Genomic DNA, 57,671 nt, shown 5'->3' with positions numbered 1-57,671 from the left:
CAAGCTTCGTCGTGGTGATCTGGTTTGCAGTGTGCGGGGGCCCGGGGGAGGCTACCGACTCAGTCGTGGTTCTGAAGCTATTTATGTCGCCCAGGTGATCGATGCTGTTAATGAGTCCGTAGACGCTACAAAGTGCAAAGGAGCAGGCGGTTGCCAGAAAGGTGTAACCTGTCTGACCCATCACTTGTGGCAGGACCTGAGTGAGCAGATTCATTCGTTTCTTGGAGGGATCAGCCTCGCTGATCTTGTTGCGCGCAGGGAAGTGCAAAGTGTTGCTATTCGTCAGGATGAGCAGCAAGACAACAAAATTGCCGCTGACACCATCCTGTAAGTCATCTTTTTACAGTGCTTTAAAGATGCGTGTGTAGTGGCATGATGATTTTAACCCTTTGCGAATCAAGGGTATTGAGCGTACTGACCGCCTGGAGATGTACCAGATGAAATTACCTATTTATCTCGATTATTCCGCAACAACGCCGGTTGACCCGCGAGTGGCTGAGAAGATGATTCAGTGCCTCTCTCTTGAAGGTAATTTCGGTAACCCGGCTTCCCGCTCCCATGTTTTTGGCTGGCGTGCTGAAGAGGTTGTTGAAGATGCCCGTCGTCAGGTTGCCGATCTTATTCATGCTGATCCAAGAGAGATTGTCTGGACGTCCGGTGCTACTGAGTCCGATAATCTGGCCATTAAAGGCGTTGCTCATTTTTACAGCAAAAAGGGCAAGCACATTGTCACCTCCCGAATTGAACATAAGGCAGTACTGGACCCTTGCCGTCAGCTGGAGCGGCAAGGATTTGAAGTCACCTACCTGGACCCTGACAGCGATGGCCTGATCACGCCGGAAATGGTGGAAAATGCCCTGCGTGATGACACCATTCTGGTGAGTTTGATGCACGTCAATAATGAGATTGGAGTGATCAACGATATTGAAGCTATTGGTGATCTGACCCGTTCACGCAAGATTGTCTTTCATGTGGATGCGGCACAAAGTGTTGGCAAAATTCCGCTGAATATGGCAACGATGAAAGTTGATCTGTTGTCCATTTCTGCCCATAAACTCTATGGCCCTAAAGGTATCGGTGTTCTTTATGTGCGCCGCAAGCCCCGAATTCGTCTGGAAGCCCAGATGCACGGTGGCGGTCATGAACGGGGTATGCGCTCCGGTACTCTTGCCACTCACCAGATCGTTGGTATGGGTGAGGCATGCCGTATTGCTGCGGCGGAGATGGATTCAGAAAGAGCGCGTCTGGCTGTGTTGAAAGATCGAGTGCTTTCCCAGCTGTCCGATCTGGAAGAGGTTCATGTGAATGGCTCTCTTGAACAGCGGGTTCCGGGTATTTTGAATATCAGCTTTGCCTTTGTTGAAGGGGAGTCTCTGATGATGTCCCTGAAAGACCTTGCTATCTCCTCTGGCTCAGCATGCACCTCCGCCAGCCTTGAGCCATCTTATGTGCTGAGGGCTCTGGGCTTGAGTGATGAGTTGGCCCATAGTTCCCTGAGGATCAGTCTGGGTCGCTTTACTTCAGAGGCTGAAGTGGATCATGCCGTAGCAGAGATCAGAGAGGCGGTTGCAAAACTGAGAGAGCTGTCACCGCTATGGGATATGTACAAAGATGGCGTTGACCTCAGTCAGGTTGAATGGGTCGCGCACTGATTTTTTATGAAGTTTTGCCACAAACAAAACTTCAGAGGAGAGAAAAATGGCATACAGCGAAAAGGTTATCGATCACTACGAGAATCCACGCAACGTAGGTAAGCTTGACCAGGATTCTCAAAGCGTGGGCACTGGCATGGTGGGTGCCCCAGCCTGTGGAGATGTTATGCGTCTTCAGATTCAGGTTAATGATGAAGGCGTTATTGAAGACGCACGCTTCAAAACCTATGGGTGTGGCTCTGCTATTGCTTCCAGTTCATTGGCAACCGAGTGGATGAAGGGCAAGACGCTGGATGAAGCGGCAACCATCAAGAATACCGATATTGCCGAAGAGCTGGCGCTGCCACCGGTTAAAATTCACTGTTCGGTGCTGGCTGAAGATGCCATCAAGGCGGCAATCGATGACTATCGGGCCAAGCAGAAGCATGATGATGCAGCTCCAGCTGCCTGATGCGGTTCCGGGTATTCATGTGCAGAAGTGCTGTCTTTAAATTGTGCAGGATATAGCCGGTGGAATCGTTTGGTTTCCCGGAAGTGGATGGAGTTTTAAATGGCAATTACCGTAACCATTGCGGCTGCCCGTCACATTAAAGGGCAGCTTTCCCGCAGAGGCAAGGGACTCGGCATAAGGCTGGGTGTACGTACTTCGGGATGCTCTGGTATGGCCTATGTCCTTGAATTTGTGGATGTAGTTGATGAGGATGATCTGGTTTTTGAAGATCATGAAGTCAAAGTGTTTGTTGACCCGAAAAGTCTGGTTTACCTGGATGGCACAGAGCTGGACCTGGTAAAGGAAGGGCTCAACGAAGGTTTGCAGTTTAACAATCCGAATGCTGCCAGTGAGTGTGGTTGCGGTGAAAGCTTTAATGTTGCTGATGCTGGCTGACGGTAATTTTGAAGCTTTCCGGCTTCGTTAATACTGTTAAAGAAGCTGGCTGACACTTTTGATCTGCCTTCCGGCCCGGCTGGTTCCCACTGGTCGGGCCTTGTTTGTTTAAGGGGTGTTCTTTTTTGCTGTTGAATGCTCCGGGTTTGTCATTTCTGACTTGGGAATAGATTGCATTGTGGTTGATTTAACCAAAAACTATTTTGAGCTTTTTGAGCTACCTCTTTCCTGCCAGGTTGACTTGCAACGCCTGTCCAGTCAGTACCGTGCGTTGCAACGGGCAGTTCATCCTGACCGGTTTGCCGGGGATGATGAGCGTCAGCAGCGTATCTCTATCCAGTATGCTTCCCATGTTAACGAGGCCTTTAATACTCTGAAGCAGCCTTTGCCCAGGGCGATCTATTTGTTGAAGCTGGCAGGCCGTGATGTGGATATAGAGCGCAACACCATTATGGATCCCGGATTTCTGATGGAGCAGATGGAGTTGCGTGAGGCTGTTGCGGATATCAGGTCTGCTTCAAATCCTGAACAGGAAGTTGAGAGGCTGGCCAGTCAGGTGGATGCTGATATTCTTCGATATCTTCAGCAGTTCGAAGGCTTCTGGGTATCTGCTACTGAGCAGGATCTTGAGCAGGCAGAAACGGTTGTCAGAAAGATGCTGTTCATGGTAAAGCTGGCGGCTGAACTGGAACAGCTGGAATCCGAGTTGTTGGACGATTAATCAGGAAAAGAAGAGGCAGATATGGCGTTACTGCAGATTTCCGAGCCGGGACAGGCTCCGGAACCTCATCAATACAAGCGTGCTGTAGGCATTGACCTGGGAACCACCAACTCCCTGGTTGCTGCTGTTCGATCAGGTGCTGCTGAGACGCTTCCTGATATCGATGGCCATCATACCTTGCCTTCTGTTGTTCACTATGGCGAGCAGGGAATTGATGTTGGCAACAGCGCAAAAGCCAGTGCGCTGATTGACCCGGGCAATACCATTGTCTCTGTCAAGCGCATGATGGGGCGCGGGCTTGAGGATGTTGATGCCCTTGGCGGTGTGCTGCCTTACCGGTTTGTAACCGATGCTTCGGGAACAAGCGAAGGAATGCCGTTTATCAAAACCCGCAGTGGTGACGTCAGCCCGGTTGAAGTGTCTGCCGAGATTCTCCGTTCCCTGGTTGGTCGTGCAGAAGAGACGCTGGGCGGTGATCTGGATGGTGCCGTGATTACTGTACCGGCGTATTTTGATGATGCCCAGCGACAGGCAACCAAAGATGCCGCCAGGCTTGCAGGGCTGAAAGTGTATCGTCTGCTGAATGAGCCCACTGCGGCTGCCGTTGCCTATGGTCTGGATCAGGGTGGTGAAGGCATTATCGCTGTCTACGATCTTGGCGGTGGTACTTTTGATATTTCAATTTTGCGTCTGGAAAAAGGCGTGTTTGAAGTGATGGCCACCGGCGGGGACACTGCCCTGGGTGGTGATGACTTTGACCGTCTGGTGGCACGCTGGATGCTTCGTGAAGCGGGGGTTGATGAGTCCTCAATTAACCCATTGCAGCTTCGGGAAGCGATGGTTGAGGCTTGTCGGGTTAAGGAAGGGTTGACCGACGGATCTGAAGTGGAAGTCAACTTTGGTGAGTGGCGTGGTACGCTGTCCCGCGCGCAGTTTAACGAACTGGTAGACCCCTTGATTGATCGTACCATTCGGGCATTCAAGCGATCCCTTCGGGATGCCGGGCTGAAGGCGGGTGAGATTGATGAAGTGGTTATGGTGGGTGGCTCTACCCGCATGCCAAGGGTTCGTGAAAGGGTTGAGGCATTTGCCGGCAGGCAACCGTTGACCTCCATTGACCCTGATCGGGTCGTGGCCGTTGGTGCAGCTCTTCAGGCTAATGTTCTGGCTGGTAATAAATCGGCAGAAGATATGCTGCTGCTGGATGTTATTCCGCTCTCCCTGGGGCTGGAAACCATGGGCGGCCTGATGGAAAAGGTGATTCATCGCAATACCACTATTCCGGTCAGTCGGGCCCAGGAATTTACCACCTACAAGGATGGTCAGACGGCTATGGCTATTCATGTCTTCCAGGGAGAGCGAGAATTGATTCGTGATAACCGCTCCCTTGCCCGGTTTGAGTTGCGTGGAATTCCTGCCATGCCTGCGGGCGGTGCTAAAATCCGTGTGACCTTTCAGGTGGATGCGGATGGTTTGCTGGGTGTTGCTGCGGAGGAATTGTCCACCGGGGTTAAGAGCAGCATTCAGGTGAAGCCTTCTTATGGTCTCAGTGATTCTGATATCTCCCGAATGCTGAAAGATTCGTTTGCCCATGCCGGTGATGATCGTGATGCCAGGGCGCTGCTTGAGCAGCAGGTTGAGGCTGATCGGGTTGTTGAAGCACTGGTAGTTGCGTTGGATAAGGATGGGCAGACACTGCTCGATAAAGATGAATACAGTGCATTGCTGGCAGATGTTGAATCGCTGAAACAGTGCCGCGAAATCGGTGATGCCAAGTCCATTGCCCGTGAAATTGAACGTATTGCCAAGTCCAGTGAAGAATTTGCTGCCCGTCGAATGAACCAGGGTATTCGTCAGGCTCTTTCCGGACAGAAGTTAGATGATTTGGAGGAGTTCTGAATGACTCGTATTGTTTTTCTACCTCATGATGAGTTGTGCCCGGAAGGTGCTGTTCTCGAAGTAGAGCCCGGAGTCACAGTGTGTGACGCAGCTTTGCAGAATGGCATTGAAATTGAGCACGCCTGTGAAAAGTCCTGTGCCTGCACCACCTGTCATGTCATTGTCAGGGAGGGCTTTGATAGCATGGAAGAGCCGGATGAGCTCGAAGAAGATATGCTGGACAAGGCCTGGGGGCTTGAGCCTGAGTCCCGGCTGAGCTGTCAGGCTGTGGTGGGTGATGAGGAGCTGGTGGTAGAGATTCCCAGGTACACCATTAACCAGGTTTCTGAACGTCGTTGATGTCGGTTGCTGGTCTGTTTGGGGGTTTCCCGAACAGAGCAGCGCAATGATCATGGAGTGGGGCAATGAGTTTAAAGTGGGCAGATGTTTATGATATTGCCATTGAGCTTTATGAGGCTTATCCGGATGTGGATCCCCGGTATGTCAATTTTGTCGATCTGAGAAGCTGGGTTATGGCGCTGGACAGTTTTGAAGATGATCCTGAGCGTTGTGGTGAAAAGGTGCTTGAGGCCATTCAGATGGCCTGGATTGAAGAGTCTGAAGAGTGATTTTTTGGCGTTGAGGCTGAAAGGACTGACACTATCGACTCTATTGTATACAATGCTGCCAGAACTCCTGCTACGGACAGCCTGAGCCAAGACATGGAAAGTTGAGAGAGTCGTACGTTTTTAATAAGTAATAACAATCCCGAAAGGGCACGAAAATGACAATCTGGAGATCGTAATGGCGGTAGAGCGCACTTTATCCATTATAAAACCTGATGCAGTAGCCAAGAGTGTCATCGGTAAAATTCTTGCTCGTTTTGAGCAGGCTGGTTTGCAGGTTGTAGCGACCAGGATGATCCATCTTTCTGACGAGCAGGCGGGTGGTTTCTACGCTGAGCACAAAGAGCGTCCATTTTATCAGGACCTGGTTGCGTTTATGACGTCAGGGCCTGTTGTGGTATCCGTCCTTGAGGGCGAGAATGCCGTAGCCCTGAATCGTGAGCTGATGGGCGCTACTAACCCGAAGGAAGCTGCTGAAGGCACCATTCGGGCTGATTTTGCAGAGACCATCGATGAAAATGCGGTTCATGGATCGGACTCAGTAGCTTCTGCTGAGCGTGAAGTGGCCTACTTCTTCGAAGGTTCGGAGATTTGCCCCAGAACACGTTAACGGAATCAGCCGCTGACAAATTGTCAGTTTGCCCTGGTCTGACCGTGTTCGGGGTAAACATGAGAATATAAGCCATCAGGAGGCAGGCCTTCTGATGGCTTTGAGGTATTAATAAGATGTCAGAATTGATCGAGCCATCTATCGATCAGGCCAGTGAACTGGCTGGCGAGCTGCCCACTCCGGCAGCCAAAGTCAATTTGCTGGGGCTTTCACGAAAAAAAATGGAAGCCTTCTTTCTTACTATTGGTGAGAAAAAATTCCGTGCTGAGCAGGTTTTGAAGTGGATTCATCATCATCGGGTTGATAATTTCGATGAGATGACCAATATCAGTAAATCCCTTCGTGAGCGGCTTAAGGCCAATGCTGAAATTCGCGGTCCAGAGGTGGTCAGCAGCCATTTTTCTGAGGATGGGACCTGTAAGTGGGTTGTGCGGGTGGCCAGTGGCAGCTGTGTTGAATCGGTATTTATTCCTGAAAATGGACGCGGAACGCTGTGCGTCTCCTCCCAGGCAGGCTGTTCCCTGGATTGCAGTTTCTGTTCTACGGGCAAGCAGGGTTTTAACTCTGACCTGACGGTGGCGGAAATCATTGGCCAGGTATGGGTTGCAGCCCGTCATTTCGGCAACGTACCGGCCAGGATGGATCGGTCCATTACCAATGTGGTCATGATGGGTATGGGCGAGCCATTAATGAACTTCGATAATGTCGTTGATGCCATGGACCTGATGATGGATGATCTTGGCTATGGGCTTTCCAAACGTCGGGTGACGTTAAGTACATCCGGTGTTGTGCCTGCGCTGAGAAGGTTAAGTGAGGTGTCTAATGTCTCCCTGGCAGTGTCACTGCATGCGCCAAATAATCAGCTGAGAAACCAGCTGGTGCCGATCAACCGGAAGTATCCGCTGGATCAGCTGCTGGATGCCATCCATCATTACATGAACAGTTTGACGGACAGTAAGCGGGTCGTTACGATCGAGTATACGTTGCTTGCCGGTGTGAATGATCAACCTGAACAGGCGCAGCAGCTGATTGCTTTGCTGAAAGATCTGCCCTGTAAGATAAACCTTATTCCGTTCAATCCATTTCCTCATTCAGGGTATGAAAGACCCAGCAATAATGCAGTGAGACGGTTCCAGGAAAGTTTGCAGCTGGCTGGTTTTAATGTCACCGTAAGAAAGACAAGAGGTGATGATATTGACGCTGCCTGCGGTCAGTTAGTGGGCAATGTAATGGATAAGACCCGGCGCAGTGAGCGCTACATAGCAGCCAGACAGGTATAAGCTGTCCGGGATGCATCTGTTATCCGACAGGCTCCCGGAGGTTGCTACTCTCAACGGCGTCCCGGATATATTTATAAATTGCAAATGTGGGGATCAGCATGGGAGTCAAATTGAGGCCCATTGCACTACTGTTTTCTGTATCTCTGGCACTGACAGGCTGTTTCACCACGGACAGTCGGCCTGTTAATGAGAACAGGGCAGTGGTGGACTATATGAATCTGGCCAGGGGTTATCTTCAGGAAGGTTACTCGGAAAAAGCGGTAAGGCCGCTGGAAAGAGCGCTTGAGATCGAGCCCTATTCGGCCAGTGTCCATGGTATGCTGGGTATGGCTTATCAGCGTCAGGGGGAGGATCAGCTTGCCGAGCAGGCGTTCAACAAGGCGCTGGCCATTGACCCTGATGCCGCGGACATACGCAATAACTTTGGTGCTTTCCTGTTCTCCAGAAACCGGCTTCAGGACGCTTATCGTCAGTTTCAACTGGCTTCCGGGGATGTTGCATATTCCCAGCGCAGCCGAACCTTTGAAAACCTCGGGATTGTTGCTTTGCGGATGGGTCGGTCTTCCCTGGCGGTTGATCACTTTACCCGGGCTCTTCGTCTGAACAGTAACTTGCCAAGGGCTAATCTGGAGCTTGCCGCTATCTACAAAGAGCAAGGCAATCTCTACACAGGGTGGCAGCACTACCAGGCCTTTGCCGGGTCGGCTGAGCAGAGTCCTCGCAGCTTGCTACTGGGTATTGAGCTGGCAAGGGCAAACCGGGCTCAGGATAAAGCGGCAGGTTATGCTTTGAAGCTGGAAAGGTTGTATCCCGGCTCTGTGGAGCTGAAGCATTATCGGAGTCGATTGGGTCATGAGTGAACAGGATACTCAGCAGGAAGAAGCTATTCAGACGTTTGCTCCCGGTGCTGTGCTTGCCCGGGCCCGTGACAGTCAGGGGCTATCTATCCTTGAAGTGGCTGAAAGCCTGAAGATTACCGAAAGTTATGTTAAGGCCATTGAGGAGAGTACGTTTGATGTGCTGCCGCAGGCGGCATTTGTCCGTGGTTATATTCGTAATTATGCGAAACTGGTGGGGCTTAATGGCGAAGATCTGGTTAAGGACTTTGACCATTTTATGGGTGTCGATGGGCTGGAATCTCCGCGTTTACAGGGTTCAAAAAAGTTGAAGCCGCTGCGAGCTCACAGTGCACCTTCTCCGGTATATGCGCTTGCGCTTTTGCTGCTTGTGTCGCTGGGAGGGTTTGGTTATTACCTTTGGAATAGCTTGCTGGGTATCGAACCAGTGGTCGAGGTGGCCATTATTGAAGACGTATCTGAGGATGTGTCTGAGCCTCTGGTGACTGATGCCAGTGTTGTCTCTGTCCCCTCTGTTGCGGAAATTAGTGAGAGCGTGGAGGAAGAGGCTGTTCCAGCTGATGACACCACAATTCTAAAAGAAGACCCAAGCCTGGAAGATGAACCTGTTCTGGAAGAGGTTGTGCCAGAGGTTCTTCCAATTGCCATGGCCGGTTCTGAGGTTGTTGGTACGACGGATGAGCCCAATTCACCGGTTGTTGATCTGATTCAGCCTCTTGTTATTAATTTCTCTGAAGATTGCTGGGTTGAAATCAAGGATGCCACCGGCGAAGTGCTGATTTCAACCGTGCAGAGAGCCGGGTCTTCCATTAATCTTGATGTTTTTCCCCCAGTGAATTTGCGGTTCGGTAATACCCCTGGTGTGGACAGTATCCTGCTGGATGGCGAGCCGGTAGCCAAACCCAGCTCGAATACCCGGGTGGCCAGTGTCTTGTTAACAGGCAATGGTCAGGGGTAAACCAATAGTCCTTTAAACTATGTCCTTTCAGTGAAGAAGCTCCCGACAGCGATGGGCATTCTTTAATGGAAGGGCTGTGGGATTGTCACACAAAGGCGTTAACGGTTATAGTTGCTTACTTTTTATTGCGAACCGCCAAATTGCCTGTTCCTGACGAACCGGGTGAAGTTATGTGGTGTTTTTGGTAGAGGACATTTGAACTTGGGCAAGCAGCTTCAAGCCATCCGTGGGATGAATGATATTCTTCCCGAACAGACCCCTGTCTGGCAGTACCTTGAGCAGCAGGTACGCTCTGTCCTGAGCACTTATGGTTATCAGGAGATCCGGGTTCCGATTGTGGAAAGCTCTGCTCTGTTCAGTCGGGGCATTGGCTCTGGTACGGATATTGTTGAAAAAGAGATGTACACCTTTGAAGATCGCAATGGTGACAAGCTTTCCCTTCGTCCTGAGGCCACTGCCGGGGTTGTTCGTGCAGGTATTCAGCAGGGCCTGTTTTACAACCAGATTCAGCGGTTGTGGACTTCTGGCCCGATGTTCCGCTATGAGCGTCCGCAAAAAGGCCGTTATCGCCAGTTTCACCAGATCAGTGTTGAAGCATATGGCATGACAGGTCCGGATATTGATGCGGAAATGATCATGATGACGGCACGGTTCTGGCAGAAGCTTGGTCTGTCAAAGCATGTCACGCTGGAGCTGAATACTCTGGGTACTTTAGAAGCCCGTATCCGTTATCGTGAAGCTCTGGTGACTTATCTCAGGGATTATGAGTCAGAGCTGGATGACGACAGCCGTCGTCGCCTGACTATCAACCCGCTGAGAATTCTCGATAGTAAAGATCAAAACACACAGAAAATTGTTGCCGGTGCCCCCGAGCTGTTTGACTATCTGGATGAAGAGTCACGGGAACACTTTGCACAGTTAAAGCAGATTCTGGATGAGGCGGGTGTTGCTTATCGCGTGAATCCAAGACTGGTGCGTGGCCTTGATTATTATGGCAGAACCGTTTTTGAATGGGTGACAGAAAGCCTGGGTGCCCAGGGTACTGTGTGTGCTGGCGGTCGTTATGATGCGCTGGTTGAGATGTTGGGTGGCAAGCCGACACCTGCCGTGGGCTTTGCCATGGGTATTGAGCGTCTGGTGTTGATGCTGGAAACGCTTCAGTTACTGCCGGAATCCGTTTCTAATCGGGTGGATGTAGCGGTGGTTGCTGTCGGTGAGGGTGTTGGCCACCGAGCGCTTCCGTTAGTGGAAAGACTGCGTGATGGGTTGCCGGAACTGAAGATTCTGATGAATTGCGGTGGTGGCAGCTTTAAAGCACAAATGAAACGTGCAGATCGCAGCGGTGCTGCCTATGCTCTCATTCTCGGCGAAGATGAGCTGGGTGCGGGGATGGTTACTGTGAAATCCCTGAGGACGGATGAAGCCCAGCAGCAGCTGCTAATCGCCGATGTGGCCGGACATTTGCAAAAAGTACTTTAGAATACTGCTGTTCAGTAAACCGCTCGTTGATGCGATCGTACTGTTAACGGTTTCAGGAAAGAAGTCAGGAGTAAAGGGTGAGTTACCAATCTGATGAAGAGCAGGTCCAACTGCTCAAGAATCTATGGAAAGACTATGGTCAGCCGGTCGTGCTGGGTGTTGCCATGACACTGGCAGTGGTTTCCGGTTATCAGTACTGGCAGAAGACGCAGCGGCAGGAAATTGCTGAAGCTTCATCGCTTTATCAGAACTTGCTGGATACTATTTCCAATGGATCCTCTCTGGAGCAGCAGGCCCAGTTTTCAACGCCGCTGACTGAAGAGCAAAAAGCAACGGTAAGCCACGTTGTATCTTCATTGCAGAAGGATCATGGCAGCAGTCAGTATGCCGCGTTTGCAACGCTTTTTCTGGCTCAGCAGCAGGTGCAGGATAATCAGTTAAGTGCTGCCCGGGCTTCCCTGGAGTGGGTTCTGGCTCAGAAACCCGCAGTTGAAATTCAGACAATGGCCAGTGTCCGGCTGGCAAGGGTACTGATCAGTGAGTCTTCCGGGAATGGTCAGCAGGCGCTGGATATCCTGACCCGACTGAATGCTGGCAAGTCCTATGAGGCGACAGTTGAGTCAGCAAAAGGCGATGCTTACCTCGCCCTTGGCGATCGCAAGCAGGCCGAGACGGCTTACCGCAAAGCGGTCGATGCCGCACAGGACAACGGTCTGAACCGTCCGTTGCTGCAACTCAAGCTGGACGATCTGGCCGCAATGGCACCTCAGGAGGGATAACAAAATGGAGAGGTTATTTAAAGGCTCTTTGATTCTTCTGCTGATGCTGGGACTCTCTGCATGCAGTCTTTTTTCATCGGATGAAGAGGAGGTGAGAACGGCCAAACCTCTCCAGACGATTGCTGAGGAAAAGGTCAGGCTGGTTGAAGTGTGGTCCAGAGGTGTTGGCAAAGGGGTTGGCAAGCGATTCGAAAGCCTGAAGCCCGCGTTGGATGGCGATAAAGTCTTTGTTTCTGGCGCAGAAGGTACGGTTTTTGCCCTTGAGCGTGATACCGGAAAGGAAGTCTGGAAGAAAAAACTCAATACCCGTGTTGGTGGTGGCGTCAGTGCCGCAGCGGGTATGGTGTTGCTGGGGACGCTGGATGGTGAAGTGATTGCCCTGAGCCAGGACAATGGCGATGAACTCTGGCGAGAGCGGGTCAGTAGCGAGATTCTCAGTGCGCCGATTACTGATGGTTTCTATGTCGCTGTGCAGAGTATTGATGACCGTCTGACCGTGCTTGATGCTGAGAGCGGACAGTACCTCTGGCGTCAGGAAGCGCTGCAGCCGGCGCTGACGTTAAGAGGTTCAGCTGCGCCACTGATCTTCAGCGAAGCAGTGTTTGCCGGGTTTGCCAGCGGCGAAGCAAAAGCCTTCCGTCTGAAAAACGGTGCACCATTGTGGAGTTCCCGGGTTGCCGCCCCCAAGGGCAGTACTGAGCTGGAACGGATGGTTGATATCAAGGGGGCTCCGCTGATCCTTGGAGATTCCATTTTCTTTGTCAGCTTCCAGGGCAATGTTGCCGGGCTGGACCTTTACAGTGGCCGGGTTCGCTGGGCAAAAGAGCTTTCCAGTTATGAATCCATGACAGAAGGGTTTGGTGCTATTTACCTGACCAGTGAAGAGAGCTATGTCAGCTCCATTGACCAGAGAACCGGTGCCGCTAACTGGCGACAGGAAGATTTTGAGTTCCGTCAGCTGTCTGCGCCCGCAGCGTTCAGCAGTTACGTTGTGGTCGGTGATGGTGAGGGTTATGTGCATCTGTTGTCGCAGGTTGATGGCAGTCAGGCTGGACGTTTCAAGGCTGATTCTTCTGCAATTAAAGCCCAGCCCCTGGTGGATGGTGACTTGATCCTGGTCTTGTCTGCTGATGGTGAGCTGGTTGCTTTGAAGGAAAAAGCTTCCGGGTAGTGGAAGCTGGTTTCTGACTTTTAAGAATGTTGTCGGGCTGAATCTTTAAAAGGATTCAGCCCGTTTTCAATTTCGGTCTGATGACCGATGCGCTGGGAAAGCGTGTTCTGAATGATTTCCCCACTGCGTAATTTGTAATTTTGGTAAATCTTATGGTTCCTGTAATTGCCCTGGTGGGTCGGCCAAATGTTGGCAAGTCCACCCTTTTTAACCGTCTGACCCGCTCCCGGGATGCTTTGGTAGCCAATGTGGCCGGGTTAACCCGCGACCGGAAATACGGTGAGGGCAAGATTGGTTCGCATCCTTATATTGTCGTAGATACCGGCGGTATCTCCGGTGATGAAGAGGGGATTGACTCTGCCATGGCAGAACAGTCGCTGGCGGCCATCAATGAGGCGGATGTTGTCCTGTTTCTGGTGGATGCTAAAGCCGGGTTGACAGCTGCTGATGAAATGATTGCTTTGCACCTTCGCAAACAGGGCAAAAAGTATCACCTGGTGCTGAATAAGGTAGACAGGGTAGATGCTGAGCAGGCCGAGGCAGATTTTGCTTCCCTGGGTATCGGCGAAGCCTATCATATTGCTGCCGTACATGGTCGGGGTGTCAGCAACATGATCAATGACGTGCTGCTGGAGTGTACTGACGGTGAGGCAGAAGAGTCTGATGAACTGTCAACCAGGCCCAGAGGTATCAAGATTGGTATCGTTGGTCGCCCTAACGTGGGTAAATCTACCCTGGTTAACCGCTTGTTAGGCGAGGAACGAGTGGTTGTTTACGACCAGGCGGGAACGACCCGTGACAGTGTTTACATTCCCTATGAGCGTTTTGGTCAAGACTATACGCTGATTGATACGGCAGGTGTCCGCAGAAGAGGCAAGGTGTCCGAATCCATCGAAAAGTTTTCGGTCATCAAGACGCTGCAGGCGATTGAAGATGCCAATGTGGTGGTTCTGGTGCTGGATGCCAGGGAAGGTATTGTGGAGCAGGATCTGCACCTGCTGGGCTTTGTTCTGGACGCGGGGCGTGCTGTGGTCATTGCACTGAACAAGTGGGATGGCATGGAAGAAGAGCAGAAAACCCAGGTAAAGACAGGGCTGAAGCGTCGACTCGGGTTTATCAATTATGCTCGCATTCACATGATTTCGGCAAAACACGGCACCGGTGTTGGCAATCTGTATGACTCTATTGAAGAGGCGTATGAAGCGGCGACCAGTAAACTGTCCACCAATCGTCTGACGCGAATTCTGGAGGATGCTGTTAAGGAGCATCAGCCGCCCATGGTCAATAATCGCCGTATTAAGCTGCGTTACTGCCATGCTGGAGCCATGAATCCGCCAACGATTATTATTCATGGTAACCAGACTGACCGGGTGCCTGCGGCTTATCGACGTTATCTGGAAAATACCTTCCGTAAACTGCTGAAGATTATGGGAACGCCTATTCGAATTGAGTTCCGCTCAGGTGATAACCCTTATGCGGAAACTAAAGAGATTGATCAGAGGCAGGCTCACCGTAAGCGCAGAGTTGAAAAATCGGCACAGTTTGCCAAAGAAAAGCGTAAGACAAAACGTTCCTGACTGGTTCAGGTGAGTAGTCAATGAAAAACAATCTGTTCGAACACATACCTGACGAATTACCTGAAGAGTTGTTTGAGACTCTGCAGGAATCCGGTGGCGTGACAATAGAGCGGATTGTTTCCCGTGGTCATACGACGCCAACAGGGGAGTGGTATGACCAGTCCTGGGATGAGTGGGTGGTGTTGTTAAGCGGTTCAGCTGTGCTGGAGTTTGATGGGGAAAGAGCCCCTGTCACTCTCCATGCCGGTGATTATATTATGCTGCCTTCCGGGTGCAGGCATCGGGTTGCGTGGACTCAACCCGATGTTGATACCATCTGGTTAGCGGTTCATGTTAATTTGTGATTTTTTCCACTTTGCAGATCGCCTCGCCCTCGAAGAATCGTGTGGTCACCCGATCGCCTTCCTGGAGCTGCTGGCTGCTTCGGATAATGGCATCGCCGGCCATGGTGATGGCATAGCCTCTTGAAAGTGTCGCCAGAGGGCTCACGGCGTTCAATTCTCCAGATACTTTCTCCAGTTTTAGGTGACGTCTTTCCAGGCTGCTGGATATGAGCTGAATCAGCTTTTGCCCCATATATTCGTTACGGCTTTTCAGCAGTTCCAATTTACGTTGGGGGTTTTGTTGATTTGCCCGGTCTTTGAGCCGACTCAGGCTTGATTGAGCCCGTTCCAGTTTCAGGGTGATGGCCTGTTTTAACCGGATTTCCAGATCATCCAGCCGCTGGCTGTTGTCTCTCAGGCGATCTCCGGGGTGTCTTAACCGTTTTTGCAGGTTATCAAGCTCTCGCTGGCTTAACTGCAGCTTATGGCGTGTCAGTGTCGTGAGCTTTCTGCTGATCAGGTTAAGCTGATTTAACAGGGCCTGGCGATCCGGGCTGAGGATTTCTGCCGCTGCTGATGGGGTTGCTGCCCGGTGATCAGCCACAAAGTCGGCAATGGTAAAGTCAATTTCATGACCAACGGCACTGACTATGGGGATAGGGCAGCCTGCTATGGCCCTGGCCACCAACTCTTCATTGAATGGCCACAAATCTTCCAGTGAGCCACCGCCGCGACCAATAATCAGTACATCAAACCGGTTGGCACTTGTTGCCAATTTTAGCGCATTGACCAGTTCGTGTTTTGCCTGTTCTCCCTGAACCGAGCTGGGAATAATGGTGACCGGAATGGCAGGGAAGCGTCTTTTCAGTACGGTTAGAATATCCCGAATGGCTGCGCCGGTGGGTGAGGTGATCACCCCGATATGCTTTGGGTGAGCGGGCAGGGGTTGTTTGCGCGTGATGTCGAACAGGCCTTCAGCGGCCAGTTTCGCCTTGAGCATCTCAAAGGCTTTCTGCAGGTCACCGGTGCCGGCATTATCCATGTGTTCAACAATCAGTTGATAGTCGCCTCTTCCTTCATACAGGCTTACGCGCCCCCTGACCATCAACAGCATGCCTTCAGTCGGGACAAACTTAAGCGCTTGGTTACGGTTGCGGAACATGGCGCAGCGAATCTGTGACTGTTTGTCCTTCAGGGTGAAATACCAATGCCCGGAGCTGGGACGGGCCAGTCCGGATATTTCGCCCTCAACACGGACATTATTGAAATTCATCTCCAGCAATCGCCTGGCTTTACCATTTAACTCCGTAACAGAGAGGGCTTTTGCGGATGCCTCAGCGTTTTGCGTCGGTTTGTCTGTAAAGTGGTGCATGGATCAAGCCTGGCAGGGGGATTGTCGGTTTTTTTGGTATTCTGCCTGAATAAGTGGTTTAGCTGAAGTTGAAATATAGGGTATACTTGTCCGAATTTTTTTCCCATAAAATAAACTCTTGGTAACAGGCAATGCTGAGAATTGCACAAGATGCACTCACCTTCGATGATGTCCTCCTCCTGCCCGGCTACTCCGAAGTCCTCCCCAAAGATGTCTCCCTGAAAACCAAACTGACCCGCGGTATTGAGCTGAACATTCCGCTGATTTCTGCGGCAATGGATACCGTTACCGAAGCGTCTCTGGCTATTGCCATGGCCCAGGAAGGCGGAATCGGGATTATTCACAAGAATATGACGCCGGAGCAGCAGGCCGCTGAAGTGCGCAAGGTCAAGAAGCACGAAAGTGGTGTGGTCAAAGACCCGATTACCATTGATGCCAGTGCCACCGTCAGAGACCTTCTGGAGCTGACCTCCAGACATAATATCTCCGGTGTTCCCGTGCTTTCTGGCAACGATCTGGTGGGTATTGTTACCAGTCGTGACGTCCGCTTTGTCTCTAATCTGGATAAAGCCGTTTCCGAGATCATGACCCGGAAAGAGCGTCTGGTGACGGTTCAGGAAGGTACTGATCCGGAGACCGTTCGCAAGCTCCTGCACAAGCATCGTATTGAGAAAGTGCTGGTGGTGGATGATCAGTTCAATCTCACCGGTATGATGACCGTTAAGGATATTAAAAAGGCCCAGCAGTACCCGAATGCATCGAAAGACAGTCAGGGACAGTTGCGAGTCGGGGCAGCGGTAGGTACCGGGGCGGAAACGCCTGATCGTGTTGCTGCCCTGGTGGCTGCTGGCGTTGATGTCATTATCGTCGACACTGCTCATGGCCATTCCCGTGGTGTGATTGAGCGAGTGAAGTGGGTGAAGGAAAACTACCCGCAGGTTCAGGTGATCGGCGGTAATATTGCCACCGCCGAGGCAGGCAGGGCTCTGGTCGAAGCGGGCGCTGATGGTGTTAAAGTGGGTATCGGTCCGGGCTCTATCTGTACTACCCGTATTGTGACCGGTATCGGTGTGCCTCAGATCAGTGCGGTAGCCAATGTGGTTGAAGCGCTGAAAGATACCGGAGTGCCTGTTATTGCTGATGGCGGTATCCGTTTTTCCGGTGATATGGCAAAAGCGATTGTTGCCGGTGCCAGTACCGTCATGCTGGGCAGTATGCTGGCGGGTACTGAAGAAGCGCCGGGTGAAGTGGAGCTTTACCAGGGGCGTAGCTACAAGGCTTATCGTGGCATGGGTTCTCTGGGGGCAATGTCTCAGGCTTCCGGTTCCAGTGACCGTTATTTCCAGAGTGCCGAAGCGGGTGCCGAAAAGCTGGTTCCGGAAGGTATTGAAGGGCGTGTACCTTACAAGGGGCCTCTCCATGCCATTATCCATCAGATGGTGGGTGGCTTGCGTGCCGCGATGGGGTATACCGGTTCTGCTGATATGGAAACCATGCGCACCCGGCCACAGTTTGTTCGCGTGACCAATGCCGGTATGGCCGAATCCCATGTTCACGATGTAACGATTACCAAGGAAGCGCCTAACTACCGAGTTGGTTAAGACTGCTTCACAGCGTTGTTCATGTTGACACCTGCAGCCGGGCAGAAATGAGATAGCTTCTGACCGGCTGTTTACTTTCAGTAAGGGTAAGCCTCCCGGCCCTGCTGATCACAGGACTTAGAGATTAATCATGTCCCAGGATATCCATTCAGACCGCATTCTGATTCTTGATTTTGGCTCCCAGTACACTCAGCTTATCGCCCGAAGAGTGCGTGAGATCGGCGTTTATTGTGAACTTCATCCCTATGATATGGATGATGCCGCTATCCGGGAGTTCAACCCGAAAGCGATCATTTTGTCCGGCGGCCCTGAATCCGTTACTGGTGATAACTCTCCAAAAGCCGCAGATATTGTTTTTGAACTCGGTGTGCCTGTGCTGGGTATCTGCTATGGCATGCAGACCATGGCAGAGCAGATGGGTGGCAAGGTCAGTACCTCTGATCTGCGTGAGTTTGGCTATGCTCAGGTTCAGCTGGAAGAGAAAGTGCGCCTTTTTGATGGCATTGAAGACCATGTTTGTAAAGGTGGTCGTCTGGCTCTGGATGTCTGGATGAGCCATGGCGATAAAGTGACCGCCATACCTGAAGGCTTTGTGGTTGCTGCCTCCACCGGCTCCTGCCCGATTGCGGCCATGGCTTGTGAGGAAAAGCAGTATTACGGCGTCCAGTTCCACCCGGAAGTGACACATACCACCCAGGGATTACGAATTCTTGAGCGTTTTGTGGTTGATATTGCCGGGTGTCAGAAACTGTGGACGCCAGGCAAGATCATCGACGACGCTATTGCCCGTATTCGTGAGCAGGTGGGCGAACAGAAGGTGTTACTGGGGCTGTCCGGTGGTGTTGATTCCAGTGTCGTAGCGGCGCTGCTGCACAAGGCTATAGGTGATCAGCTGGTCTGCGTTTTTGTTGATAATGGTCTGCTCCGCCTCCATGAAGGCGATCAGGTGATGGCCATGTTTGCAGAAAATATGGGGGTTCGGGTTATTCGTGCGGACTCTGAAGCGCTGTTCCTGGGTCGTCTGAACGGTGTGCAGGACCCTGAAGACAAGCGCAAGATTATTGGCAATACCTTTATCGAAGTGTTTGATGAACATGCCAGTGCCCTGGACAACATCACTTTTCTGGCCCAGGGCACCATCTATCCCGATGTTATTGAGTCTGCTGGTTCAACAACCGGTAAGGCCCATGTCATCAAGTCCCATCATAATGTGGGCGGGCTGCCGGAAGAGATGAAGATGGAGTTGGTTGAGCCGTTGCGTGAGCTGTTCAAGGATGAGGTTCGAACCATAGGTCTGGAACTGGGTCTGCCTTATGACATGGTATACCGTCACCCATTCCCGGGGCCGGGCCTCGGTGTTCGTATCCTGGGCGAGGTCAAAAAGGAATATGCGGATATTCTCCGCCAGGCGGATGCTATTTTCATTGAAGAACTGCGTAAGGCCGACTGGTATCAAAAGACCAGCCAGGCTTTTGCTGTTTTCCTGCCGGTGAAATCCGTTGGCGTGGTGGGTGATGGTCGCCGCTATGAGTATGTGATTGCCCTGCGAGCGGTGGAAACCATAGACTTTATGACCGCTCGCTGGGCTCACCTGCCCTATGATCTGCTGGAAAAAGTCTCTAATCGGATCATCAATGAAATTGAGCATGTTTCCAGGGTGACCTATGATGTATCCAGTAAGCCACCGGCTACGATTGAGTGGGAGTGATACAGATATTATAAAATGTAATATCTGATTCCTTTACTTATACTTGCTTTGGGTATTTATATCGGGAGCAATGGTGCATAATGCGCCCATTCAGGGGTGATGTAGCGAGTATCCTCTTGCTACATTCCTGCCTGTGATCCTCTTTCCCTAGTTAGAGGCGCGCTGTTTATCAGTAAATCGGAATAGGGTGACGTCCGTAGTCCGATTGAAAGGAAATGGCGCCGAAGTGAGCCTGGTGGTCAACCTGCCTCACTGGTAGTGCATCGAACAGGTGTACTACTGTCACAGTTTTTACTGTGGAGAGCTAACGGGTACCAGAGAGCGCTGATGAGGTTTTCTTTATTCGCGCTTCCTCCATGTACGCTTGCCTCCTGATCTAATTACAACTGGTTCACTCATCCTGATAAGCACTGGAATAATGGGCATGGGTGATCAATAAACGAGATCAGTTTTTATGGAATTAACCAGTTTCAGTGATTCGTCGTTATCATTATTGGCCCCAGCCATTGCAATTATTCTGGCAGTCATAACCCGGAAAGTATTATGGTCTCTGGGCGCTGGTATAGTCACCGGTGCGTTACTGCTGACCGGCTTGAATCCGCTTATCACCATTCACCGTATTTTTGATGGGTTTGTTGGTGTGTTTTGGGATGAAGGCCTTAATTTCAGCAATCTCTATATTCTGTTGTTTTTGCTGGTTCTGGGTGTGATCACCAGCCTGATCACTATTTCTGGTGGAGCCAGGGCCTTTGGTGAGTGGGCTCGTGAGCGTGTCAAGACGCGTCAGGGATCGCAGGTACTGACGGTCTTTCTCGGTGTTATCATTTTTATTGATGATTATTTCAACAGCCTTGCCGTGGGGAGTATCAGTAAGCCTCTCACTGACCGGCACAAAGTCTCAAGAGCCAAGCTCGCTTATTTGATTGATTCGACCGCTGCCCCAATCTGCGTAATTATGCCAATTTCAAGCTGGGGTGCTTATATCATTGCTCTGGTGGGTACTATTATGGCGACCCACGGTGTTGGTGGCGATAGCCCGGTCTTTTCATTCCTGGCCATGGTTCCAATGAACCTTTATGCAATTTTTGCGCTGGCGCTGGTTTTCTTTACCGCAGCCATGGATCTTAATGTTGGCCCCATGGCCAGACACGAGAGTGCAGCGCTTGCTGGCAATCTGTTTGATGCCAATAAGGGTAACCCTCCGGGCGCTCCAGCTCTGGAAGAAGATGAAAATGGCCGAGTGGCGGATCTGGTGTCACCGATTCTGGTGTTGGTGCTGGCAACGATGGCTGCCATGATCTGGACGGGGTATACCGCTCTTGCTAGTGATGATCAGGCATTTTCCATTCTGGGTGCCTTTGAGAATACCGATGTTACGTTATCACTGATCAGTGGCGGTATGATTGGTCTTCTGTTTGCGATAGCCCGGTTGCTGGGTCGAAATATTTCCGGAAACACCTGGAAGAAGGCGATCGCTGAGGGCAGCAGGTCAATGTTGCCAGCTATCTATATTCTTGTGTTTGCCTGGGTTCTGACCGGAATAATTGGCCAGCTGGAGACCGGTAAGTATCTGGCTAGTCTGGTTAGTGGGAATATTTCCCCCAGCTTTCTGCCCATGATGCTTTTTATTGTCTCTGGTGTGATGGCTTTTGCTACCGGAACCAGTTGGGGTACCTTTGGTATTATGTTGCCCATTGCCGGAGATATGGCGGCTGCAGCGGACATAGCCATGATGCTGCCCATGTTGGCCTCTGTGCTGGCAGGTGCTGTGTTTGGTGATCACTGCTCCCCGATTTCTGATACCACAATCCTTTCGTCCACCGGGGCATCCTGTCACCACATGGATCACGTCAATACTCAGCTTCCTTACGCGCTTGGCATAGCGGCTGTAGCCATGTTCGGGTATCTGGTAATGGGGATTACTCACTCGATTTCCTTAGGCTTTGTTGCATCACTTGTGGCGTTTACAGGTCTTATTATTCTGTTCAGAAGGATTTCTTTGAAGTCCCGCTTATTGGCACCTGCTTCCGGTCATCTGGCCAAGTAATTAAGCTGCACTATGCTTAAGGAGAGGCAGGGATGCCTTTTTGAACTTATTTAAATCAAGAGCATGGATGCTATGAGCTTTGAACAATTGATGAATTCATACGCTGCTCGTCAGCAGATAGATGAGCTGGAGTATGAAAACGACAGATATTCTCTGTTGGTTAATGGTCGGATAGAGGTTGCCTGTTTTCAGGCCAATGGTCGCTTTTATGCTTATAGCATCATTGCCAGGCTGCCCGGGGATAATAGTAAGCGTGAAGAATTGTTGATCAGGCTGCTGGGAAAAAACCTGGCTCTGGTTGCCCATGAGCGTGTTTCATTGTGTATCGACCCTGATGTCGATGCTCTGGCTCTATATGCTTCTGCTCCGATAAAGAGCCTGAATGTTGATGGTATTGAAGAGGTCATTGCAGCATTGGCCAATAATCATGCACTTTTTGTCAATTGGGTTGAGCAAAGTGCCCCCCCTGGCCCTGCCATGATGTTCATGTCCTAATAGAAGCTGCTGTCAGTTCGATATATAAGGTATGTCAATGATTAGAGTTGTTCGATATGCCTTTGAAAAAGCAGCAATCCACTGGTTCCTCAATATTTGGTTGCCTGGTTGCCAGTACTGAAGCTGCCTATTTCAATGGACTCCGGCGTGCCAATGACGGATTTCTGAAAGCCATCATCCGTTACAGTCGATTCAAAGAGATACATATATTTTCCCCTCAGTCGTTATTGCCGGAGTTGAGAACCGGCTGGGAATCTTTTCTTCAGCATTATGGCAGTGATAAAGCCATCCATTTCTTACCGGCTCATCAGTTAAACCGGTATTTTTCCAGGGTCAGGTACCAGGTTTTTCATCAGGGGGATCCCTGGGTTGGTCATCTCGCAGCGCTTCGTGATGCGTACTGTGTGGAACCATTTCCTATTACGGGTCGGGCTCATACGTTGAGTACCGACTCAAATATGTCAAATACCCGTGATCTTCTGTTGTCACCGCTAAAAAGCTGTGACGCAATTTTATGCAGCAGCGAAGCGCAGAAAAAAGTGATGATGCGTCTGTTGTCTGCTGCAAGTTCCAGTATTTCAGATCATATTGGTGTGGCTATACCTTACAAGGGGAGTGTTGCGAAGCTGCCCCTGGGGATAGATCCTGATGAGCGTTATGCAGGAAGTAAAGAGGAAGCCAGAGGGGTATTGGGTGTTGCTCAGGAATCTTTTGTCATTTTAACCCTTGGCCGGATTGCTCCTTCAAACAAGATGGACCTCCATCCGGTATTGCTGGTAATGAATGATCTGGTGGAGGGTTATGGGCACCGAAATATCAAATGGATTATTGCGGGTGCAGGAGATGCTGGCAATCCAGCTGTGCAGTCCTTGTTAAAACAAGCTTATGATTTAAACCTTGAAGGCAGTGTCCGCTTTGAGCTGGAAATTGCAGATGACCGTAAACATCAATGGCTGTCAGCCTGTGATCTGGTTCTGACGCTTTCGGATAATATTCAGGAAAGTTTTGGCATCGTACCTCTGGAAGCAATGGTTAATGGCAGGGCTGTTGTTTTATCCGACTGGAATGGCTATTCAGAATTGGTTGAGGATGGGGTCAGTGGCTGTTTGATTGAAACCGTATCGACAGATCTGGATGATCTCGCCCGTCCGCTTGGTTCATTATTGACGGACCATGCCCATTTGCTGCAAGCCCAGGGGACAGCGGTTAATTTAAGCCAATGTTCAGAGAAAATTCATCAGCTGATTCAGGAGCCTGAACTTCTGTCTGGCATGGGAGAGCGGGGAAGGCAGAGGGTATTTGAGAATTATCGATGGGAAGCCATTGTTGATGAGTATCATCAGTTGGTGAGTGACCTGAATAAAGACGCTGATCAGATTTCCCGATTAAATAAAAGGCCAGTGGGGCTTCCTTATCATCAGATATTTGAGCATTACCCAGCCAGTCAGTTGGCAGATGACCAGTTCCTTACGACAACGGATCGAGGTGTTAGATTGCTGCTGAGATCCGAGCAGTTTGTTCACTATACCGAAATGGACTCATTGTTAAAAACGGACCTGATTGACCAAGTGGCCCGTCTTTGTCTATCCGGTTGCCATGTGACGGACTTGAAGGCGAAGTTTTCTCAGGAACCGGCACTTCTGTTGAATATTATGTGGATGTGTAAATATCAACTGCTGGCCCTGACCGATAAACCGTCAACAAAGCAGGCTAACCATCAAACAAGATGGTGGCCTGAAGAGCAAAGGCTCCCGGCTGAGGTGATGCTGCATCTGGATTGTGTCGAGCCTCATCGGTTCAGGCTTCTGGAGCCTTTGCTCTGCTGGCTGGATGTGCAGCTGGCGTTTTACCATAACCAGTCAGAATGCCCTGAATTTCGAGCGAGCCTGCTCAAGCCCTTTGCTGCAAAGCTGGATGGCCAGCTGTTGCAGGCAATTGGCTGGGTTGCTGAGATGAAAGGGACTGTGCAATATACCGATGTGTTGGACTCTGTCGTTGAGCAGGGCGGGCTGGTATTCCTGAGTGCTGAATTTCCTTTGTGGTATCGTTTGAACCGCTTATGGATTATCCGTGTACTGAAAGACTTTAAACAATTATTTGCCCGGTTTTACAGAGATCTTGGGGGTGTCAATCAGCTGTTTTCTGATCGCTGGCAACAGCCAGCGCAGAGTATTGCCCGTCTTGATTTTCCGTTAAGTACGTCGTCTTCTTGCATGATTGCCATTATCGTTTGCGATAATGGCGAGAAGCTGGTTTATAAAAACAGGGATCTGGCTGTCGAACGGCAGATTATCGGGCATACTGCTGATAACAGTAATATCGCCGGTAAGCTTAACCAGTGGCTGGGTGGGCAGCCTGGACTGGCAACCATAAGAATATTGTCTGGATCTTTTCAAGGCGCTTACGGCTATTGTGAGTTTGTTGATAGGGATCTCAATGAGGCGCTGGATGATCAGCAGATAAACGATTATTACCAACGCCTGGGAGTTATTGCTGGTTTATCGATCCTGTTGGGAATGGGAGATGTTCATAATCGGAATGTCGTATCCAGAAATGGCATACCTCATCTTGTGGATGTTAAAGCTGCTTTCTGTCCGGGTGTTATAAAAGCGTTCGAGTCTGAGTTGAACGATCCCCAGAGAGCCTTCTGTGGCACGGATAACAGCTTTATGCTCACGTCTCTCTGGAGCGTTGTTGAACAGTTCCACTTTAATGGTTATCGGGATTGCCTCTTCCAGTTGGTTAATGGCGAATTGATTGGGATGCCGCCGGTGAAAGAGAGTCTGGTGACCAATAATTGGGTTCGGACCGGTGCGAGTGACACGTTATCTAACATCAAGCCTTTCCTTTGCAGTCAATATGCCAATGCTTTTGAAAAAGGCCTGGATGCTACGTTCAGGGTTGTTGTGGATCATCACGATGACTGGTGTGCGCTTCTGGAGCGTTGTAAAGGGATGACTGTTTGTCACTTACCGCGTTTAGATCAGGAGTTCTATTGGCAACAGAAAGTGAATCTATGGACATTTCATGGCTTTCAGGCATTCTCAGGAAAGCGTCTCAAGGGGTATTTTGACAGGGTGGTAAGTCGATTATGTCAGGGGGCAGAAGAGATTCAACGCTGGGGTGAACCTGAGTGGTTTGAACCTGCAATAGCGCTGTCAGATGAGTTGGTGAAGAATTTGCTTTCTGGCTCAATTACTGAGTTCAGGCGTGAAGTTGGAGGCAAGGGGGTATTCAGTGAGTCTGGTTCCGGGCTATCTGAAAGGGTAGTTTCTGACCATTATTTTTCAGTTGATACGTTAAGCAAGTCTGTCCGTCTGGTGCAGACTATGGCTGAGAACCCTCAGCAACTGGAGCAATTTCTAATCTTTCTTACGGCGGTGGTCAAGCAGTGGATGATTGAGAAAGCGGTGCCGGGGAAAAACTTCCCGGAAGCTTTGCGAGCTAAGCTTCCGGAATAAGCTATTGGCCGTGGATGTTGGCTAGAAGTTCTCTGGCCATTTCAGCGGGTTCTGCCTCTTTTGAAGACAGCAGTGGTTTAAGGTAGTCTTCACTTTCTTTATTACGTCCCTCAAACATCAAAGCTAATCCCAGAAAAGCCTTGATAGTAGGGTCTTCAGGGTGCTTTGCCAGACCTTCCTTGTGCAGCAGGTCAATAGCTTCCTGATGACGTTTTCGATTCATAAACTCAAGGGCAAAGCCAATGGTGCTAAGTGGGCTGTCAGGCCTGGCAGCTTCAATACCGTTGAAAATGCCAAAAGCATGTTTTGGCAGTCCGGTTCCGCTGGCCATAAAGCCAATATCCGCCAGAGTTTTTAAAAGCTTGTCATCAATCATTGCTGACTATCTCCATCCATAAAATTAGTTTAGAGCTTCTGAATAATACTCTGTATCGTATCCTTGATGGATTTGACGATACTTGAACGAAGACCTTCAACAATCATGTACTTGTTGAACTCTACCTGGAACTCAACCATATCCTTGGTACTGTTAGGATCCATATTGGCGACACGGGTTTTCAGTGCTGTGTCGAGCGCTTCTGCCTGGCTTCCGAATGTTTCAGATACTTTGTCAAAGCTGAAACCGGCGCTTCCTGGCTGATTGTAATTCGGGTTGTAGGTATCCTGATATGCCATGGCTGAGTTCCCTCTCAGGCTTTTGATTGACCGTGATGCTGTTTCCAGCTCTTATCAACGACCTCCATAGCCGCAACTACTGCGGTGAGCAGGCTGTCGATTTTTGAAAAATCTTCCGGAGCTGCGCCTTTATCTTTTAATCCTTTCAGGCGAGTCGCTTCAGAGAGTAAATGGTTAAGGATCTGATCCCGGTAAGAGCCGTCCTTATCTTGAATCAACTGTTCTTCAGTTGTTGAGAGAAGAATATTCTCTTCATTTTTCGGTTTGTCCGTCACGGTTCCCTCCAAGACGGTATTTGATTCTGTCAGTTCCGTTAGCTAATAAAAGATACTCAAGGTTGATATCTTCAATTATATACCCATTAGAAAGTTTTGCTCCTATGAGGTACTTGGAACCATCTATCAGTATCACGTAAGGCACTTTGCCCATACTGATACCGCGTATATTTAACGATAAAGGTGATTGACTGTCCGTTATTGTACCTCCTGCATACTTGGTAGCTAATTCAATGGATGGTTTGTTGGCGTATTTTTTCTGAAACTTGGCTACTACCGTTTGCAGGTCATAAACTTGTCCTTCATCCAGCAGGTGCCCTTTCAGGATCACCGTTTGATCCCGGGTGACGACATGAATTCTTGGTATCAACCCTTTTTCCCGCAGCATGGATTTGAGGGTATTGACCCGACTAATCTGGTTCTCAACCTGATCAACAACTGACGTAAGCCCATAAATCTCCTGTTTGAGCATGCTGATAATATTATCAAGCTCATCAGAAGTTGAAACATATCCGGTTATCACCAGAGATCCGGGCGTGTTATCCAGCTCCAGCTCAAGTTTGTCATAACCACGGTCTCTGAGAAGCAGTTCAGCGTTATCACGCATTTCATTCATAACAATGATCTGCAAATTAAAAGGAATGCCCTGCTTTCTGAGAAATTTTTGCAGTTCAAGTCTGTCCTGCAGCGTTGGTGTATAACCCGACACGAGTAATGATTTGTCGGGCAGCTGTTTGAACTTTACCTCTTTAAGTCCAAGCTGGTCTCTGGCTTTTGCTGAGATTTCGAGCACTCCCGGGATGCTTGTTACTTTTTGTACTTCGGTATCCGTGTTGGAGATCATCAGACTCACGCCGGCTATCACAATCAGCAGTATGACTGGAATGGCGGCAAGCCATCTTTTATCAATACTTGCTATAAAGGATGTATCATCAAAATCGTCCTCATCTTCTTCGTCATCCTCTTCATCCACATCTGGCAGTGGCTGCTGAAAGTCAGATCCAGATAGATCAAGCTCATCTGCGTCCGGAGATGGCAGCTCTTCCTCGCTGACAGTCAGTTCCTGTGTTGGGGGAGGTGCTATGTTCGGCAGTGCCAGAGATGGCCACTCTGTATCAGCGGGGCCGATAGCTATAAACAGGCTGCTTGAGGTAACAATATCAAAGTGGCGGTACTGAATACTCGAACCTGCGGGCTCGCCATTTACATATAAAGGGGTATCCGCTGTGCTTGATTGGATTTTGATCTGGCCATCATTGGAAATCTCAATAATGAGCTCGATATCATTCAGGTTGTCGTCGGTTAATACCAGGTCACAACCATCATCTTTACCCAGGGAGTACCTGCCCGGCTCGATGGGGATCTCGGCACCAATATGGTTGCCGGAGAGTATTTTCAGGTAAAATTCAGTCATCAATGACCTCCTGCCATGGTAAAGCAGAAAATGATCTGACTGGGCTCGTAGACGGTTTTATGGTCAACATCCTGTTGATTCTGTCCGTAGTTAGTACTGGTGTCTTTACGTGCTCTGACTATCTGCGTAAATTGTGTCTTAAAAAATAGATTAAGGTAAAAAAAACGTCATTGCCAGAGATTACATGATAATTATTCGGCAAATTCGTCACTAATTAGATGCCTATCGATAAAATGTTGGGTAAAATTTCCTGAAAAGGTTAAATAGCCCTGATAACAATAACCATAAAATAAGAGGCGCAGTGTTATGGATGCATCATTCTGGAATGGTAAAAGGCCTGCTGGGGTTGGTGATTCTGTTAACCCTGATGAGTATTCCAGTGCTTTATCTGTGATCAATGCTTTTTTACATGAGAATGGCTCGCTCCCCGCATTTACGGGCATTGGACATACACTGACTTATGCTGAGATTGATCTTTACAGTCAGCGGTTTGCAGCATACATCCAAAGAAATACTGATCTGCAACCGGGGGATCGAATTGCTATTCAGATGCCCAATCTTCTACAGTACCCGATTGTCGTTTATGGCGCGTTGCGAGCAGGATTGGTTATCGTAAATACCAACCCGCTTTATACTGCCCGGGAAATGCTGCACCAGTTCAAGGACTCGGGAGCAAAGGCGTTAGTATTTTTTGAAAACTTTGGTGATCTCGTTGAAGAGGTGGTTAGTCAGACAGATATCAAGCATCTTTTTGTGACCCGGCTTGCTGATATGGTTCCGGCTCCGAAACGGCAGGTGGTTAATTTCCTGGTCAAATATGTTAAGAAGATGGTGCCACGGTATTCCTTGCCCCAGGCAGTTCCGCTGCTTGACACCTTCAAAGCTGCAAAAGCCTCTGACTATCAACCGATTCCGGAGGGTAAGCTCTCTGATCCGCTGGTACTTCAATACACTGGTGGTACTACCGGGGTGGCCAAAGGTGCCATTCTGACTAACAGGAATTTGATAGCAAATATGCTTCAGTCCAAAGAGATGCTGTCTCAAGTGGATGAACAGGGGCAGAAAATCTTAAAAACAGGGCACGAAACGCTTATCGCACCTTTACCGCTTTATCACATATATGCCTTCACAGTGCATTTAATGTGTATGCCGTTTATGGGGAATCACAGTATTCTGATAGCTAACCCGAGAGATACAGATACATTTATCAAGTCGATTAAGCCGTGGCGTTTTACAGCTTTTATTGGCTTGAATACCTTATTTGCCAGCTTGCTGAATCATCCCAAATTTAAAGAATGTGATTTATCAGGCTTAAAGGTGACTTTATCCGGAGGGACAGCGCTGCAGGAGGCAACGGCTCAAAGGTGGCATAAAGAGACCGGGTGTATTATTTCTGAAGCTTATGGGTTAACAGAGTGTTCTCCCGCCGTTTGTATGAATCCGGCCGGTGATTTGTCACAGCCAGGTACTGCGGGCCTGCCAATACCTTCCACAGAGCTGAAAACCATAGACGATAATGGTGGTGAGACTGCGATAGGTGAGCCTGGTGAGCTTTGTGTCAGGGGGCTGCAGGTTATGTCCGGATACTGGCAGCGAGCTGAAGCAACAGCCGAAGTACTCAGTACGGATGGTTGGCTGAAAACCGGTGATGTCGCTGTGATCCAGGAAGATGGGTTTGTCAGAATTGTTGACCGCATCAAGGATATGATTCTGGTTTCCGGTTTTAATGTCTATCCGAATGAAATTGAGGATGTTGTTTCCGGTCATCCGAAGGTGGCAAACTGTGCGGCCATTGGGGTTCCCGACGAAAACTCCGGGGAGAAGGTCAAGTTGTTTGTTATCAAGTCAGATGACAGTCTCACAGCTGACGAGTTACTAAGCTGGTGCCGTGATTATCTGACGGCCTATAAAGTGCCCAAAGTGTGTGAATTTCGTGATGAATTGCCGATGACACCGGTTGGCAAGATTTTGCGCAAAGACCTCCGGTAGTCCGAGGTTGTGAGTTAACCTGTTATGGTTTGGTGGGATCCATTCGGAAGGGTGGTCTCTTTATCACAAGTCCTGTAATCCCTGGTAATCAGGGTTACAGGATATTTTTATCTGTCGTTTATATGTCAAGGCGATTTTGACAGTCAGTTATGCTGATTGCTGGTCATGGTTTGAGAAATAACGATGCAGTATTTCAGGGTCGTCTTTCAAGGCATTAAATGCGTCTTTGGCATCGGTGGGTGTGATGCTGGTGCGTTCCAGCTTCATGCGATGTATAGAAGCATCAAACCAGAACCAGTGATTGTCTTCGGTAAGGCATAAGGCTCTAACTGAATAGCTGGTCGCTGGAATGAAGGGCAGGGGCATTCCACTGGTTAGTTGCTTTCTGACAATGGTGGAATTTTGACAAGAGTAGGTGGTGTTGTGGTAAATCCGCTCGAAACGGTTGAATTCGTGACCAAACATCTTGTTTGCCATAATGTCCTGTTTTTGACTCAGGTAATACAGTGCAAAAATGCCAGCCACAATCAGGATAAAGCTTTCCATTTTTCATACCTCGTGGGTTAATGCACTGGGCTTCCCTGCGGCTTCGGAAAACCCTTATATGTATTCTATACGCATTTGTACAACTATGTTCAATTAACATCGCTGATGAGGTTGGGGTTTTTACCGGAGAGGGATCACAAGGCCCAGTCAGCAATCATCTGTTTGGCTATCGGCCGAAAAGCATCTTTTCCATAGAGTGCATCAACTAATTTAAATGAAAATCCCATGGCATTGCCCGGGCCCTGGGCTGTTATAACCCGTTTTTTTTCATCGACCACTACGGTGTTTCCGGGATGTGCCAGGGCGCCTTCCATTTGCTCCATAAAGCTGGGGTAGCAAGTCGCGTGGACGTTATCCAGTAAACCGTGATGAGCGAGAACAACCGCAGGCGAGGCGCATAAAGCGGCATACCATTTTCCGGCTTTTTGCTGGTCATGCAGCAGTGTTATCAGCGTTTTGCAATTCTTCAGGTTCTCGGCACCGGGCATACCACCAGGAAGGGCGATCAGGTGAAACGGCTTGCCTGTGCAGGCCTCAATGTGCACATCTGCTGTGATCTGTGTTTTGTGTGAGGTGGTGATGGTCTGTTTGCCATCAGGAAGGCAGCTGGCTACAGTGACTTGTGCGCCCGCTCTCCTGAGTGTATCTATGATGGTCACAGCTTCAATGTCTTCAGAGCCATCAGCAATTGGGATGAGAACCTGTCTTGGCATGGTAGACCCTCATTAGAAGGTGGGGTGTTAGGTAAATGTCTGCAGCTTAAGGCCGTATGGGATCTTGTGCGGGTAGTTAAAACTGAGAGATAAAGCTTCTGTATATTGGCTCTCTTCTGCGCAGAATCAGACTACAAAATGAGAAAAAATGAATAACAGGATTGTTTTATCGTCGCTTTCAGTTCGCATTAAGATATTTAAACAGGCTCTAATGCCGACAGAATGTTAATCTAGCAGATAGTTAGGGCTGGTGAGATAAATTTGATGATGAATTGGTATTATGCCAGTTGCCCGGCAAGGTTGTAGCCGAGGGTGTAGCCACTATGGTAATCAGACACAAGGTGGTTTCTGTGTCTTGTTCCTCTGGAGGTGTTCAGTGGCTTCAGTGGCGAGATATGAACCAGATGTACGCTTGAGTCTTGTGCAACTGATTCCGCAAGATCTGCCGCCTGGTTGTAAATGATGTTCTGGTCTTTTATCAGCGTTGACACGGCTGGCATTTGACGATTTTGCCAGGCATAAATTTTTGACCCGGTCGCTGAGCTTTTACGAAAGTTTGCTTGCCTGGTTCTAAGTACAACAATCTGATTATGGCCGTCATCAATCGCTTTCTTTATTGGCAAGGGGTCTGATAAGCTGCCATCGGTCAGGGCGTGGTCATTAACCAATACTGGTTTTCGATAAATCATGGGTAAGGCGCTGCTTGCCTTTAATGTGTCGTTGATCACCTCGTTTGGTGTGTTGCTGTCAATGCTGTGATAAACGGGTTTTCCGCTTTCAATGCATGTGCTGACAACGGTAAAGCGTTGAGTGTTCAGTCTCTTTCTGAAACGGTCAAAGTTTAAAGCGTTTTGCTGTGAAAGCTTATGGAAAAACCAATCAAGATCAAACAGATCCCCGCCCCTGATATGGCGCAGAATACTGATAAACTCAGAGTCAAGGCATAGATTGGTATAGATATCCAGATTGCGTCCACGTTGACCCGCAATAAATGAACTGAGATTCAGCGCGCCAGACGATACGCCATAGTAGCCATCGAAAGCTTTGACTCTTTTATCAAGAAAAGCGTCCAGAATACCAGCGGTGAAAATACCACGCATACCTCCACCTTCAACAACCAGCGCTCTTTTTATGGATGAGGAGGGGGCGATGTGTTGCATGGTTGGAGTGTTGAGGTTATGGATTGAAATAAGATGGTTGCGGGAGCCGGATTCGAACCAACGACCTTCGGGTTATGAGCCCGACGAGCTACCAGACTGCTCCATCCCGCGACAAAACTGTTCAGCTGATTCTTTCAAAAATAAAGAAACATCAACTGCTTTACAAAAGTGGTTGCGGGAGCCGGATTCGAACCAACGACCTTCGGGTTATGAGCCCGACGAGCTACCAGACTGCTCCATCCCGCGACAAAACTGTTCAGCTGATTCTTTCAAAAATAAAGAAACATCAACTGCTTTACAAAAGTGGTTGCGGGAGCCGGATTCGAACCAACGACCTTCGGGTTATGAGCCCGACGAGCTACCAGACTGCTCCATCCCGCGACAAAACTGATCAGCTGATTCTTTCAAAAATAAAGAAACATCAACTGCTTTACAAAAGTGGTTGCGGGAGCCGGATTCGAACCAACGACCTTCGGGTTATGAGCCCGACGAGCTACCAGACTGCTCCATCCCGCGTCGAAAGAGAGGAGAATTATAGGGACGCTGGTTATAATGTCAAGGATTACCTGCGGCAAAAGAGAGGATGAAAGTGAGTGCGGTATCGGTTATGCAGGAATACCGCACGACAGTTGACAATTATTAGCTGGCCACCGCTTTATTCGCGATCAACTGGTTCACGACTTCAGGATCTGCCAGCGTTGATGTGTCGCCAAGGTTTTCGAACTCGTCAGCAGCTATTTTCCGGAGAATCCGCCTCATGATTTTTCCAGACCGGGTTTTGGGAAGTCCCGGGGCCCACTGAATAATATCCGGGGTAGCAATCGGCCCTATCTCTTTTCTTACCCAGTCCTTCAGGTTCTTTTTCAGGTCTTCACTGCTGTCTGCCCCGCTATTGAGCGTGACATAAACATAGATCCCCTGGCCCTTGATATGGTGTGGGAAACCGACAACCGCAGCTTCCGCCACCTGCTGATGAGCTACCATTGCCGATTCTATTTCTGCTGTTCCCATACGGTGGCCGGAAACATTAATGACATCATCCACACGACCGGTGATCCAGTAATAGCCATCTTCATCCCTTCGGGCTCCGTCACCTGTTGTATACATACCTTTAAACGATGAGAAGTAGGTTTGAACAAACCGTTCATGATCTCCATAGACGGTTCTGGCTTGTCCGGGCCAGCTATCCAGGATAACAAGATTGCCTTCTCCGGGGCCATGGATCAGACGACCCATGTTATCTACCAGGGCAGGCTGTACACCAAAGAATGGTCGCGTGGCTGAACCCGGTTTAAGGTCAGTGGCTCCCGGAAGTGGAGTCAGCATCGCAGCGCCTGTTTCGGTCTGCCACCAGGTGTCGACGATAGGGCAGCGCTCATCACCAATGGTTGAGTAGTACCAGCTCCAGGCCTCAGGGTTAATGGGCTCCCCGACAGAGCCCAGCAATCTCAGTGAGTTTCGATGAGTGTCTTTGACCACCGCATCGCCTTCTGCCATTAATGAGCGGATAGCCGTTGGTGCGATATAAAGAATATTCACAGCGTGTTTATCGATGATTTTGCTGATGCGATTGGTTTCAGGATAGTTAGGCACTCCCTCATGCATCACAATGGTTGCGCCATTCAACAGAGGGCCATAGGTGACGTATGAGTGTCCGGTAATCCAGCCAACGTCAGCATTGCACCAGAAGACTTCGCCGGGTTGATAGTCAAATACATATTGATGGGTCATGGAAGCGTATACCAGGTAGCCACCTGTGGTATGCATGACACCCTTTGGCTTTCCGGTAGAGCCTGAGGTGTAGAGGATAAAGAGTGGATCCTCGGCATTCATCTCCCTGGCTTCGCAGTGTGGCGAAGTGAGTGCCGTTAGCTCCTGCCACCAGACGTCACGGTGACGATGCCAGGCAATATCAGCGCCTGTGTGCTTGAGAACAATGACCTTCTCAATGGTGTGTGTGTCGGGGTGTGTCAGTGCTTCATCGACGTTGCTTTTCAGAGGGACTGTGCGCCCGCCTCGAACACCTTCATCGGCAGTCACGACAATCTTTGCTTTTGAGTCAATGATTCTTCCTGCCAGAGCCTCCGGTGAGAATCCGCCAAACACCACGGAATGAATGGCCCCGATACGGCTGCAGGCCAGCATGGCAACGGTGGCTTCGATGACCATGGGCATATAGATCGCTACCACATCACCTTTGCGAACACCCTGACTCTTCAATGCATTGGCAAAGCGGCATACCAGCTCATGCAGTTCCCGGTAGGTCACCTTTCTGGCTTCACCTTCATCATCCGGCTCCCAGATAATGGCCAGCTGGTCGCCTCGCTCTTCCAGGTGTCGGTCAAGGCAGTTGTAGGACGCATTGGTGGTACCATCATAAAACCAGTTGATGCTGACGAAGTGGTCGTCAAAAGAGACTTTTCTGACTTTGGAGAAAGGCTGGAACCAGTGAATGCGTTGGCCATGTTCGCGCCAGAAGCCTTCAGGGTTAATGATGGATTGCTGATACATTTCCAGATACTGGTCGTTGTTAACCAGTGTGTTCTCAAGAGCAGCAGGTTTTACTGGATAAACGGAGGTGTCAGACATATCACTTCCCTTAGTGTTGTTATTATTATTTAGTCCAAAATGACTCAGGCGGTTGTTATTTTGTTCAGGTTGAGTGATGGCTCAATAAAACGACTGTGAACGTATTTATTGAAGTGTTGTCAGTTTAGGATTTGCAGGGATTTCTGGTATTAGACTTTGGTCTTAACTTCTATCAGATAAAGTATCCGATCCCGGTTTTGTGTAAATAATAACCCTATCACTATTTTGACTGATATCGAAAGTATCAGCCTTCTGACTAACGTACGATCAAGGGCGACATTCCACGGGCACCGGTGTATATTTCGCTGAGAAATGCCACAGAAAATTCTGCTTTGGCGTAATGACTTATAAGAATAATAGCTATGTCTGGATGGATACTGGCAATTATTGCCACAGTGTACGTCGCCTGTCTTTTTGTTGCCGCCTGGTTTGGTGATTATCGGGGGGCTGCTTTCAGGAAACGCTGGCAGCCCTTGATTTACAGCCTTTCTCTGGCTGTTTACTGCACTTCCTGGACTTTTTTCGGTGCCGTGGGGCAGGCCAGTGAAAACCTGTGGTCATTTCTTCCCATCTATCTTGGTCCCATCCTGGTTTTTGTTCTTTTCTGGAAGCTTCTGGTCAAGCTGATTACTGTCAGTAAACAGGAGAACATTACGTCCATTGCCGACTTTATCGCTTCCCGTCATGGTCGCTCCCACTTTATGGCAATTCTGGTGACCCTCATTCTGGTCATTGGTGTGCTTCCCTATATAGCGTTGCAGCTAAAAGCTATTGTGATGGGCTTTGCTCAGCTGACGGATGACAGTCCAGGGTCTGGCCGATGGTCTCGGGAAGATCTGGCATTAGCCATCACCTTAACCCTGAGTGTTTTTGTCATTATGTTTGGTACCCGAAAGTTGGATGCTACCGAGCACCAGAATGGCATTATGACGGCTATTGCCTTTGAGTCTCTGGTTAAGCTCTCGGTTTTCCTGTTGGTGGGAATCTGGGTTTCGTGGGCTGCTGTGGATCATATTAATCTTGATGCCATCATCCAGCCGGGTGACGGGAGTGCCGGGATCAGCTGGTTTGATAGTGTTATCATGCCTACGGTAATGGCCATGGCAGCCATACTGTGTCTGCCCCGGCAGTTTCATGTCACGGTGGTAGAAAACAGCAGCATTGATGATTTCCATAAGGCGCGATGGCTGTTTCCTGCCTATTTGTTGTTACTGGCTCTGTTTGTGATACCCCTGGCGCTGGCTGGCAATCAACTATTGGGCAGCACTGTGCCCGGTGATGCCTATTTGATTGAACTGCCAAAGCTGATGGGCAACTTACCCATGGCTGTGCTGGCTTTTCTGGGGGGCGTGTCTGCTGCCATCAGCATGGTGATTGTGGCAACACTGGCTTTGACCACCATGGTATCCAATGAAATTTTAATGCCATTACTGCTGCGCAGAAATAATCACAGTTACCGGGGCAGTAATGACTTTTACCAGTTCAGTGGCCTGTTGCTGACGGTAAGACGTACGACGATTGTCATTTTATTGATGTTGTCATGGGTTGTTTATCGACTGCTGGAAGGCGCTGGCTCTCTGGCTGCTATCGGTCAGATGTCATTTTCGGCCGTTGCTCAACTCGTCCCGGTGTTACTGGGTAGTCTCTACATCAGGGAAAGCAATGCCAGGGCAGCCGCCGGTGGCCTTTTAGTGGGTTTTATAGTCTGGCTTTTCTGTCTTATAGTACCTGTGCTGGTTGATGTTTCATGGCTGGGTACCAGTGTTGTTCAGCAAGGTGTTTTTGGCTATGGGTGGCTTAAGCCGGATAATCTTTTTGGCCTTGATATTACCGGTACGGTCACCGGAGCAACACTGGTTGCGCTGTCTCTGAATACCTTTGTCTATCTTTGTGGCTGTCTTTACCTGAGGCCGGGTATTGAAGAGAGAAGGCAGTCCCGGAAGTTTGTTGATGCGGTCCTGTCTGAAGATGGTGTTTTCCCGAATGCAGCCATTACGGTAGAAGAGCTTGAACAGCTGGCCAGCCGCTTTGTCAGTAAAAACCGGGTGCAGGGTGTTATTCAGCGCTTTGAGTCCGGGGATAAAGGGCTGCTATTCGGAGTGTTGAATGGTCATAAGCAGGCAGGGCCAGAACTGGTGGCCGCGATTGAACGGTTGCTGGCAGGAACGCTGGGGGCATCATCGGCCCGTATTGTGATGAAGTCTCTGGCACATGGGAATGTCGCGCTTGAAGAAGTTCAGGCTATGGTGGATGAGGCCTCGGAAGTATTTCAGTTCAACCGGGAACTGCTGCAGGGAGCGATTGAGCATATCAGTATGGGGATCAGTGTGGTTGATCGTAACCTGGAGTTAGTTGCCTGGAATCAGCAATATCTGCAGTTGTTTGACTACCCGAACGACCTGATTAAGGTGGGTCGTCCCATTGCAGATATGATTCGACATAATGCCCTCAATGGACTTTGCGGAGCCGGAGATGTAGACCATCACGTCAATAAGCGACTGTCATATATGAGGAATGGAACAGCCCATCGCTCAGAAAGGCGGCGACAGGATGGCAGGGTGATTCAGATTCAGGGGAACCCCATGCCCGGTGGTGGATTTGTTATGGCTTTCACCGATATTACCGGGTTCCGTCAGGTTGAGCAGGCCCTGAAAGAAGCAAATGAAAGCCTGGAGCATCGGGTGCAGGAGCGGACAAAAGAGCTGTCATTGTTAAATGTGCAACTTTTAGGGGCAAAGTCACAGGCAGAGAAAGCGAATCACTTGCGCTCACGTTTTTTTGCGGCAATCAGCCATGACCTTATGCAGCCAATGAATGCGGCTCGACTATTTACTGCCTCCATGGAACTGGAAGCAAAAGGCACCGTGCATGAAGAACTGGCGCAAAATATCAGCAACTCATTAAGGTCTGCGGAGCATTTGTTGACAGATTTGCTGGATATGTCGCGAATCGAAGCCGGTAAGGTGGCGGTGAATCTTCGGGATGTTCTTGTAATGGAGGTTTTAGAGCCCCTGAGGTCCGAATTTTCGCTGTTGTCGAAAGAGAATGGGCTGATGTTCAGGGTGGTCAGTTCTGATCGGCGAATTAAAACCGATCCGGTGCTCCTGAGAAGAATCTTACAAAATTTTCTGACCAATGCGTTTCGTTATGTTGCCAACACCCATAAAACAGGAAAAGTGCTGCTGGGATGTCGTTTTATCAACAATCAACAGCTGAGACTTGAGGTAAGGGATAATGGGCTGGGCATACCCAAAGACAAGCAGGCACTGATTTTTGCAGAATTTGAGCGTTTATCGACAGCCGTGAATGGGCTGGGGCTTGGGCTCTCCATTGCTAAAGGTATAGCTCAGATCCTTGAGGCAAAAATTTCCTTGTCATCGTCGCCGGGAGAGGGGGCTGTTTTTTCCGTTGTGGTTCCTTTGGTCACTGGCAGTATTGTGGATCCCGCAGTGGTGTCTTGTGATCCTGATCAGGGGAACATGGGGTTGAAGGTTCTGTGTGTGGATGATGAACCGGACATTATCAAAGGTATGGCCAGTCTGTTAACTCGTTGGGGGTGTCGGGTGGAGACTGCGCAAAGTCATCATGAAGCCATCCAGTCGCTTGAGGTTATGACGCCTGATTTATTGATGGTGGATTACCAGATGGGGGATCAGGCCAGTGGTATTGAGTTGATAGAACGTATCCGTAAGCAATCTGGTTATCAAACAGGTGCTGTTCTGGTCACCGCGAATCAGCAGGATGAACTGCGGCAGCAATGTCGGGAACTGAATATCAGCTATTTGAGAAAGCCCGTCAAGCCAGGTGCCATGAGGGCCATTCTGAACCGATATGATGTTGAAAAACACCCGTTAGAAACGGTTTAGTCTTCGGTTTTATGATCTTCCGGGTCCTGACCGGGCATCTCAATTTCCAGCGCTTTGATGGCGATGACCGCCTGGGTCCTGCTTCTAACCCCCAGTTTTTTGAAAATGGCGGTCACATGGGCCTTGATCGTCGCTTCCGAAACATTCAGGTCATAGGCAATCTGCTTATTCAACAGGCCTTCACTGATCATGCCCAAAACCCTGAACTGCTGTGGTGTCAGGGTTGCCAGTCTGGCTTCCATATCACTGCTTTGCCGCGATTCCATAGGTTGGAAGTTATCAGGCCACCAGTTTTCTCCATCAAGAACTTTGATAATGGCGGCTTTCAGGTCATCGAGCGGCGTAGACTTTGGAATGAAGCCACTGGCTCCATGGTTTTTGGTTTTCTGTATGATCTGCTGGTCATCAGAAGCTGAAACAATGACAACAGGAACATCCGGATATTGTCCTCTGAGAAATATCAATCCGGACAGCCCGTGCGCTCCTGGCATGTGCAGATCCAGCAAGATGAGATCCGGTGAGGCATTGTTGTCCAGAAGCATTTGCAGTTCAGCGATTGAACCAGCTTCGTGGATCACAGGTTCCTTGAGTGCGTGACCAACAGAGGACTTGAGAGCAGTCCGGAATAAGGGGTGGTCATCGGCAATTATTAATGTGTAGTCCATTTTTTGAGGTTGCCATTATCTGTTTGATCGGTCAATTAAATAACCTCTGTGAACCCTTCAAAGACTCAGAGGTTTATTAAAGTATAAGTAAATCGATTTCATATGATGGAACTATTCTCTGTTGGGGCGGTCATAATTAGTGGATATCTACTGAAATAAGGGCGCTAAATGGTTGGTTCGGTCAATTTTTCTTCAGTTCCAGTTGCTGTTGATCAGGGTAAATACACTAAGGAATATTTTGAAGATTATGAATCAAAGGCTCAAAGCCTGGCTGAATTAAAAGAGGACCGGGAAAAGAGTCCTGGATGGAATACGGTCAAGACGGTTGCGGTTTCTTCTCTTGCGGCAGTTTCCCAGCTCGGACAACTGGTTGGTAGCATTTTTGGCCATACTGTCTTTGCGCTCCCATCTGCCCTGGTGGGTGGGATCTTCGGCTTTTGTGTTTATGCGCCCCTTATGAAGGCTGTGGATCATTTTTCGGGGAGAGAAAACACCAGGTCGTTCCTGGAATATACGATTACTCCAGCAAACATACTGAGTAATTTTATCTATAACCGGGTTACAGACCTTGCTTGTCGATATGTTGTGGGCTTCGGGCTTATGATTGCGGTTGTGGAACCTGTTAATATCATCCTGGGCGGTCTGGCAGCAGGCACTTTATTGTCCCCACTAATTTACAATGACTTTAAACATAATAACTCCAAAAATGTCGAGCATTTCATCGATGGTCCGGGAAATTTTTCAGTCAAGCTCAGTGCACAACACTATCTATGGCAAAAATTTGATGATTGGGCTGCGGGCATTAAAAGAACCCCTTTAGCTCTTCATGATCGAATTGCAGCTCAAGTGGTTGCCGAGCAGGTTTCTATCAAGGAATTGGCGGATCTGCTTGGCTGATGATAAAGGGCATTCATTTCCCCGACTGCTTTACAGGCGCTCAATAACGCCTGTTGTAAAGCACTACACCCATTCTCAGCAGGGCGAAAATTAATCACAGGCATTATGAAGTCGGTGCTTGGGATGGCCCTGAAAACTTCGCTTTATGCATTTTGGTGATACAGGACTAAAGCATTCCGGATGTTTACCATAAATGTCTGAGTAAAATGCCTGTATTTCCGAAAGGTCTTTTTCGATGTCCTCCCCGGGCTCGATAACAGGACCAAACCCTCCGGTTCTGTTCTTGAAATCAAGAAAGGCAAGTACAATGGGGATGCCGGCATTTTTTGCCATATGGTAGAAGCCTGTGTGCCACCGCTCGCCACGTGCCCGGGTACCTTCAGGGCATATAACCAGGCCCAGCTTTCTGTGTTGCTTGAAAGTACAGACTGCCTGTTCTACCAGGCTGCCTCTTTTGCATCTGCCATTTCGATCCAGTGGAATCCCTCCCATCCAGCGCATAACCCAGTTGAACGGCCCCCAGAACAGCGTGTGTTTGCCCACCCAGTAACACTGTACACCGGTAGCAAGGCCAATCGCCATGCCATAGACAAAGTCCCAGTTACTGGTATGGGGAGCACCAACAAGCACGTACCTGGCCAGGCGTGGGGCTCTCCCCTGAATCCTCCAGCCCATCACTTTGAGAAACAGTTTTGCGAATATAGAAAGGGTCTGGCTGACAATGGGTGTATTGAAAATTGTGATTTGCATAGTTCAGAGGGTGCCTTGCTATCCCGTTTACAGGAAGCGGTGTTGAAAGCTATCAAAAGAGCGATCGCTTTGAGCACAGCTTCATAACAGAAAATGAATGTATGCAGCCTTAACGATCCTTTTTTGCTGCATGAAGTCTGCTGCAAAAAAACATCTGGGGACTGGTTAACAGGCCAGGAATTGCTTGCCAAAAGCATTCTGTATGTATATACAGTGCTTATCCCGGAGCTAATTGGAACATGATGGAAAGTAATGCCATTCTTGAGCAAAAGGTGGTCCAGAGAAAAATCATACATATCGATTTTGACGCCTTCTTTGCCAGTATTGAAATACGTGATAATCCGAGGTTGTCAGGAAAGGCGGTTGCTGTCGGGGGGGCTCCGGATCGCAGAGGGGTGATTGCCACTTGTAATTATGAGGCGCGTCGATTTGGTGTGCACTCAGCCATGTCTTCAGCCCAGGCGATGCGACTCTGCCCAGCCTTGAAGATCATTCCTCCCCGCTTTTCTGTTTATCGTGCCGCGTCTTCTGAAGCGCATGCAATTTTTCGCCAATATACTGATTTAATTGAACCTTTGTCCCTTGATGAAGCTTATCTGGATGTCACCGGAACTCATCTTTGTCGAGGCAGTGCCACCTTGATTGCCGAGGAAATCCGGCAGAAAATTTTTCAACAATTGCATGTCACTGTCTCTGCCGGCGTTGCCACGAATAAGTTTCTGGCCAAGATTGCCAGTGACTGGAATAAACCCAATGGCCTTTTTGTGATCACTCCGGAACAGGCGGATGATTTTATTTTCGATCTGCCTGTGAAAAAAATTCATGGGGTAGGGCGGGTTACCGCCGGGAAACTTCATAAAAAAGGCATCAATACCTGCGGGCAATTACGCCAGTACTCCATTCTTGAGTTAAGTCGCTGGTTTGGCAGTTTTGGTGAACGGTTGTGGGAGCTTTCCCGGGGGCGGGATGATCGTGAGGTGCAGACCAGTCGGCGCAGGAAATCCCTTTCTGTTGAGCGTACTTATGATAAAGACCTGTCGGGGCTTGCGGATATTACTGCACAGGTTATCCCGTTGCTTGAAGAACTTCAGGAACGTTACCAGCGTATTGAAAAGGAATATGAGGTGCATAAGCACTTTGTTAAGGTGAAGTTTGCTGATTTTACCCAGACCACCCTTGAGGAGAGTCTGCCGACAACCGGTGAAACTGTTAAGGAGCATTTTACTCAGTTGCTGGTAAGAGCCTGGGAACGGGGAGGTCGTCCGGTCAGGCTTCTTGGCTTAGGGGTCAGGCTTGTGGATCTCCGTGAAGAAAGAGCGCTTGAGCAGCTGGAGCTTTTTGAAAAGAAAATTATGGGGCTGGCTTAGGCTCCCGTTTTTTTTCTGCCAGCTGTCCCAGCAAATTACTGACAAGACAATAAGCCACGAACCAATAAAAGCCAGAGTGCAGTGCTGCATCAAATTGCACAATCTGCCTGGAATCGTCATGTCCAGCCGTAGTGGCATTTGCCGCCAGAAAGGCGATAAGCACACCAATAGCAAACACATCAGCCATGGACCATTTGCCCAGTAAACTGTTCAGCCTGAGCAGTCTTTGCTTTTCCCTGACAAAATTAGCCAGCAACAGGAAGCCCAGTTTTGTCACCGGTATCACCAGGCTGAAGGTGACAATCAGTACTGCCACAAAATAATAGCCACTGTTCCAGAGGTCTCCAGCGGTACCGAGAATGGAGCGCTTCTTTTCATAAACAGTGGATGTCCCTTTAACTTGCAGACGATCAAGGAACTGGGTAGCCAGACCCGCCATGGCAGGATGAAGGTTTTGCTGCTGAACGATATGCCTTGCCTCATTCAGCATTGCCTGACGATCAAGATCGGCCTTGATGGTCATCATGGGTTGAGTCACTCCCGGAATCAGCAGGCAAAGGGAGGTGATTATCATCAGCGTGAGTAGCCATCTGGAAGCTGTCATCAACGACCTCATTGTTCTTCTTAATAAGGAATAAATTCTGATAGCTCATTTTGGTCTAAGGAGCGACGTTTGTCAGCTTGCCAATCATGATGGGTCTATTTCATGCCGGTTCAAAATGTTCAACCATCAGTTGTAAGTTGTGCTGACCACGGAATTCATTGATATCGAGTTTATAGACAGCCTTGATCTGACGAATATTGGGATCAGGCCACACCCTGTTGTCAATATTAAAGGCAATGGCGTCCAGCCAGAGCTCACTGCCGGGTATTTTGAGTACCATTTTGAGGTGCTTCTCTCCCACCAGTTTCTGCTGAATAATTTGGAATTGACCATCAAAGCAGGGCTCAGGAAAACTTTGTCCCCATGGCCCGCCCTCGCGAAGGGTATAGGCGGTTGCCATGGTTACTTGACCGGGCATCAGTTCACCGTCAGTGTGCATTTCTGCCTGGAGGTCCTCAGCGGTCAGTTGTTTTCTGACTTCAAGGTCAAAAGCCGTTTGAAATTCGTTGTATTTTGCTTTTGGTATGGACAGTCCGGCAGCCATGGCGTGACCACCAAATTTAATAATAAGCCCCGGATTATCTCTGGCAATACTGTCCAGTGCATCACGCATATGCAGTCCCTGAATCGACCTGGCAGAGCCTTTCAGTTCTGGCTCTCCCACAGGGTTATCGGCTTCGGCAAAAGCAATCACCGGACGGTTCAGTTTCTCTTTTACCCGGGAAGCCAGAATGCCAACCACGCCCTGGTGCCAGCTTTCCTGAAACAAACTGACGCCCCATGGCAGGTCTGTTTGCTGGTTAAAGCGGATTTTCTCCAACTCTGCCATGGCCTGGCTGTGCATACTGCCCTCAATGGCTTTTCGGTCACGGTTAAGACCGTCCAGCTCAACGGCTAACTCCCTCGCCAGCTTTATATCGTCGCAAAGGAGCAGTTCGATACCAATCGACATATCATCCAGGCGTCCAGCCGCATTAAGTCTTGGACCCAGGGCAAAGCCCAGGTCAGACGCGACCAGTTTTTCAGCATTTCTACCGGATACCTCAATCAGCGCTGTAATGCCCGGTCGGCAGCGGCCGGAGCGGATACGGGCAAGTCCCTGGAAAACCAGTATGCGGTTATTGCTGTCCAGCTTGACCACATCAGCCACTGTGCCGAGGGCAACAAGGTCGAGAAGTTCAGCCAGATTGGGCTCTGTCTTATCCTGAAAATAACCCCGTGACCGCAACAGGGTTCGCAAGGCACACATCAGGTAGAAAATAACGCCTACCCCGGCGGTATTTTTGCCGGGAAACGGGCAGTCTGGCTGATTAGGGTTAACAATCGCATCGGCTTCGGGCAGTTCGCGACCAGCCAGATGGTGGTCGGTAACCACAACTTTCATACCTCTGTTTTTTGCTGCCATTACACCGGTAAGGCTGGAGATGCCATTGTCGACGGTGATTAATACATCCGGTTGAAAGGGCAGGGCGGCTTCAACAATTTCAGGGGTCAGGCCATAACCATAGTCAAAGCGGTTGGGTACCAGAAAATCAGCATGGCCACCCATGCTCCTCAACGCCAGAACCGCGAGAGCACTGCTGGTGGCACCATCACAGTCGAAGTCGCCAACAATGAGCATGCGCTGCTGGTTGATAATAGCCTCAGCCAGAATGTCAGCGGCTTTATCGATATCCCTGAGTTGCCGGTAGTCGCTTAACTGTTGCAGCTGACGTGGCAGTTCATCCTGAGTTTTAACGCCCCGGGCACTGTATATTCTGGCCAGCAGAGGATCCATCTCTGGCGTGAAGCAACAGGTTGAGAGGTCGTAGGTACGGCGGATTATATTCACAGGCATAAATGAAACAACAGGCGATGAAGCGAAAGGAAGTGTCAGGGTAACACAGTTTACGTTTAGCGGGGGCGATAAATAGAGAGCCTGCAAAGTGCCCTAATGGATTACTTTGACGCGTTTATCTTCCGTCTCAGTTCAGCCATATAATGCACATGTGACCGACTATGACGGCCATACAGTGTATTTTTTCCCGTGGCTTTATGAGCGTGAATTATGGTCCGTCGACCAAGGATGGTTGGAGCCAGGCGTTTATGCCATCGCTTATAGCCAAAGGGTGTGTTAACAAGGTCATGGTGAACCAGATAGTTGTCAATCAGTCCGTTTTTGGCCAGCTCCTTGTCATCTATTGTCAGATTTTTTATTGCTTTGCGGCCCAGTGCGACCGGGTTGAATGTTCGACCCGGAACCCTGTTTTTTGCGGCGCTGTATTGAACCAGGCCGCCTCCCAGAGAGTGTCCGACTAACAACAGCATACCCAGAGAGTCGTCAAGCCCCATGGCTTTCAGCGTTGCTTTGGAATGGACCATACTTTTGATTAACTCCACCAGTCTGGATGCCTGGCGGTAGCAGTCCGGGATTTTATATCCCAACAGGTTTTGCCAGTCAGCCTTGAGTTGGGCCCGAAGCCGACCTGGTTTTGTTCCTGTTTCCAGGCCGTTTTCATCAAGCAGTTTGCTTGCACCATTGGCGGAATTGGTTCCACCAAAAACCAGTGTTATTTTATGGGTGACTTGATTAATCGCTATAACCGCAATCAGCCCTGTCGTATGATCAATGATCATGCCAGAGGGCAGCAGGGTTATATTCCTAAAGCATTCGCTGTTTGCCATGTCTTGCTGCTCAGGAGTAAGTGAACTCTTTTTTTGTTCCGGGCAATGGCCTTTTTTGGCACAACTGAGGATTTCTTCGAAAAAACGGGGCTCAATTTTATGGTGCAATGCTTCTGATCGATCGGTATCAGTACTGTCCATCAGAATGTTTTCAGCTTCCCTGACTATTTCCCAGCAACGGATCGGGTCGTGGTTGAGTTTGTACGGGATTTGGGCAACGGCTGAGTCGATAGCCAGCTCTCTTAGTTGCTCCGGATTATTGGGCAAAGGCACTTGCTCCCAGTACCGTCCACTCATCAATGGCGGGTTTATTGCCGGAATCTGGCGTATTGATCGATGAAATAATGCCATTCCTGCCTTGAAGCTCATCCTCAGTGATGACATCCACTGAGTAAACGTCTGGCCAAGAGACCGTTTTACCTGGCGCCCCTGGTGGTGTCCTGTGGGCTCTTGCGTCGAAGTGTCCGATGGCGAGGGTGTATTTATGGAGGGGGCAATTTTATCGGGTTTCATTGGTGACAGTCTCCAGAACACTCCCTGTTCTGGATCGGCAGAATCACAACTGCTTGAAGGCGAAACCAGCATGCACTTTGCAGGTGTGATGGTTTTGAACGTCAGGTGTTTTGGATGAAAGTCTTGAGAGATGAGAGTTCGTTGTCAAGGATATCGTAACGCTCCTCCCGCTCGAATAAATCAGCCATATGAGCGGGCAGTGCTGGTGCGTCCAGGCCCGCTTTGATGATCGCATCAGGGAATTTCACCGGGTGGGCGGTTGCCAGGGTTACCACCGGCGTTTCTCTGGCCAACCCAACTTCTTCGGTTGCCCGGATACCGGTTGCTGTATGGGGGTCCGCAAGATACCCGGTGTTATTATACAGGGCACTGATCGTATCGCAGACCTGCTGATCATCAGAACGGCTGCTATCAAACAGTGCTCTGATGGCCTGCCATACATCATTATCAACACGGATATTTCCTGTTTCCCTGAAACCAGACATCAATTCCGCCAGGGTGTCGCCATTACGGTTATGCATATCAAACAGCAGGCGTTCAAAGTTACTGGAAACCATGATGTCCATACTGGGCGACAGTGTCTGCTGCAGTGCTTCCTTGCGGTAGTCATTGCTCTGGAAGAAACGGTGGAGAATGTCATTGTGATTGGTGGCAACAATCAGTTTTTCTATGGGCAGGCCCATTCCCCGGGCGATATAGCCTGCAAAGATATCGCCAAAGTTGCCGGTAGGCACTGCAAAGCTGACAGGCTGATCCGGCGCACCAAGGGCCAGGGCTGCGTGAAAATAATAGACAATCTGGGCCATGATTCTGGCCCAGTTGATGGAGTTAACGGCAACGAGCCGGGTGTTTTCCGGCAGGAAGGACTGGTCGGCGAAACATCTTTTCACCATATCCTGACAGTCATCAAAATTGCCCTGTATGGCAATGTTGTGAACATTGCTGTCCAGAACCGTCGTCATCTGGCGACGCTGAACTTCTGATACCCGTTGATAAGGATGAAGAATAAATATATCCAGATGATCGCTGTGGCGACAGCCTTCGATGGCGGCCGATCCGGTATCACCAGACGTTGCACCCAGTACTATGGCCTTTTCATTGCGCTCTGTCAGTGTGTGGTCCAGAAGGCGACCAAGCAGTTGCAGTGCAAAGTCTTTGAAGGCCAGGGTTGGGCCGTGGAACAGTTCTATAACCCACTGATTGGCACCCAGTTGCTGAAGTGGTGCGACAGCCTGATGGCTGAACCCGGCGTAACTGTCATCAATCATCTGCCTGAGTTTATCATCCGGGATGGTTCCGCCGACAAAAGGCTGGATGATTTCAAAGGTAAGCTGATGGTAGGGGAGTCCCTTCAGTGACCGAATGGTCTCAGCGCTGAACTGTGGCAGGGTTTCTGGTACGTAAAGACCACCATCATCCGCCAGCCCGGCCAGCAGAACATCCTGAAAATCTTTGGTGTGTCCCTGTCCTCGGGTACTGATGTATTTCACTGGGAATTCCGTATATCTGTTTATTACTAGGTCAGATTACTCTGACAGTACCGTTTACCAGCCATAGAAGGGTATTGTAAAAGGCATAAAAGCCTTGAACCACAAAGACACGAAGGCACAAAGGAAGCCTTTTTGTTTGCTGAACCTGGTACAGGCAAGCCTGGAAAAACTTTGTGTCTCTGTGCCTTTGTGGTTCCCTTCTTTGTTAAGGCATTTCACAACAGCCTCGTATGGTGAGCGGGTGGGCAATTAGCTTCAGGCCATGATTTCAACACGAATTCGGGTGATGGGGGATTTAATATCCTCCAACGCTTCGAGTTCAGAGATAGCTTTGTCCATGGTGCCTTCAAGAGTACGGTGGGTAAGGATAACGATATCCGCACAACCATCATCTTCACGAGTGACTTTCTGGGTAATGGCATCGATATTAATGCCGTGGTTGCTCAGCACCCGGGTAACGGCATTCATTACCCCGGGGTGATCGTCGGCATGGATGCGCAGATAAAAACTGCACACTGTCTCGGTAATCGGCAGTACCGGAAGGGTGTCGCTCAGGCTTTCCGCTGAGAAACCCAGGGCATGAACAGCAGCGTCTGGAGCGTCAATGGTTCTGGCAATATCGACGATATCGGCGATCACGGAAGATGCCGTGGGTTCAGCACCAGCCCCAGGGCCACTGTACATGGTCTGGCCAATCCCATCTCCCTGAACCACAACCGAGTTCATCACACCATTGATGTTGGCCAGTGGGCGATCAGAAGGAATCAGGGTCGGGTGAACCCGCAGTTCAATGCCATTGGCTGCCTTGCGGGCAACACCAAGGTGTTTGATTCTAAAGCCAAGAGAAGCCGCATACTGGATGTCACTGGGCGTGATTTTGCTGATGCCTTCGGTATAGGCTCTGGTGAACTGCAAAGGAATACCAAAAGCGATGGACGCCATAATAGTCAGCTTGTGACAGGCATCTATACCTTCGACATCAAAGGTTGGGTCTGCTTCAGCGTAGCCCAGTGCCTGTGCTTCTTTCAGAACATCGGCAAACGGACGGTTATGGTCGCCCATTTCCGTCAGGATATAGTTGCCGGTACCGTTAATAATACCCGCCAGCCAGCTAATGCTGTTTGCCGACAGCCCTTCCCTCAGACACTTGATGATGGGAATGCCACCGGCAACCGCTGCCTCATAGGCGACAATGACATTTTTATTACGGGCAGCCTGGAAGATCTCGTTACCATGTTCGGCAATCAGGGCCTTATTGGCAGTGACCACATGTTTTCCCTGGTCGATTGCCGTCAGAATCAGCTCTTTGGCGACATCATAGCCGCCAATGGTTTCTACCAGAATATCAATCTCAGGGTTGTGAGCGACTGCAAAAATATCCCGGGTAACGTTGATGTCCCCGGTGTCGCAGTCAGAATTATCCCGGCGGGCACCAACCTGCTCAATAATCACAGGACGGCCGGCCCGGGCAGTGATAATTCTGGCGTTACGTTGAAGTACATTGAAGGTGCCACCACCAACAGTACCAAGTCCACAGATACCTACTTTGACCGGTTTCAAGGTGTTCCCCATATTCATTGTTATGCTCATTCCCGGTAATACCGGTGGGGATTATAACCTTAAACAGTTTTTTGATGCGATATGGGTGGTGTCATTCGCGGGCACTGTCTCGCAGTAATTTCATGGCTTCTTCATAATTGGGGGGATCCGGGAACAAGTCTTTGTAGGATGGTGGAACGTTAAGGGGATCCATTGAGTCCGAAGATGCACAACCAGCCTTGTCAGGCAGGGACTTCTTGTCAATCACTCCAGTGGCCGTAACCGGGGCTGTTGTTACCGGTTCTGTTGTTTCCTGGTCTGTTGTGCCGGTAATGTCTCTGGCAGGTGTATCGTCCTGATCAGGTGGCAAATTGTCTTCCTCGGAGTCATTATTAGCAAGACATGATGATCCCTGCAGATGTTTCGCGCACAAATATCCCGCACCGCCGAAAGCCAACCCAGTGACAATTGTTATTCCCAGAGTGGTTAGAGAACAGAAGCCTGTTGCTGTAATACATTTTTGGCAATCAATTGTATTTCCATATTGCAAGCAGTACATGCATTTTGCACCGCTACAATCGGTGACTTTGGTCCCCAGGAAACTACCAGAGACAAGGCCAGCAGCGGCCCCGCAGCCTGTGCAATTATGACAGTTGGCTTTCGGGTCGGTGATAGATCTGGTGACGTATCTGGTGATGGTTTGTGGTATAGGTGCATTAAGCATTTTGCGATTTACTCCGTTTAACGGTTTTAAAAACAACAGGCAATGTAAGCGCTGTCAGTCAGGGTTATTGGATTGGACACCATCGGCCAGCGAGTTAATGGCTTCTTCATAATTGGGGGGGGCATGATTGGGGGGATAGTTCAGGGTGTTGTAGGGTGGCGGAGCCATTGAGCCCGCAGGTGCAGGCAAATGGGTATCGTGCAGCAGGGGCTCAACATCAATCACAGCAGAATTCTTATCCGGTGCTGATTGCTCCTGCTGTTCCGGACGACTACAGCGACTGTCAGAGAAAGGGCCTGGATAACAACACAGAAATTTGGCTAGCGTGGAGCATGCACTGGGAAGGCCGCTAGCACTGGCACAGTAGCGAGATCGCTGTTCCTTATTTGCACACGCATACCCCAAAGAGCCCATAGTCAATACCCCAACCAGACCCCCGGCAACTGTCATTCCCGAGCATATGCCAAAGGTAGCGCATACTTTGCCCGTCATTAGACCTAATTTAAGACAGCGGTCTGCCTGATCTATATTTCCGAGACAGCAGCAACAGTCTTTGAGAAAGTTTGTGCAAGTACAGGATGTGACTTTGACCCCTGTGAAAATACCGGAACCCAAGCCAGCAGCAGCTCCGCATTGGAAACCTCCATAGACACAGACTTTTGGCTCGGTCATTTGTCTGCTGATAGTTTGTGGAGTAGGTGCTGTCAGCATTATCCTGCTTCCTCATCGCAATTCTGAATTTAATGTCCAAGTAGACAGAATTTTTTGGCAAGAGTTCACTGATATTTTTGAGAAGAGGCAGATAGCTGGAAAGGTAGGAAGGAATAAGGGTGGTCTGGACACCCTTATCACAAGAAGAAATGGCTATCAGATAGAGACTTCACCAGCCAGACTGACACTGAGCATGGCTTTAACCGCCTCGGTGCCGAGACCCAGGGAGTAAAGGTGATGAAGTTTACAGAACATGGCTTCGGTAGTGGTATCCAGGCCTCCCACAATACCCGCTTTGGCCAGTGCTGAGCCTGCTGCATAGCTACCCTGGTGAACTGTGCCCCGGTGACACTGGGTCAGGTTAACAATCAATTTGCCTGAAGCGGTTGCCCTGGCAAAGGTGTCCAGCAGGGCGTGGTCAGCATCAGGGCCATTGCCTGTACCATAAGTACGCAGAATAAAGGCATCCATGGGTTGATTCAGCGCAGACTCCATCCACCGGGCAGTAATGCCCGGGAACAGCTGCAGAATGCCAACATGGGTTTCACCGTCGCAATCAAGCTGAAACTTTTCAGCTTCCTTTGGCTGCCACAGGAGCGTTTCATTGAGTTCTACATGGATATCTGCCTGGCCAAGCCAGGGGTAGTTGGGGCTGTCAAACGCATCAAAGAGATAGGCGTTCAGTTTTCGGGAACGGTTGCCACGTAACAGGCGGCCGTTGAAATACAGGCAAATCTCTTTGATCTGGTCATCAGCCGCCATGGTCAGGGCACCAACCAGATTTGCCAGGCCATCGGTGCGGGCTTCACACAGAGGAATCTGGGAGCCGGTAAAGATGACTGGCTTCTGCAGGTTTTGCAGCATAAAGGATATCATGCTGCAGGAATAAGCCATGGTATCGGTACCGTGCAGAACGACAAAACCATCAAACTGCTCATAGCGGCTGGCGATATCAGCGGCGATTTGCTGCCAGTTACCCGGGCGGATATTGCTGGAGTCGATCAGCTGAGGGTACTCAAACAGTTCGAACGCTGGCAGGCTGGCCATCACATCAGGAGAAAGTTTCTCTTCCAGCAGCCCCATCAGATTATCTCCGGGCGCATAGCCGGAATCTGAAGGGCGCATACCAATGGTTCCACCGGTGTAAGCAACGTAGATTTTCTTGCTCATGAATTTTCCTGATTAAGATCAGCCTCACAGTATAAACGGCGATTGTCATTGGGTGATGGGCTTTGAACAAGTCTATCACTTCAATGCATGGCAGAGGCTGAAAAAAAACGCCGCCCTGTTGATAACAACCCGGGCGGCACTGGGAATGAATGATGAAGAGAGTAATCAGGCAGTAGCCATCTGGCCGTGGACTGAATGATCTTCCACTTGTTTCACATACTTGTTATCCACCGGGCGGAATTTACCCAGGTAAGCAAAAGCAACAACCAGGCCGATGCTGATGAAGCTCATCCACATGTAAGGCACGTAGGCGAAAGTAGATACCCCCAGCAGGCCCGCCATGAAGATACCGTTGTCAGACCATGGCACCATACCTGAAGTCAGAGTACCGCCAAATTCCGAGCTGCGGGAGAGCATACGACGGTCAACACCCATACGGTCGTAGTTTCCGGACATGATCTTGGGTGTCAGGATCAGGGATACGTACATGGCAGAACCGAATACGTTGGCCAGGAATGCCGTAGCTACAGTGTAGGCAGTCAGGTTGCCTTCATTGGTGATACGGTTTTCAAAGGTGCGGGCGATGGTTTCCAGGATGCCCACTTTATCCAGCAGACCACCAAAGCCCAGGCCGAAGATAATAACCGCAACGGAACCCAGCATATTAACCATACCGCCCCGGTTCAGGATGTTGTCCAGAAAAGCGTTGCCGGAATCAACCGTCAACGGTGCCCACAGGGCGTTCACGGCGTCGATGGGCGTGCGGTCCTGGAACAGAACTGCCCAGACCATACCCAGGCCAGCACCCAGCATGATAACCGGGTAGGACGGGAACTTTTTGGCCAGCAGGAAAAGAATGATAACTACCGGAACAAAAGCCATGACAGAGATGCTGAAGTTCTCATCCATCAGGTTCATAACTTCCTGCACCTGGGCCATATCAGCACTGCCGCCAAACTGGAAACCGTACACGGTGAAAGCGATGGCTGTCAGAACATAAGCAGTCAGGCTGATGGGCAGCATGCCCTTGATGTGGTCAACAATTTCAACCTCGGACATTGAGGAAGCCAGGATAACACTGTCCGATAGGGGAGAGAGTTTATCACCGAAGTAAACACCGGACAGGATGGCACCGGCAGTAACCGGCGCAGGAACGCCGAGACCCTGACCAATTCCCATCATGGCGATACCCGCAGTACCGGCTGCACCCCATGAGGTACCGGTTGCCAGGGCGGTCATGGAACAGATCACCATGGTGGCCAGCAGGAAGATGGAAGGATGGATAGTTTTCAGGCCGTAGTAAATGATCGATGGAACGATACCTCCGGCAATCCAGGTGCCCACCAGTGCGCCTACGGCAATCAGAATCAGGATTGCACCGGTGCCTTTGAAGATACCTTCTGCGGCAGCCGCTTCAAGATCTTTGTACTGGTGGCCCAGTTTGACACCCAGTCCCATGGCCAGGAACCAGCCGATGCAGAGTGCCAATTGAATAGGAAGGTTCAGTTTGGCGGTAAACGCAAAAGCGAGAACCAGAAAGGCACCTAATACCAGGGACACTTGTCCCATAGAAGGTAACGTGATCTTCTGCTCCATGAATGAACTCCGAGGGGTTATTAATTTAATCAATGCGCTATCGAACGCGCATATCCTAATGGTTTGGCAAGTATATTTTTTGATCTGTGTCAGAAAATAACAGCGAATCCTTACAGTCCTTTCGGAAAAGCGAAAATGTAATGAGCTGGGACAATGTTTTTTTGGAACTTATGTTCAAAGTTGTGAGTTTTCAGGCTGAGAGAGCGGTCACATTTTGACGATGCAGAAAAAAAGTCTATGTTTTCATCACAGTCAGTTTTATTACCGGGAAAGATGAGATTCGTGAAAATTATTGAGCACCTTGCCAACATTAAACTGCCGGCCACACTTCTGGTGGTGTTGTTGATCCCTTTTCTGACAGATCCCTGGATGAGCTATGACGTCAAGTCATTTTTTTTCACCCTGAGCCTGACCATTAAGTCACTGCTGGTTTTTGTCCTGCCATTTATTGTGTTCAGCTTTGTGGTCTCCTGTCTCGCCAGAATGGGGAAGAATGCTCTGCTGTTTGCCCTGTTGTTGATCATGATGGTATTTGCTTCCAATATCACGGCCATTTTCACCGGGTATACCATTGGCAGTATCATGGTGCCGTTGATATCCATGCCTATCACCCTTGATGCTCTCGATGGCAGTGGTCTGGCGACCATGTGGGTGTTTGAATTACCCCCTCTATTCACAAATATGAATGCCTTGATTGTGGGATTCATTGCAGGCCTGCTGGTGAACCTGCTGGATATGCAACCGCTAAGGGCGCTTTCTTTCAGAGCCGGTGATGTTTCCAGCGGGTTCCTGAAACATTTCTTTATCCCGATACTGCCTTTTTTTATCCTCGGATTTGCCTACAAACTCCATGCTGATGGAATTTTGAGCCAGGCTATCTCGGCTTATGGCAGGATTTTGCTGCTGGTTATTGTTTCGCAGCTGGCTTACCTTTTTATCTACTTTTTTGTGGCAGCAAAGTGCTCATTTCGGGCTTTTATCACCTATGTGGGCAACGTGTTTCCTGCATGGTTAACGGGTTTAAGCACGGTCTCCAGCGCCGCCACGATGCCGGTGTTAATCGACAGTACCGAAAGAAATATCGGTAATCCCATCATGGCAAGAACCATCGTGCCTGCCACAGTCAATATTCATACCATTGGCAGTGCAATCGGTTTGACCATTCTGGCGCTGGTGACACTGAATACTTTCAATATGCCAATGCCTGATCTGGCGGGTTTTGCCATCTTTGGTTTTTATTACGCATTGGCCAAATTTTCGGTAGCGGCTGTGCCCGGGGGCGTCATTCTTGTGGTAGGGCCAATCTTACAGAGTCTGATGGGCTTTTCAGATGAGATGCTGGGGTTAATTACCGCTGTCTATATGATATTTGATCCCTTTGGTACCGCCATGAACGTCAGCGGAAATGGAGCTTTCGCCATTATATTTTCAAGGCTGTGCCAGAGGCTTGGGCTTAATGGTGGCGATGATGGCAATGAGGATGATAAGCAGGAGCCAGAAAGTAGTGTGGCTTGATGGAGCCACAGAGATCATAAAGTACACTGTGAAAAGTTTGTCTCTTGCTTTTCTGGTTTTGTGATCTCTGTGGTTTTCGTCAGGTTGTTATTGAACCAGCCGCTGATAAAGGCCTGACTGCCTCTTGGTGGGTGACTTTGCAGCTTTGATCAGGATATCCATTTCGGCAAAAAGCGTAAGCCTGGATTTGGCCCGGGTAATCCCCGTATAGACAAGCTCACGGGTGATGATGGGGCTGTCCTTATCCGGTAACACCATGACAACATCGGCAAACTCAGAACCCTGGCTTTTGTGAATGGTCATGGCGAAAACGGTTTCATGCTCAGGAAGTCTGCTGGGTAGAAACTGCCGGACCTGTTTATCGGGCAACTGGAAAGCGATCCGGAGCTGGCCATCAGAGCCTCTGATGGTAATCCCGATATCACCATTGTACAGGCCGAGCCCGTGATCATTGCGGGTGATCAAAACGGGGCGGCCTTCATACCATTGTCCAGTCACGTCGATCAGGCCTTTTTCTTGCAGGGCTTTTTGTATTGCTTCGTTTAGCCCTGAAATACCGTAGGGACCTTCCCGCAAGGCACATAACACCTGAAACCGGTTAAAGGCATCAAGAATATGATGAGGTGCTGATGTCTGTTGAATCAGTTCCAGGTAGTGTCGGTAGGATTCAACGGACTGCTGTATCAGTTGCTGATAATCAGAGTCCCCGGCGATGGAAAAGCGCTCAATATCGTCAAAGCCTGAGGTAAATACCTGCTGCAGAGATCGCTGATCATTGTTGTTTACAGCTTTGGCCAGACTCCCTATACCGGAATGGGCATCAAAGCGGTAGCTTTTGCGCAGCAGGCAGAGGCTGTCGGAAACGGCAAGGTTTGTCCTGGTTTGTGCAGGCTCCATTTTAGCAAGATCATGCCCGGTTAACCTTTCCAGCAGATTGCGTTGTTCATTTGAGTAACCAAAGCTGGCGGCTGCACAGATATCACCGAGGACACTGCCAGCTTCCACTGACGAAAGCTGATCACGGTCACCTAACAGAATTAACCGGGCATGATCTGGCAGTGCTTCCAGCAGGTGGCTCATCAGTGGCAGGTCAATCATGGAGGCTTCATCCACTACCAGAATATCCAGGTGTAACCGATTGTTTCTATTGTGGATGAAACCGGTTTTTCCGGGAATGACGCCCAATAAACGGTGCAGTGTTCCGGCTTGAGTCGGGATCTTTTCTCTTACTGTGTCACTGCAGTTTATTTTTGCCAGTGCGCCGCCAATGGACTCGGTTAAACGGGCTGCTGCCTTGCCCGTTGGGGCAACCAGTTTGATGTCCGGAGGGGATTGGCGTTTCAGGCCCAGCTCTGTAAGCAGTGCAAGCAGTCGGGTAACGGTTGTGGTTTTGCCGGTTCCCGGGCCACCACTGATCACGGAAAATGAGCGACTGGCGGCCAGTGCCGCAGCAATTTTCTGCCAGTTCAGGCACGCCGACTCGGGAATCAGTGAATTAAGGGTATCGGTATCAGCGCCGTGATTAACCGAGTTTAGAATGGCTTGCCAGTCAAGCGTATCAACGGACTCAATATCCAGCCACTTGATAAGCTCAGCTTTCTGAGCGGCTTCGGACTTCCCTTGACACTGTTGCAGGACAAAGTGGTAATCCCTGTTAAAGAGTCTCTGCAAAATCGACAGGGCTTCATCGGTATCCAGTGTTTCGGTGTTTCTGCTGTTGAGAAAACCGGCGACACTGCGTTCGTATTGCCAGTACCGATAAAGGTACAGGCGCCCATCATCCAGAACCAGGGGTGTTGGTTCACTGCCTTCACCCACAACCTGAGTCCGTTTCAGGCGGGTTAGCCACTGGTCTTTTGGAATGGCAACGGTATCCATCAGTTCGGAACTTTCCTGCCCATCCAGACCAAAAAGGCTGAAGTCCGATGCCAGAGACATGCAGACATTGCCCTGGCCCAGCTCAAAGCTGACATTGGCGGCGGCCAGAGTCAGCAATGGATCGGGATTCAAGGAGTGGATCAGTTTGGCGAACTGGTAATCCAGGGCACGAATAATCCCCTGCTGTTCCAGTATTTGCAGCTGATTTAACATCTTATCAGCTCCTCTGTTTGATTATCTTTACCACGGAACAGCTGATCCAGACCATTAATGAGTTGGAAGGAGGGCTTGTGGCTGAATATGCCGTGTTGCTCAGGATCATTCATCTGCACGCCGCGCAGAAACAGATAGATAGCGCCACCGAAATGCTGGTCATAGTCATAATCCGGTAAACGTTGTTTGAGCAGTCGGTGCAATGCCAGAGAGTACAGCTGGTATTGCAGATCGTAACGATGCTCTATCATGACTTTCTCCATGGCTTCCCTGGAATAATCACTGATGTTATTTCCCAGCCAGTTTGATTTGTAATCGAGTACATACCAGCGCCCCTGATATTCAAAGGTCAGGTCAATAAAGCCTTTCAGCATGCCTTTCATACGTTGGAACTGCAGCTCTCCGGCCCTGGCGCTCAGTGAATCGTGTTGAGCAACCAGCTGGTTAAGGCTCTGGGGGTTAAGCTGTTCGATAGGCAGGTAAAACTCCATTTCAACCCGTCGAGCGGAATCTGGCAGATTTATAAGACGAAGATTGTCTTTATCCAGCGGCGCGTTGAGGCAAGTTAACAACATACCTTTGGTGGCGGGCAGCCACTCTTCGCCATAACCTGCCCTGGCGTGGCTATCCACCAGAAAGCTGTCGAGATAGGCGTCACTGTCTGCAC

49 protein-coding genes, 4 tRNA genes and 1 riboswitch (2 of these 54 cut by a window edge) are annotated in these 57,671 nt (G+C 49.7%); of the genes, 27 read left to right on the top strand and 26 right to left on the bottom strand.

The genetic code is table 11. The features are described from left to right. The 17 genes from iscR to CX664_RS08120 all read left to right on the top strand — a co-directional run. Nucleotides 1-331, top strand: the 3' portion of a protein-coding gene (gene iscR, locus CX664_RS08200; protein ID WP_101746265.1) for a Fe-S cluster assembly transcriptional regulator IscR. 140 nt of this gene lie to the left of the window's left edge; 331 of the gene's 471 nt are visible here — the last part of the coding sequence; its start codon lies beyond the left edge, outside the window; the stop codon is at nucleotides 329-331. A 106-nt stretch (nucleotides 332-437) separates the two neighbouring features. Then, on the top strand, nucleotides 438-1,652 hold the full coding sequence (locus tag CX664_RS08195; RefSeq protein WP_101746264.1) for an IscS subfamily cysteine desulfurase: 1,215 nt from the start codon (nucleotides 438-440) through the stop codon (nucleotides 1,650-1,652). 46 nt (nucleotides 1,653-1,698) lie between these two features. Next, entirely contained in the window at nucleotides 1,699-2,103 is a 405-nt protein-coding gene (iscU, locus tag CX664_RS08190) for a Fe-S cluster assembly scaffold IscU (protein WP_066016291.1), read from the top strand. Between the two features lie 99 nt (nucleotides 2,104-2,202). Then, a complete protein-coding gene (gene iscA / locus CX664_RS08185) occupies nucleotides 2,203-2,538 on the top strand; it encodes an iron-sulfur cluster assembly protein IscA (protein ID WP_101746263.1) in 336 nt (111 codons plus the stop codon). Nucleotides 2,539-2,716: 178 nt separating this feature from the next. After that, entirely contained in the window at nucleotides 2,717-3,259 is a 543-nt protein-coding gene (gene hscB / locus CX664_RS08180) for a Fe-S protein assembly co-chaperone HscB (RefSeq protein ID WP_180966428.1), read from the top strand. Between the two features lie 21 nt (nucleotides 3,260-3,280). Further along, nucleotides 3,281-5,158, top strand: coding sequence for a Fe-S protein assembly chaperone HscA (gene hscA / locus CX664_RS08175; RefSeq protein WP_101746261.1), 1,878 nt, complete (start codon nucleotides 3,281-3,283; stop codon nucleotides 5,156-5,158). After that, nucleotides 5,159-5,497, top strand: a complete 339-nt coding sequence (gene fdx / locus CX664_RS08170; protein ID WP_101746260.1) for an ISC system 2Fe-2S type ferredoxin — start codon at nucleotides 5,159-5,161, stop codon at nucleotides 5,495-5,497. It abuts the gene before it with no gap. Nucleotides 5,498-5,562: 65 nt separating this feature from the next. Further along, nucleotides 5,563-5,766 carry a Fe-S cluster assembly protein IscX gene (gene iscX / locus CX664_RS08165; protein WP_101746259.1) on the top strand — a complete coding sequence of 68 codons (204 nt, stop codon included), beginning with the start codon at nucleotides 5,563-5,565 and terminating at the stop codon, nucleotides 5,764-5,766. Between the two features lie 175 nt (nucleotides 5,767-5,941). After that, on the top strand, nucleotides 5,942-6,373 hold the full coding sequence (gene ndk, locus CX664_RS08160) for a nucleoside-diphosphate kinase (RefSeq protein ID WP_101746258.1): 432 nt from the start codon (nucleotides 5,942-5,944) through the stop codon (nucleotides 6,371-6,373). A 116-nt stretch (nucleotides 6,374-6,489) separates the two neighbouring features. Beyond that, nucleotides 6,490-7,653: a dual-specificity RNA methyltransferase RlmN gene (gene rlmN, locus CX664_RS08155; protein ID WP_101746257.1), complete on the top strand. Its 1,164-nt coding sequence runs from the start codon at nucleotides 6,490-6,492 to the stop codon at nucleotides 7,651-7,653. Between the two features lie 98 nt (nucleotides 7,654-7,751). Then, complete coding sequence (pilW, locus tag CX664_RS08150; protein WP_101746256.1) at nucleotides 7,752-8,513, top strand: type IV pilus biogenesis/stability protein PilW; 762 nt, start codon at nucleotides 7,752-7,754, stop codon at nucleotides 8,511-8,513. Further along, nucleotides 8,506-9,468 (top strand): RodZ domain-containing protein, encoded by a 963-nt coding sequence (locus CX664_RS08145; protein ID WP_101746255.1) that lies wholly within the window; start codon nucleotides 8,506-8,508, stop codon nucleotides 9,466-9,468. The genes pilW and CX664_RS08145 overlap by 8 nt, the downstream gene beginning before the upstream one ends. Before the next feature lie 201 nt (nucleotides 9,469-9,669). Continuing rightward, nucleotides 9,670-10,947: a histidine--tRNA ligase gene (gene hisS / locus CX664_RS08140; protein ID WP_180966427.1), complete on the top strand. Its 1,278-nt coding sequence runs from the start codon at nucleotides 9,670-9,672 to the stop codon at nucleotides 10,945-10,947. Nucleotides 10,948-11,024: 77 nt separating this feature from the next. Further along, a complete protein-coding gene (locus CX664_RS08135; protein WP_101746253.1) occupies nucleotides 11,025-11,726 on the top strand; it encodes a YfgM family protein in 702 nt (233 codons plus the stop codon). Nucleotides 11,727-11,730: 4 nt separating this feature from the next. Continuing rightward, nucleotides 11,731-12,897 (top strand): outer membrane protein assembly factor BamB, encoded by a 1,167-nt coding sequence (gene bamB / locus CX664_RS08130; RefSeq protein ID WP_101746252.1) that lies wholly within the window; start codon nucleotides 11,731-11,733, stop codon nucleotides 12,895-12,897. Between the two features lie 152 nt (nucleotides 12,898-13,049). Beyond that, complete coding sequence (gene der / locus CX664_RS08125; protein WP_101746251.1) at nucleotides 13,050-14,474, top strand: ribosome biogenesis GTPase Der; 1,425 nt, start codon at nucleotides 13,050-13,052, stop codon at nucleotides 14,472-14,474. Nucleotides 14,475-14,494: 20 nt separating this feature from the next. Then, nucleotides 14,495-14,818, top strand: coding sequence for a cupin domain-containing protein (locus tag CX664_RS08120; protein WP_101746250.1), 324 nt, complete (start codon nucleotides 14,495-14,497; stop codon nucleotides 14,816-14,818). Here the strand turns inward: CX664_RS08120 and xseA are convergent. After that, nucleotides 14,808-16,169 carry an exodeoxyribonuclease VII large subunit gene (xseA, locus tag CX664_RS08115; protein WP_101746249.1) on the bottom strand — a complete coding sequence of 454 codons (1,362 nt, stop codon included), beginning with the start codon at nucleotides 16,167-16,169 and terminating at the stop codon, nucleotides 14,808-14,810. The two genes, CX664_RS08120 and xseA, sit on opposite strands and share 11 nt — an antisense overlap. A 131-nt stretch (nucleotides 16,170-16,300) precedes the next feature. Between xseA and guaB the strand changes: the two genes are divergently transcribed. The 5 genes from guaB to CX664_RS08090 all read left to right on the top strand — a co-directional run bounded on the left by guaB (nucleotide 16,301) and on the right by CX664_RS08090 (nucleotide 25,481). After that, nucleotides 16,301-17,770, top strand: a complete 1,470-nt coding sequence (guaB, locus tag CX664_RS08110; RefSeq protein WP_101746248.1) for an IMP dehydrogenase — start codon at nucleotides 16,301-16,303, stop codon at nucleotides 17,768-17,770. 130 nt (nucleotides 17,771-17,900) lie between these two features. After that, entirely contained in the window at nucleotides 17,901-19,478 is a 1,578-nt protein-coding gene (guaA, locus tag CX664_RS08105; protein WP_101746247.1) for a glutamine-hydrolyzing GMP synthase, read from the top strand. Between the two features lie 144 nt (nucleotides 19,479-19,622). Continuing rightward, nucleotides 19,623-19,793: riboswitch (Lysine riboswitch) on the top strand. A 139-nt stretch (nucleotides 19,794-19,932) separates the two neighbouring features. Further along, nucleotides 19,933-21,525 carry a Na+/H+ antiporter NhaC family protein gene (locus CX664_RS08100; RefSeq protein WP_101746246.1) on the top strand — a complete coding sequence of 531 codons (1,593 nt, stop codon included), beginning with the start codon at nucleotides 19,933-19,935 and terminating at the stop codon, nucleotides 21,523-21,525. 72 nt (nucleotides 21,526-21,597) lie between these two features. Then, complete coding sequence (locus CX664_RS08095; RefSeq protein WP_180966426.1) at nucleotides 21,598-22,020, top strand: CesT family type III secretion system chaperone; 423 nt, start codon at nucleotides 21,598-21,600, stop codon at nucleotides 22,018-22,020. 56 nt (nucleotides 22,021-22,076) lie between these two features. Then, complete coding sequence (locus CX664_RS08090; RefSeq protein WP_101746244.1) at nucleotides 22,077-25,481, top strand: glycosyltransferase; 3,405 nt, start codon at nucleotides 22,077-22,079, stop codon at nucleotides 25,479-25,481. A 1-nt stretch (nucleotide 25,482) separates the two neighbouring features. On the opposite strand, the gene CX664_RS08085 is transcribed toward CX664_RS08090, so the two are convergent. The 4 genes from CX664_RS08085 to sctD are packed head-to-tail and all read right to left on the bottom strand — an operon-like array spanning nucleotide 25,483 to nucleotide 27,845. Further along, nucleotides 25,483-25,857: a tetratricopeptide repeat protein gene (locus CX664_RS08085; RefSeq protein WP_101746243.1), complete on the bottom strand. Its 375-nt coding sequence runs from the start codon at nucleotides 25,855-25,857 to the stop codon at nucleotides 25,483-25,485. A 29-nt stretch (nucleotides 25,858-25,886) separates the two neighbouring features. Beyond that, nucleotides 25,887-26,156 carry an EscF/YscF/HrpA family type III secretion system needle major subunit gene (locus tag CX664_RS08080; protein ID WP_101746242.1) on the bottom strand — a complete coding sequence of 90 codons (270 nt, stop codon included), beginning with the start codon at nucleotides 26,154-26,156 and terminating at the stop codon, nucleotides 25,887-25,889. A 14-nt stretch (nucleotides 26,157-26,170) separates the two neighbouring features. After that, a complete protein-coding gene (locus CX664_RS08075; RefSeq protein WP_101746241.1) occupies nucleotides 26,171-26,431 on the bottom strand; it encodes a hypothetical protein in 261 nt (86 codons plus the stop codon). After that, the gene (gene sctD, locus CX664_RS08070) at nucleotides 26,409-27,845 is read right to left on the bottom strand and encodes a type III secretion system inner membrane ring subunit SctD (protein ID WP_101746240.1); all 1,437 of its coding nucleotides are present in this window, start codon (nucleotides 27,843-27,845) and stop codon (nucleotides 26,409-26,411) included. Before sctD ends, CX664_RS08075 begins: the two co-directional genes overlap by 23 nt. 306 nt (nucleotides 27,846-28,151) lie before the next feature. On the opposite strand from sctD, the gene CX664_RS08065 reads away from it, so the two are divergent. Beyond that, entirely contained in the window at nucleotides 28,152-29,834 is a 1,683-nt protein-coding gene (locus CX664_RS08065; protein WP_101746239.1) for an AMP-binding protein, read from the top strand. Between the two features lie 147 nt (nucleotides 29,835-29,981). Here CX664_RS08065 and CX664_RS08060 read toward each other — a convergent pair whose 3' ends face one another. The 8 genes from CX664_RS08060 to acs form a co-directional block, all read right to left on the bottom strand. Next, on the bottom strand, nucleotides 29,982-30,380 hold the full coding sequence (locus CX664_RS08060) for a hypothetical protein (protein ID WP_101746238.1): 399 nt from the start codon (nucleotides 30,378-30,380) through the stop codon (nucleotides 29,982-29,984). Between the two features lie 134 nt (nucleotides 30,381-30,514). After that, entirely contained in the window at nucleotides 30,515-31,093 is a 579-nt protein-coding gene (locus CX664_RS08055; protein WP_101746237.1) for a DJ-1 family glyoxalase III, read from the bottom strand. Nucleotides 31,094-31,371: 278 nt separating this feature from the next. After that, complete coding sequence (locus CX664_RS08050; protein WP_101746236.1) at nucleotides 31,372-32,253, bottom strand: patatin-like phospholipase family protein; 882 nt, start codon at nucleotides 32,251-32,253, stop codon at nucleotides 31,372-31,374. Nucleotides 32,254-32,287: 34 nt separating this feature from the next. Then, nucleotides 32,288-32,364: transfer RNA gene (locus tag CX664_RS08045), tRNA-Met, on the bottom strand. 58 nt (nucleotides 32,365-32,422) lie between these two features. Further along, nucleotides 32,423-32,499, bottom strand: a tRNA-Met gene (locus tag CX664_RS08040). Between the two features lie 58 nt (nucleotides 32,500-32,557). Further along, nucleotides 32,558-32,634, bottom strand: a tRNA-Met gene (locus CX664_RS08035). A 58-nt stretch (nucleotides 32,635-32,692) separates the two neighbouring features. Then, nucleotides 32,693-32,769: transfer RNA gene (locus tag CX664_RS08030), tRNA-Met, on the bottom strand. A gap of 123 nt (nucleotides 32,770-32,892) precedes the next feature. Beyond that, nucleotides 32,893-34,842, bottom strand: coding sequence for an acetate--CoA ligase (gene acs, locus CX664_RS08025; protein WP_101746235.1), 1,950 nt, complete (start codon nucleotides 34,840-34,842; stop codon nucleotides 32,893-32,895). A 362-nt stretch (nucleotides 34,843-35,204) separates the two neighbouring features. On the opposite strand from acs, the gene CX664_RS08020 reads away from it, so the two are divergent. Then, nucleotides 35,205-38,708: a PAS domain-containing hybrid sensor histidine kinase/response regulator gene (locus tag CX664_RS08020; RefSeq protein WP_219622146.1), complete on the top strand. Its 3,504-nt coding sequence runs from the start codon at nucleotides 35,205-35,207 to the stop codon at nucleotides 38,706-38,708. On the opposite strand, the gene CX664_RS08015 is transcribed toward CX664_RS08020, so the two are convergent. Then, nucleotides 38,705-39,373 (bottom strand): response regulator, encoded by a 669-nt coding sequence (locus CX664_RS08015; RefSeq protein ID WP_101746233.1) that lies wholly within the window; start codon nucleotides 39,371-39,373, stop codon nucleotides 38,705-38,707. The genes CX664_RS08020 and CX664_RS08015 overlap by 4 nt on opposite strands. A 168-nt stretch (nucleotides 39,374-39,541) precedes the next feature. On the opposite strand from CX664_RS08015, the gene CX664_RS08010 reads away from it, so the two are divergent. After that, nucleotides 39,542-40,270 (top strand): hypothetical protein, encoded by a 729-nt coding sequence (locus CX664_RS08010; RefSeq protein WP_101746232.1) that lies wholly within the window; start codon nucleotides 39,542-39,544, stop codon nucleotides 40,268-40,270. Nucleotides 40,271-40,360: 90 nt separating this feature from the next. Here CX664_RS08010 and CX664_RS08005 read toward each other — a convergent pair whose 3' ends face one another. Continuing rightward, entirely contained in the window at nucleotides 40,361-41,020 is a 660-nt protein-coding gene (locus CX664_RS08005) for a lysophospholipid acyltransferase family protein (RefSeq protein ID WP_101746231.1), read from the bottom strand. Nucleotides 41,021-41,259: 239 nt separating this feature from the next. Between CX664_RS08005 and dinB the strand changes: the two genes are divergently transcribed. Continuing rightward, nucleotides 41,260-42,387 (top strand): DNA polymerase IV, encoded by a 1,128-nt coding sequence (gene dinB, locus CX664_RS08000; RefSeq protein ID WP_101746230.1) that lies wholly within the window; start codon nucleotides 41,260-41,262, stop codon nucleotides 42,385-42,387. On the opposite strand, the gene CX664_RS07995 is transcribed toward dinB, so the two are convergent. The 9 genes from CX664_RS07995 to nhaC form a co-directional block, all read right to left on the bottom strand. Beyond that, nucleotides 42,371-42,991 (bottom strand): paraquat-inducible protein A, encoded by a 621-nt coding sequence (locus tag CX664_RS07995; protein ID WP_180966424.1) that lies wholly within the window; start codon nucleotides 42,989-42,991, stop codon nucleotides 42,371-42,373. The two genes, dinB and CX664_RS07995, sit on opposite strands and share 17 nt — an antisense overlap. A 100-nt stretch (nucleotides 42,992-43,091) precedes the next feature. After that, a complete protein-coding gene (gene recJ / locus CX664_RS07990) occupies nucleotides 43,092-44,828 on the bottom strand; it encodes a single-stranded-DNA-specific exonuclease RecJ (RefSeq protein ID WP_338063470.1) in 1,737 nt (578 codons plus the stop codon). A 101-nt stretch (nucleotides 44,829-44,929) separates the two neighbouring features. After that, nucleotides 44,930-46,168: a Tle-like phospholipase domain-containing protein gene (locus CX664_RS07985; RefSeq protein WP_145999890.1), complete on the bottom strand. Its 1,239-nt coding sequence runs from the start codon at nucleotides 46,166-46,168 to the stop codon at nucleotides 44,930-44,932. Between the two features lie 101 nt (nucleotides 46,169-46,269). Beyond that, complete coding sequence (gene thrC / locus CX664_RS07980) at nucleotides 46,270-47,658, bottom strand: threonine synthase (RefSeq protein ID WP_101746227.1); 1,389 nt, start codon at nucleotides 47,656-47,658, stop codon at nucleotides 46,270-46,272. A gap of 255 nt (nucleotides 47,659-47,913) precedes the next feature. Further along, on the bottom strand, nucleotides 47,914-49,248 hold the full coding sequence (locus CX664_RS07975; protein ID WP_244910637.1) for a homoserine dehydrogenase: 1,335 nt from the start codon (nucleotides 49,246-49,248) through the stop codon (nucleotides 47,914-47,916). Nucleotides 49,249-49,309: 61 nt separating this feature from the next. Then, a complete protein-coding gene (locus CX664_RS07970; RefSeq protein WP_101746226.1) occupies nucleotides 49,310-49,567 on the bottom strand; it encodes a hypothetical protein in 258 nt (85 codons plus the stop codon). Between the two features lie 408 nt (nucleotides 49,568-49,975). Beyond that, entirely contained in the window at nucleotides 49,976-50,146 is a 171-nt protein-coding gene (locus CX664_RS26295; protein ID WP_180966423.1) for a hypothetical protein, read from the bottom strand. A gap of 642 nt (nucleotides 50,147-50,788) precedes the next feature. Further along, a complete protein-coding gene (ansA, locus tag CX664_RS07960) occupies nucleotides 50,789-51,802 on the bottom strand; it encodes an asparaginase (protein ID WP_101746224.1) in 1,014 nt (337 codons plus the stop codon). Between the two features lie 165 nt (nucleotides 51,803-51,967). After that, nucleotides 51,968-53,398, bottom strand: coding sequence for a Na+/H+ antiporter NhaC (gene nhaC / locus CX664_RS07955; RefSeq protein ID WP_101746223.1), 1,431 nt, complete (start codon nucleotides 53,396-53,398; stop codon nucleotides 51,968-51,970). A gap of 282 nt (nucleotides 53,399-53,680) precedes the next feature. Between nhaC and CX664_RS07950 the strand changes: the two genes are divergently transcribed. Further along, nucleotides 53,681-54,913 (top strand): cation:dicarboxylate symporter family transporter, encoded by a 1,233-nt coding sequence (locus CX664_RS07950; RefSeq protein ID WP_180966422.1) that lies wholly within the window; start codon nucleotides 53,681-53,683, stop codon nucleotides 54,911-54,913. An 87-nt stretch (nucleotides 54,914-55,000) separates the two neighbouring features. Here the strand turns inward: CX664_RS07950 and recD are convergent, their stop codons facing one another. Both recD and recB read right to left on the bottom strand, forming a co-directional pair. Then, nucleotides 55,001-57,004: an exodeoxyribonuclease V subunit alpha gene (gene recD, locus CX664_RS07945; RefSeq protein WP_101746221.1), complete on the bottom strand. Its 2,004-nt coding sequence runs from the start codon at nucleotides 57,002-57,004 to the stop codon at nucleotides 55,001-55,003. Further along, nucleotides 56,998-57,671 carry the 3' portion of an exodeoxyribonuclease V subunit beta gene (gene recB / locus CX664_RS07940; protein ID WP_219622145.1) on the bottom strand. Its footprint extends 3,067 nt past the window's final position, so 674 of the gene's 3,741 nt are visible here — the last part of the coding sequence; its start codon lies beyond the right edge, outside the window — the gene reads right to left on this strand; the stop codon is at nucleotides 56,998-57,000. The genes recD and recB overlap by 7 nt, the downstream gene beginning before the upstream one ends.

Origin of the sequence: Endozoicomonas acroporae (genome assembly GCF_002864045.1) — a bacterium.
Lineage (GTDB): Bacteria > Pseudomonadota > Gammaproteobacteria > Pseudomonadales > Endozoicomonadaceae > Endozoicomonas > Endozoicomonas acroporae.
This window is presented reverse-complemented; position numbering and strand designations above follow the sequence as displayed.

What these genes read in the sequence shown, in the direction of transcription:
- CX664_RS08195 (WP_101746264.1), top strand. Translation starts at nt 438, where the DNA reads ATGAAATTACCTATTTATCTCGATTATTCCGCAACAACGCCGGTTGAC.
- iscU (WP_066016291.1), top strand. Translation starts at nt 1,699, where the DNA reads ATGGCATACAGCGAAAAGGTTATCGATCACTACGAGAATCCACGCAAC.
- iscA (WP_101746263.1), top strand. Translation starts at nt 2,203, where the DNA reads ATGGCAATTACCGTAACCATTGCGGCTGCCCGTCACATTAAAGGGCAG.
- hscA (WP_101746261.1), top strand. Translation starts at nt 3,281, where the DNA reads ATGGCGTTACTGCAGATTTCCGAGCCGGGACAGGCTCCGGAACCTCAT.
- fdx (WP_101746260.1), top strand. Translation starts at nt 5,159, where the DNA reads ATGACTCGTATTGTTTTTCTACCTCATGATGAGTTGTGCCCGGAAGGT.
- iscX (WP_101746259.1), top strand. Translation starts at nt 5,563, where the DNA reads ATGAGTTTAAAGTGGGCAGATGTTTATGATATTGCCATTGAGCTTTAT.
- ndk (WP_101746258.1), top strand. Translation starts at nt 5,942, where the DNA reads ATGGCGGTAGAGCGCACTTTATCCATTATAAAACCTGATGCAGTAGCC.
- rlmN (WP_101746257.1), top strand. Translation starts at nt 6,490, where the DNA reads ATGTCAGAATTGATCGAGCCATCTATCGATCAGGCCAGTGAACTGGCT.
- pilW (WP_101746256.1), top strand. Translation starts at nt 7,752, where the DNA reads ATGGGAGTCAAATTGAGGCCCATTGCACTACTGTTTTCTGTATCTCTG.
- CX664_RS08145 (WP_101746255.1), top strand. Translation starts at nt 8,506, where the DNA reads ATGAGTGAACAGGATACTCAGCAGGAAGAAGCTATTCAGACGTTTGCT.
- bamB (WP_101746252.1), top strand. Translation starts at nt 11,731, where the DNA reads ATGGAGAGGTTATTTAAAGGCTCTTTGATTCTTCTGCTGATGCTGGGA.
- der (WP_101746251.1), top strand. Translation starts at nt 13,050, where the DNA reads ATGGTTCCTGTAATTGCCCTGGTGGGTCGGCCAAATGTTGGCAAGTCC.
- CX664_RS08120 (WP_101746250.1), top strand. Translation starts at nt 14,495, where the DNA reads ATGAAAAACAATCTGTTCGAACACATACCTGACGAATTACCTGAAGAG.
- xseA (WP_101746249.1), bottom strand. Translation starts at nt 16,169, where the DNA reads ATGCACCACTTTACAGACAAACCGACGCAAAACGCTGAGGCATCCGCA.
- guaB (WP_101746248.1), top strand. Translation starts at nt 16,301, where the DNA reads ATGCTGAGAATTGCACAAGATGCACTCACCTTCGATGATGTCCTCCTC.
- guaA (WP_101746247.1), top strand. Translation starts at nt 17,901, where the DNA reads ATGTCCCAGGATATCCATTCAGACCGCATTCTGATTCTTGATTTTGGC.
- CX664_RS08100 (WP_101746246.1), top strand. Translation starts at nt 19,933, where the DNA reads ATGGAATTAACCAGTTTCAGTGATTCGTCGTTATCATTATTGGCCCCA.
- CX664_RS08095 (WP_180966426.1), top strand. Translation starts at nt 21,598, where the DNA reads ATGAGCTTTGAACAATTGATGAATTCATACGCTGCTCGTCAGCAGATA.
- CX664_RS08090 (WP_101746244.1), top strand. Translation starts at nt 22,077, where the DNA reads ATGCCTTTGAAAAAGCAGCAATCCACTGGTTCCTCAATATTTGGTTGC.
- CX664_RS08085 (WP_101746243.1), bottom strand. Translation starts at nt 25,857, where the DNA reads ATGATTGATGACAAGCTTTTAAAAACTCTGGCGGATATTGGCTTTATG.
- CX664_RS08080 (WP_101746242.1), bottom strand. Translation starts at nt 26,156, where the DNA reads ATGGCATATCAGGATACCTACAACCCGAATTACAATCAGCCAGGAAGC.
- sctD (WP_101746240.1), bottom strand. Translation starts at nt 27,845, where the DNA reads ATGACTGAATTTTACCTGAAAATACTCTCCGGCAACCATATTGGTGCC.
- CX664_RS08065 (WP_101746239.1), top strand. Translation starts at nt 28,152, where the DNA reads ATGGATGCATCATTCTGGAATGGTAAAAGGCCTGCTGGGGTTGGTGAT.
- CX664_RS08060 (WP_101746238.1), bottom strand. Translation starts at nt 30,380, where the DNA reads ATGGAAAGCTTTATCCTGATTGTGGCTGGCATTTTTGCACTGTATTAC.
- CX664_RS08055 (WP_101746237.1), bottom strand. Translation starts at nt 31,093, where the DNA reads ATGCCAAGACAGGTTCTCATCCCAATTGCTGATGGCTCTGAAGACATT.
- CX664_RS08050 (WP_101746236.1), bottom strand. Translation starts at nt 32,253, where the DNA reads ATGCAACACATCGCCCCCTCCTCATCCATAAAAAGAGCGCTGGTTGTT.
- acs (WP_101746235.1), bottom strand. Translation starts at nt 34,842, where the DNA reads ATGTCTGACACCTCCGTTTATCCAGTAAAACCTGCTGCTCTTGAGAAC.
- CX664_RS08020 (WP_219622146.1), top strand. Translation starts at nt 35,205, where the DNA reads ATGTCTGGATGGATACTGGCAATTATTGCCACAGTGTACGTCGCCTGT.
- CX664_RS08015 (WP_101746233.1), bottom strand. Translation starts at nt 39,373, where the DNA reads ATGGACTACACATTAATAATTGCCGATGACCACCCCTTATTCCGGACT.
- CX664_RS08010 (WP_101746232.1), top strand. Translation starts at nt 39,542, where the DNA reads ATGGTTGGTTCGGTCAATTTTTCTTCAGTTCCAGTTGCTGTTGATCAG.
- CX664_RS08005 (WP_101746231.1), bottom strand. Translation starts at nt 41,020, where the DNA reads ATGCAAATCACAATTTTCAATACACCCATTGTCAGCCAGACCCTTTCT.
- dinB (WP_101746230.1), top strand. Translation starts at nt 41,260, where the DNA reads ATGATGGAAAGTAATGCCATTCTTGAGCAAAAGGTGGTCCAGAGAAAA.
- CX664_RS07995 (WP_180966424.1), bottom strand. Translation starts at nt 42,991, where the DNA reads ATGACAGCTTCCAGATGGCTACTCACGCTGATGATAATCACCTCCCTT.
- recJ (WP_338063470.1), bottom strand. Translation starts at nt 44,828, where the DNA reads ATGCCTGTGAATATAATCCGCCGTACCTACGACCTCTCAACCTGTTGC.
- CX664_RS07985 (WP_145999890.1), bottom strand. Translation starts at nt 46,168, where the DNA reads ATGAAACCCGATAAAATTGCCCCCTCCATAAATACACCCTCGCCATCG.
- CX664_RS07975 (WP_244910637.1), bottom strand. Translation starts at nt 49,248, where the DNA reads ATGAGCATAACAATGAATATGGGGAACACCTTGAAACCGGTCAAAGTA.
- ansA (WP_101746224.1), bottom strand. Translation starts at nt 51,802, where the DNA reads ATGAGCAAGAAAATCTACGTTGCTTACACCGGTGGAACCATTGGTATG.
- nhaC (WP_101746223.1), bottom strand. Translation starts at nt 53,398, where the DNA reads ATGGAGCAGAAGATCACGTTACCTTCTATGGGACAAGTGTCCCTGGTA.
- recD (WP_101746221.1), bottom strand. Translation starts at nt 57,004, where the DNA reads ATGTTAAATCAGCTGCAAATACTGGAACAGCAGGGGATTATTCGTGCC.